Here is a 50,942-nt window from a genome sequence, read left to right on the forward strand (position 1 = left end):
ACGCGGGCTGGTGGGGGGTGTGTCATTTTAACCACCCCCCCGCCCCCCCCCCCGGCGCCCCCCCCCCCCGCGCCCCCCCCCCCCCCCGCCCACCGCCAGCCTTCAGGGAGAAGGAGAGCACATCCGTGACCGGGCACCCCGGCCTCGCCCTCACAGCAGCCGCCGTCACCACCCTCACCCTGCTGGCACGCGTGTGGGCCACGCCCCGCAAGCGGCGCCGACCCAGCACCCGCGGCCTCCGCCTCCGGCGGCATCGCTCCATCTCGGCCCCAGTCCGCCCGCGGCAGACGAGCGATCCCAGCGCCCTGCGCGTGCTACGCGAAGCCGAACAGCAACTGAGCCGGCAGTGGAACCGCCTCCACGCCTTCTACCCCCACCTCGCTGACGAGGGCGACCCGCAGCGCTGAGGGATGTCTGTTTCTCAACCCGACTGCGTTGATCAGCTGCCAACTGCGCAGCCGGCGACGCCCCCGTGCGGCACGAGGACGGCCGCGTCGCGGCTACCCGAACCATCAAGCTCATGCCTGGGCTGCCGTACCGACACCGCCGCCGGTGCTCGGGGGACACGTAGTTGCCGCGGGTCCGCAGGACCGGACAGGGACGCCGAGTGGCGGCCGGGCACCGGACCCGCCAGGCCCGCCAGGCCCGCCAGGCCCGCCAGGCCCGCCAACCAAAACTGCCCTGAACCTGGTCGCCGTGAGCCCTTCCCCCTGGCGTGAGTGTCAAAGAGGTCACTGCGCGGCGTGCGTGGAAAGCTGGGTACAAGACTTGTCCAGGCGGATGAGTAACGGAGGACGCAGTGGACTGGGGTCGGTTCGCGCAGCAGATGGCCTCGATGGCACGGGACCTTCTGGCGCAGGACTCGGTGGCAGCCACCCTGGAGCGGATCACTGCTTCGGCCACCGAACTGGTGGAAGGCTGCGACGCGGCCGGCATCCTCGTGCTGCACGACAGCACAGTGGAGTCGCTCGCTCCCACCCACCAGCTGGTCATCGACAGCGACCAGCTGCAACAGCGCCTCGGCGAAGGACCCTGCTTCGATGCCGCCCGTACCGCGCAAGGTGAACGAGTCTTCCGCATCGCCGACCTCACCGGTCTGCACCAGCGCTGGCCCTCCTACGCCCCTCAGGCCCGCACCCTCGGCGTGGGCAGCATGATGGGCTTCCTGCTCTTCACCGACGACGAGGACCTCGGCGCCCTCAACCTCTACTCGTACAAGCCCGGCGCCTTCACTCCGGACAGTGAGACAGCGGGCTGGCTGCTGGCCTCCCACGCGGCGGTCGCCTTCTCCAGCGCCCGCACCCACGCCCAGATGGAGCAGGCCGTCGCTACGCGCCATGTCATCGGGGAAGCCATGGGCATCCTCATGGGCAGCCGCCACGTCACCGAAGAGCAAGCCTTCGACGTACTACGCCGTTACTCCCAGGAGAACAACGTCAAGCTCCGCGAGGTCGCCCGCCTCGTCTCCGAACGAGGCAGCCTCCCGTGACCCCGGTCGGGCGGCTCCCCCAGCACGTTGGCTGAACCAGAGAAGCCTGAGCCGGGCCAGTCCCCAGGGGAACGCTGCTGCACACGGCCTACTCACCAAGTCCCCCTCCGGACTATCCCCACACCTGCCTCGGCCCGAGGGGTCCCCGCGCGTCGGGAGGGTTCAGTGCCTCGGGGTCGCGATCCGCAGCGGCGCCGCCGACCGGCACCGCATTCTCACCGCGCTCCGCGGTCTCCGACCACCAGGCGCCACCGTCTTCGATGTAGCGCGGCTGCACGCCTGCCCGGATCGCCCACGGACAGATCGCAGCGGTCTTGATCCCGGTCAGCTTCATGACGGTGTGCCCGACCACCGCGCCCGCCAGGATCTGCGCGGCCCGGGGCGGAGATCCCCGGCAGTTGCGCACGCTCAACCGCCGACAGCGCCGCGAGAGTGCTGATGCAGCTCCGCAGGTCGCGGCGCGCGAGGTGCCAGGTGCCAGGTGCCAGGAGACAAACGGACCCTCCCGGCCCGGGGCAGCCCCGCACAGCCACCCCAGTTACTGGAAGGTGCGCGAGGTCGCCACCGCCGTACGAGGCCCCTCACAGCGGACCCCATCAGCAACATCACGCAACTGGTGGCGCACCTTACGGCGTAGCGCCTTCACACTCAGCGCGCTCGGCCGCCTTCGCGTGGAAGAACAGTCGGGTCAGCCGGTTCGCTCCGAGCGGCAGCGAGGCCGTGAAGTCGGGCAGCCGACCGCGGCCTTCAACGCACCCGGCACAGTGCAGATCGGCACACCCGTCCCGCAGCGGACGGCATCCAGTCGGGAGCCGCGGCCACGCGGGCGGGCGCGACGTACAGGAACGCTATAGGGCAGACGCAGAGGGAAGTTGATTCATAGTGGCTGTGGAAGCCAAGGAGACACTTACCGTCTGCCGGCTCACAGAACACGGGTGAAGAGGCAACCCGTATTGCGCGCGAGCAGCCCTGCGCCCTTTTCGGGCAAACGTCGGGGTGAGTGCAGTTCACAGTGGCGCGGGGCTCAGTCATATGTGGGTACTCGGGCCAGAGTGGCGGTGAACCGCGCTGCCCATGGCATGGAGGGATTCTCCCCATGGCCCAGCATGTCCGCGACGTCATGACGACCGACCTGGTAACCGTCGAACCGCAGACATCGGTGACAGCCGTCGCCGAGATGATGCGTGACGAGGACATCGGGGCCGTGCTCGTCACCGAGGGCGACCGGCTGCGTGGGCTGGTCACGGACCGCGACCTGGTGGTTCGATCGGTGGCGGCAGGGCACGACCCGGGCAGCACGACCGTCATCGACGCCTGCAGCGACGAGTTGATCACGGTGGGGCCCGGCGACAACCTGGACCATGCGGTCGACGTGATGCGTGAGCACTCCGTACGCCGTGTCCCGGTCGTCGATCAGAAGCAGCACGCGGTCGGTCTCATCTCCCTCGGCGACTTGGCTATCGAGCGTGATCCCCACTCGGCACTGGGGGACATCAGTGCCGCCAGTCCCAACACCTGACCGTTCCGCCAGGTCAGTAGCCGGAAGGAGCCAGCCATGACCTCTCCTGACCCCGAGCCCACCCGGACTCCTGGACTCGAATCAGGCGGTCAGGTCTCCCCGGGGGAGACCCCGCCGGCCGAAGGTGGCACCTTCGGCACCCACCCGGACCCGCCTGAATTGAGCAAGGGATGGGGCGCGATGCCCCTGACCGTGATCATGGTCCTGGTCGTGCTGGTGGTGGTCGGGCTGATCGCCATGGCCGCGGCCCTGTGAACGTGGGACGCCGCAAGGGAGCCGGAGACCGCGGGCCGACTAGTCCGAGTGCCACGTCAGTGGAGGGGAACTCGGCCGCTATGAACGCCGAGCGAGTGTCGCAGAACTCCTACTGGGTCGAAACCGCCCCGGCCGGCGCCCCCGCTCCCCCACCGGCCGCCGACCTGAGCGTCGATGTCGCCGTGGTCGGCGGCGGCATCGCGGGACTCAGCGCCACGTGGGAACTCGCACGCCGGGGGCGTGAGGTCGCCGTACTTGAGGCCAGGCGCCTCGCGGCCGGGGTCACCGGGCACACGACCGCCAAACTCACCGCCCTGCACACCCTGATCTACGACCACCTGCGCCGCACCCGTGGCGCCGAGGGCGCCCGGCTGTACGCCCGCTCGCAGAGCGCCGCAATCCGGCATGCCGAAGGCATCGTGGACGAGCTGGGCATCGACTGCGACTGGGAGGAGGCGGCGGCCTTCACCTACGCCGAAAGCCCGCGGCGCGTCGCAGAACTGCGCGCGGAGGCGGAAGCGGCAGCTGAGGCGGGCCTGCCCGCCGAGTTCGTCACCGAGACGGACCTGCCGTACGCCGTCGCCGGAGCGGTCCGGGTGAGCGGGCAGGCCCAGTTCCATCCCCGGAAGTATCTGCTGGCACTCACGGACGACCTACTGCGGCGCGGAGCCTCGGTGTACGAGGACACTCGGGTCGTCGGCCTCACCGAGGGCACGCCCTGCACTCTGACCACCGACGCCGGTGTGTCGGTGCGCGCCCGCGACATCGTGATCGCCACGCACTACCCCGTCTTCGACCGGGCCCTGCTCTTCTCCCGGCTGTCCCCGCGCCGGGAGCTGGTCGTGGCCGGGGGCATCGACGAGGAGCGGGCGCCCCGCGACATGTACATCACCCCGGAGCAGGCCACGCGCTCCGTGCGCACGGCACCCCTCAGAGACGGTGAACGTCTGCTGATCGTCACCGGGGAACACTTCACGCCCGGCAGCGCCGACGTCGAGGAACGGTTCGCCCGCCTGTCCACCTGGGCCGAGGCCCGCTTCCCCGGTGTCACGCTCACCCATCGATGGGCCACCCAGGACAACGACTCCACCGACTCCGTGCCCCTCGTCGGACCGCTGCGTCCCGGCAGCCGGCACACCTACGTGGCGACCGGTTTCGGCGGCTGGGGTCTCAGCGGCGGCATCATGGCGGGCCGCCTGCTGAGTGACCTCATGGCCGGACGCGCGGTCGAGTGGAGCGGCCTCTACGATCCCCGGCGGGTCGCCTCCGTCGTGCGCGAGGGAGGGTCGTTCCTCAAGCACCAGGCTCAGGTGGCCCGGCACTTCGTCGGCGACCGGATACCGCCACTGATCGGGCCCTCCCCGGAAGACATCGCCCGGGGCGACGGCGCCGTGGTGCGGATGGGCACGGGCCAGTGTGCCGTGCACCGCGACGAGCAGGGTCAACTGCACGCGGTCTCGGCCAGCTGCACCCACCTCGGCTGCATCGTCGCCTTCAACCGTGCGGAAAAGGCGTGGGAATGCCCGTGCCACGGCTCCCGCTTCACCCCGGACGGCGAGGTCCTCCAGGGCCCCGCGGTACGGCCGCTCAGGAAGCGCGACCTCTGACGGGTACTCATTGTGGATCTTGCGACCGATGCACGTCAGGACGCCGGCACGCAGGCCTGACCTCGGCATCCCCACGGCGATGAGCATCGGCGCCTGGTCGCAGACCACGCGACGACCACGCAAGCCCGTAGAGGCCCGGTGTGCCCGCGCACCCTCGTGAACCACGGGCCCGGGTGCCGCGTCATCCTGGTGCGCGGCCCGTACCGGGTGCGGGCGCTGTGCGAGGGAGAGCAGGGGACGGATGACGGGTGAAACGATCGGTACCGGGCTGGCCGTATTGGTGGGCCTGGTGAGTCTGGGTGCCGGTGCGCGGGAGGCGCGGCTGCAGATGCGGCTGGGCCGCTCCGGGGTGCACGCCGAGGGGGTGGTGGTGGACCAGGAGCATGAGCGCGGGGACGATTGTTCGACGCCCGTCATCGAGTTCACCGACCGGCAGGGCCGGCCCGTCGCGCGGGGGCTGGGGATGGGGATGGATCTCGGAACCCATGTGCCGGTCGTCTACCTGCCCGAAAGGCCGCAAAGCGCAAGGGTATTCACCCGGAAGCACCGCCTGTCTCCGATCGTCGGCCTGCTCGCCGGAGCCATGATCTTCCTCGGCGTCGCGGTTGGGGTCCTCCTCACGCGCTGAGCCTGTTCTCCCTCCTGGTTCTCACCAACGGATCCACCGCCAGACCCGTCACGGGACCCATCGGACACGCCCTAGCAGCCGAATTGCGTTCTCCAATCGGTCTCGACCTGGGAGCACGTACACCCGAGGAGACAGCCGTGTCCATCACTGCGGAGATCATCGCCCACGCTCTGACAGCCGCAGCCGGTTTGCCGCCGGCCCTGCTACGCCGGGCAGCCGAAAATCTCTTGCGGAGTCGTCTGAGCACTCGATACCCAGCATCGAGACGACAAGGAGCACAGGATGACGACCCGTCTGGGTTCCCTACGTTGTTCTGCGGGAGGCGGTGAGCCCTTCGTATGGTTCACCCACCCAGGGGCGCGGGGTGTGGCTGACTAGCGCGTGTCTCTTTGATGGGTTGGTCAGTTGATCGGATGTGTCCGTCCGATTAGTGATCACCGATGCGATGTGGGACCGGATCGAGCCGCTGATGCCGGCGGATCCGGTCCGCGGACGGCGATGGGCCGACCACCGCCGCACTCTTGAGGCCATCGCGTGGAAGTACCGCACCAGCTCGCCCTGGCGGGACCTTCCCGACGAGCTCGGCTCCTTCCAGACCGCTCACAAGCGGCTGATCAGATGGGCCATCGACGGCACCTGGGAGATGATCCTGGCTGCCGTCCTGGCGGCGGCGGACGCCGACGACGACATCGACTGGACGGTGTCGGTGGACTCCACGGTCGTCCGGGCCCACCAGCACGCTGCCGGCGCACTCAAAAAGGGGCGGCCCACTCCGGCGAGCCCGCCGATCACGCGCTCGGACGCTCCCGGGGCGGGCTGAGCACCAAGATCCACCTGGCCGCAGACGGCCGCGCACGACCCCTCGCCTTCACCGTCACCGCAGGCCAGGCAGGTGACGCACCCGCCTTCGAGACAGTGATGGCCCGCATCCGCGTGCCCCGCAGAGGTCCGGGCAGGCCCCGGACCCGGCCGCTGGCCGTTCTGGCCGACCGCGCGTATTCCTCACGCGCCATCCGCAGCCACCTGCGGCGCCGGGGCATCCGTGCGGTCATCCCGCAGCCGTCCGACCAAATCGGCCACCGCCTGCGCCGAGGCCAACTCGGTGGCCGCCCGCCCGGCTTCGACAGCGAGGCCTACAAGCAGCGCAACACCGTCGAACGGTGCATCAACCGCCTCAAGCAATGGCGCGGCCTGGCCACACGAACCGACAAGCTCGCGATCGCCTACCAGGCCGCACTCCACCTCGCGGGCATCCTCATCTGGACCCGACGCTGACCAAAGAGACAGAACCTAGCCGTCGAACCCGTCCCGCAGGATCTGCCGTGCCACCCTGCCGCGTACGTCGGCGAGTTCGGCCGCGATCCGCAGCTCCCGCTCGCCGTCCGTCACGACGGCCGCGGGCACGGCCTCGCCGGTGAGCAGGCACGCGCGCCTCAGGTGCGTTGGCGGGTGGGTCGCGTCGACGCTGTGGCCCCGCAGGGCGCCGGCCCGCCGCTGACGCTCGTACTCGTACTCCGGGATTGACGCCATGTGCGCGGCGAGTCGCTCCCACAGCCCGTCCGTGCGGTCCTCGTCGCGTCCGGCACGGCGCGGGCCGCCGAGGCCGGCCTGGGCAGCCTCACGGCGCAGGGTCGTGGCGGCGGAGTCACCGACCAGAAGCCGGTCCATGAGGCCCACGGTGGCCTCGGTGGACGCGGCGCGGGCGGCCACGCGGTCGGCGAGGTACTCGGCACGCTGGGTGGCGCGCAGCGTCAGCTGGTCGAGCAGGAGCAGGACGCTCTGGACGAGCAGGCGAGGCACGAAGTACGCGAGATTGACGACCATCTGAATGAGGGTCGGGTCGGCGATCGGGGCGAAGTAGTAGCGCCAGGTCGTGAGGGAGCGGAAGGCGGTCCCGACGACCAGGCCGTGGCGGGTGTCCCCGTTGCCGTAGTGGCCGAGTTCGTGGCCCAGCAGGGCGATCCGCTGCTGGGGCGTGAGGATCTCCCACAGGGGCAGCCCGAGGGTCAGCAGGCGGCGGCCGCGCACGCCGTACGTCGTCACGCCGGCGTTGAGCTCGGCCCCCACCACGATCGCGTCCACGTTGCGGGTGCCGGCGACGCGGGCGACCTCGTCGAGCAGCGCGAACAGCTCGGGCGCGGCGGCGCGGCGCAGCACCGGCGCGTCGTCGGGCAGCCGGTTCGTGCGGGGCCTGAGGGCCCAGGCCAAGAGCAGGAGGAACAGGCCGGGCACCATCCTGACGCCGCCCCATCCGCGTACGACGAACCAGACTCCGGCCGCGGCAAGCACCAGGGTCACGCCGTGGACGGCGAGCGCAATCGCTTGGGCTAGGACAGCGGGGGCGTCCCGCCGCGCCTGCAACGTGCCGCCGGCGGTCACCTCGGCCAGCAGCTTCTCGCCGTGGCGCCGGGCGAGGGCGCGCTGCGTCCTCTCCAGCCGCCCGTGGTGCTCCTGCGGCCGCGCCGGGTCGACGTTCCAGTCGCACGCGGCGCACCACGTGGTGAACCGTCTGTCCGAGCGGATCTCGGCCCCGCACTGCGGACACGGCTGCGTCGTTTCCTCCGTGGCGACACTCATCGGCGCGCTCCCCTCCCCATGGCCCCTCCCCAGAGACCACCTGTACATGACACCCCAAAGCTGATCATGCGGACGCGCCCGCGTAAAGCCGTGAACTTCCGGTCGGCCCCGGCAAGGATCCGGCCTGCCGCGTACGACAGGCAGGCCCCATGACAATGGGTGCAACGGGTGCAACGGGTGCAACGGGTGCAACGGGTGCGGCGGGTGTGACGGAGGACTTCGACGCCTTCGAACGCGGTGCCTGTGCCGAGCGGGCCGAGGTGTACGCGGGGAGTTGCGGGCGGCTGTGTGCCTATGCGGTCAGGGCGCTGCTGGACGCGGCGGGTGTGGGGGAGGGCGCGCATGTCCTCGATGCCAGGACCGGGACGGGAACCGCGACCCTGGCGACGCAGCGGCGTGGAGCGCGGGTCCAGGCGGATGCGCCGCTGTCCCAGGCTTCGGCGAGGGGCGCCATGTGGCGCGGTCATCATCGACTGGTTCACGTTCAACGGCGTCATCATGCAGATTGGCGCGGGGTTGTGTCGTCTGGCCCACAGCAAAGGTCAGGCCGAGCAGGTTGATGCGAGTTGAAGCAGCGTTCAGAACACGTTGATCGCAGCGGGTGCCCGTTCCATGCGTGTCAACGCTCGCAGCAGCGCTGCCTGGCCGTGCCGTCGGGCGGACAGCTCGGTCAGGAGAGCGACCACGGGGGCGAAGGCAGCATGGGGGAGTTCTGCCGCATGGCCGCCCACACTGACCGCCAAGTCGTCCATGTGCACGGCCAGTTCCACCATCCGCGTCACGAGAAAGTCGTCGAGAGTCAGCGCCCATCCTGTTTGCGGCATGAACACGACGTGGTCCCCGCGCAGTTGCGCGAGACCGACTCGTTGCTCGTCGAGCACGGCATAGGCCCGCTCTCGCAAGGGCTGCACCCCCTCGGAGGAGATGCCCTCACCCTTCGCCCGGATGCCGGAGTTAACGTCCCCGTCAAGCGGAGCGTCGATCCACATGGCACGTGAATAGTGGTCCAGCAAGGAGATCGGATCACTCTCGGACTCAGGTTCCTGAAGCGCGGGAGTCACGCTGAAGATCTGATACATGAGGTGGCCGGCCAGGCCACCGACAGTCCACTCCGCCAGCGCGCTGGGCTTCCCCCACAAGGCGGCCACTTCCGGCGCATCCAGCAAGGCCGCGGCCTGCGCCGCAGTCTCCAAGTAGGCGTTCTTCAGACTCACGAGCCCTCCATGATCCGGTGATCCCACGTTACGCAGTGCCGCCGGGGTCCCGCAGCCCTCATGCCACGCGGCGGTCGGCCCAACCATCCACGTTCGGGACAGCGGGCGGAGCGACAGCAAAACTCGGTTCTGGCACAGATCTTGGGGACCGGTCGCAGAGGGTGACAGTGTCGTTCGAGTGGAAAGGTGGTCACAAGCCCAGCTGTCCGACTCAACACTCACCTCGTAGCCTCCGCGTATGACTGCTGATCCGTTCCAGTGCCGCTGCGTCCTCTGCCATGACTACGGCGACCGAGACGAAGCGGACCGCATGGATCTGACGATCATCGAGAATGTGCAGCGGCATGGATGGCACGTTGTGATGGTTCCCGAGGACGAGATCGGTCCTGGATTCGCCTACACGATCGGCCTGTCACACACTCACGGCGCACCTGAGCTCGCCATGTTCGGACTCGATATCCATGACATGCACCGCATGCTCAACAGGCTCGGAGCGAAGTCCGCCGCGGGCGCTGTACTGGCTGGCGGCCAGTGCCATGCCGACATTGTCGACGGTCGACAAGTCGCGCTCCGGCAGGTCGATCTCCGCTGGTACCGGACCTTCTTCGGGCGGGCCATCGGGTTCTACCGGCGGCCTCCTTTCCCTGTGCTGCAAGTCGTGTGGCCCGACGCGGATGACCGCTTTCGCTGGGAAGAACAGGCTGAGGCGAGGCATCGGGACTCCCAGCCTCAGTTGTGGCTGCCCCCGAGTGAGCACCCTGTCGGGATCTGGACGACCGAAGTCTGACCTCTCACGTGCCGACCAGCGACAGACCAGCACGTCGCGAAAGCTACTGAAGCAAGATCATTTTGCGGAGCAGTTCAATTCCGGCTCGTCCGCAGAGCTGCCTCTTGATCTTCTTGATGCGGTTCACGCCACACTTGATGCTGCCCGAGTTCCCGGAAGAAGTCGCCAAGGCCACCCAGGCACGTCGGCTTTGGTCCTCATCTCTGCCAGCCGCCTCAGCAGGATGGATCCACGGCTCATCCTCTAGATTGATTCCACAGGCTTCGAGGAAGTCTCGCTCCAGTCGATGCTCAGGGCCGTGCAGTGAACCAGCGGAAACGATGCCGTAGATGGCGAGGTCCGCCTTCATCTGAGTACGCAGCAGCGAAAGTTGCCGTCGTGATACTTCACTTCTCCAACGTTCTTGCTCGCCGATCTCTCGTCGATGAGCTTCGGCACAGAGGCTGGCTGGGAACAGCTCATCGTCGGAGTAGCGCAGGTTCTGCTTCGCCTTGAGATAGAGCTGACGGGTCTTGTCGGTCAGCAGCATGCCGTTGCCATCGGTGTAGTACCAGTCGGTGACTTGCTCGAATAGATCATTCCGTTCTGCCTCGCTCATCGGCTCCGGACGGGACGGAGAGGCGACTCTGAGCATGGCCCAGAGAGCGGCGTATGCCTGGATGCGGCGTTCAGAGGTCCTCAAGTCGAGTTGGCGCCGATAGCTGTTGGCTAGGCGGGCGCCATAGACGGCCACGCATGCGGTCGCGATGCCAACGAGAAGGGTGGATGCGGCTGTGATGGTCGCCGGGACGAAAGGGTTGCTGCCATGTTCGTCGTCTCTACTCGTGATGATGTCTGGTGACCAGGGCAGCGCTCGTCTCGACAGCCCAGCCGACGCCGAAGCTGTTCTCGGTATTGCCCCTCCGTAACGGCTCCCCAAGATCTGTGACAGAGCCTGCCGGATAACGTCACAGCCAAACCTGGCCTTTCGCTGCCTGGAAGAACTCCTCGATGCACCACCTGGTACCGGCCACCCTGGCCAGCTCGGACAGCGGCATCCGTTTTGGGGACCAGCACAGGTAGAAGGCGAGTTCGCCACTACTCGGGTTGCGGCAGACCCTCGCCGCCGCCGGTGGCCGTGGGCGCCGCCGCCGGTGGTCGTCGGCGCCGATCTCGGTCCAGGCCCGGTCGTGGTAGCGCGGCCCTTTCGCTCCGGCTCCTGCGCTCTGCCGGTGCCAGGCCGAGGCGGGCAGGCGGTCGACGACGGCATCCGCCCGGGTAGCGGTTCGCCCCTGGTCGATACGCAGCCGGGTGCTGCAGGCGATGGCCAGGGGGCGTATCCGGTCCGGCGGGACTCCAACAACGCGTGCAGGCCTGCGGGCTGTCCGCTGCCTGGCCCGTGGTCAGGATGAACGCCAGCGGGCGGCACTTGCGGTCGGCGGCGAGGTGGACCTTGGAGACCTCACCGGGACCATCCGATGATCACGACTCGGTATGCCCCCTAGTGACGCGCTGAGGTGCCGGACGCCAAGGGCGGGCAGGAGTTCAGTCAACGGTCAACCAGCCGTGGACGCGGGGCCTCACCTGTGGATTCCGCGTCGGTGTCGTCGGTGTCGTCGGTGCCGACCGGGCCGCGGGGAAGCATCCGGTCCAGCCACCTCGGCAGCCACCAGTTGGTCCGGCCGAGGAGTGTCATGGTCGCCGGTACCAGCACCATGCGTACGACCGTGACGTCGATGAAGATCGCAGTGGCCAGGCCGAGCCCGAACATTTTGGTGGAGGGGTCCTCGGCGACGGCGAAGGACAGGAAGACCGCCACCATGATGAGGGCGGCCGAGGTGATGATCCGGGCGGTGCCCGAGACGCCCTCGACGATCGCCGTGCCGTTGTCGCCGGTGCGCAGGTACTCCTCGCGTACGCGGGAGAGGAGGAACACCTCGTAGTCCATCGACAGGCCGAACAGGATGGCGAAGAGGAACATCGGGATGAACGACACGATCGGAACCGTCGCTTCCAGCCCGATGAGTGCGCCTGCCCAGCCCCACTGGAAGACCGCGACCATGATGCCGTAGGCCGCGCCGATGCTCAGCAGGTTCAGCAGTACCGCCTTGAGCGGCACGAGTATCGAGCGGAAGACCAGCATCAGCAGCAGGAACGACATCGCCAGCACGGCGGCGACGAGCACCGGCAGGCGTTGGCTGGTGCGTTGGCCCACATCGGACAGGCTCGCGGCGGCGCCGCCGACGTGGGCCCTGGCCGGGCCGTGTCCGATCGCCGTGGGCAGCACGTCGGTGCGCAGCCGGGCGATGGTGTCGGCCGTGGCCTTGTCCTGAGGGCTGGTGGTCGGGAACACCACGAGGGTCGCGATGCCGGTGGCCCGATCGATCTGCGTCGGCGCGACGGATGCGATGCCCGGATCCGCCGCGACCGCCCCGACGAGTCGGTCCAGCACTCCCGGATCACCGGCGGGGTCCGCGGCGATGACGAGGGGACCGTTGGTGCCCGGGCCGAACCCCTCGGCGACGAGGTCGTAGGCGCGGCGCTCGGTACGGCTGTGGGGCAATGAGCCGTCGTCGGGCAGGCCGACGCGCAGGCCGAGCACGGGCAGCGTCGCGGTCAGCAGCAGCCCCGCCGCGCCGACCGCGTACGGCACCGGGTGCCGGCTGACGTGCCCGATCCAGCGCCGCCACCCGGCGGCGGGGGCGGCGCCCGCCGCCGGGTCCCGCCGCCGTGAGAGTCGGCCCGGCTTCCTGGTCTGCAGAGCCCGGCCGATCCGGCCGACCCGGGCCAGGCGTGGGCCGGCGGCGCCGAGGAAGGCCGGCAGAAGTGTCACCGACGCGAGCACCATGGTCAGGACGACGATCGAGACGGCGAGCCCGCCCACCGTCATGAACGGCACGTTCGCGACCGCCAGGCCGAGGATCGACACGACGACGGTGCCGCCGGCGAAGACCACGGGCCTCCCCGCCGTGGCCACCGCTCGCCCCGCCGCCTCGCGGGGATCGAGCCCGCGCGCGAGGTACTCCCGGTGCCTGGCGAGCACGAACAGCGCGTAGTCGATGCCCACTCCGAGCCCGACCATGCTGCCCAGGACAGGGGCGAAGGTCGGGACGTCCGTCACCCCCGCCAGTACCGTCATCGTGGCAACCCCGACGGTCAGCCCGAAGACCGCCATGCCGATCGGTAGCGCGGCGGCGACGAGCGAACCGAACGCCAGGAACAGGATCGCGGCTGCGGCGAGCAGGCCGATCAGCTCGCTCGCGCCGCCGTCGGCGTCGGAGAAGGCGTAGAAGAGGTTCCCGCCCATCTCGATGCGCAGGGGCAGCTCGGCGCGCAGCCGGTCGCCGAGATCGACGAGGGCGTCGAGGTCTTCGGCCGACAGCCGGCTCTGGTCGGGGTACTGCACCCGGACGACCGCGATCCGCCCGTCGGCCGAGACAAGGCCGCCACGCACGGCGGTGTCCCCGCCTGCGTCGAGTGCCCCCGCCGGATCGCTCGTGCCGAGCACGTGCGGCAGCCGCCGCACCTCGGTCTGCAGCCGCGTGAGAGCGGTGCGCGCGCTGCCGTGGTCGAAGAACGTCGCACCGCCGTCGAGGGGAGTGACGACCACTTGGGCGGTCATCCCCTCCTGGCCGGTGCCGGCCCGCTCGATCAGTACCGCCGCCTGTTGGGAGTCCAGCCCCGGAGCGGTCATCGAGTCCGCGGTCCGCCCGCCGATGGCGATCGCGGCGAGGACGGCGAGCGTGGCGGCGATCAGCCATGCCGCGATCACCCGCCAGGGATGGCGGGCGGCGCTTGCGCCCAGGCGCAACAGGGCTTTCGAGAGCATTGGTTCCTCCAACCACGTCGTCGGCCGTCCTTGTACGGCCGCCGATGCCGAGGCTCGTCGCCACGGCGCTCCGCGGCATCGGCCCGCGGGCCGCGGATCCGTCGGCCCCGGGGTGGAGTGACGAACCGTCCTTTCGGCCGATGCGCGGCACGCCGCGGTCCCTAGGCTGAGAACCGTGCTGCGAGAAGACCTGCGAACCCTGTGGACCGAACCCCGTCCGCCCGACGCGCCCGCCCGGGTGCGGCGGGACTGGATGCTGCTCGCCGCGGGCCTGGGCGGTGTGGTGCTGGAGGCCACCCTGCGCGAGAACGTCGTGTGGCGGCCGGTGGCGGTGGTGTTCGCCGTATGGCTGTGCGTGCTGCCCCTGTGGCGCCGGACCCGCCCCCTGGCGATGGTCACGCTGGCGTTCGGCTCGGTGATTCTGCTTCAGGTGGCCTCGCTGATTGCGGCACCGCGCGAGCCCGTCGGCCTGTACACCGGCGTGGTCGTGCTCGTGCTGGTGTACGCGCTGCCCCGGTGGGGATCGGGACGCGAGATCGTGCTGGGCGGCGCGGTGATCCTCACGGCCGGCGTGCTGTGTTCCGTCACGGACGAGACGCCGGTCGTCGAGAACGTCGTGGGCTTGGTCTTCCTGCTGCTGCCCGGCGTGTTCGGGGCTGCCGTGCGGTTCTGGGTGACCGCTCGCGAGCGGCAGGTGGAGCAGGTGCGCTCCCGCGAGCGCGAGCAGCTCGCCCGGGAACTGCACGACACGGTGGCCCACCACGTGTCGGCCATGGTGATCATCGCCCAGGCGGGCGGGGTGCTCGCGGGCGCCGACCCGTCCGCCGCCGTCAAGGCGTTGGAGGAGGTCGAGGAGGAAGGGGCGCGCACGCTGGAGGAGATGCGCGCCATGGTCGCCGCGCTGCGCGACCGCGGGGTCGGCGCCGAGCTGGCGCCCCCTGCCGGAGTCGCGGATCTGGAGCGTCTGGTGCGCACCCCGGGTGGTCGCCTCAGGGTCGACCTGGGGCTCGACGGCGAACTGGACGCGCTGCCCCCGGCCGTGGACGCGGCCGTCTACCGGATCGTGCAGGAGTCGGTGACCAACGCGCTGCGCCATGCGGTCGACGCGACCGAGCTCGTCGTTCGGGTCGCAGCGGAACGGCACATGGTACGGGTGAGCGTGCGCGACAACGGCCGGCGCACCGGCCGGGGTCGCGACGGATACGGACTTACCGGACTGCGCGAGCGCGCGACCCTGCTCGGCGGCACACTACGAGCCGGCCCGGGTACCGACCGGGGCTGGCATGTCGAAGCCGAACTGCCGAGAGCGAGGAGCGAGAGCGGTGTCCATTCGCGTCCTCGTCGCTGACGACCAGACGATCATCCGCACCGGGTTGCGGATCATGCTGAACGCCCAGCCCGGCATCGAGGTGGTCGGCGAGGCCGCCGACGGACAGGAAGCGGTAGGTCTGGCCCGCGAACTGCGCCCCGACGTCTGCCTGTTCGACATCCGCATGCCCGTGATCGACGGGCTTGAGGCCACCCGGCTGGTCGCCGGCCCGGGCGTCGCCGACCCGCTGGCCGTGGTCGTCATCACCACTTTCGACCTCGACGAGTACGTCTACGGCGCGCTGCGTGCCGGCGCCCGCGGATTCCTCCTCAAGGACACGGGACCAGACCTTCTGGCCCAGGCCGTACGGTCGGCGTCCGACGGTGAGGCGCTCATCGCGCCCAGCGTCACCGTCCGTCTGCTCCAGGCATTCGCGGACCTGCCCGCCGGCCGGCCCGCGGCCCAGCCGGTCGCCCCCGTCACCGCCCGCGAGGAGCAGGTGCTCCTCGCCGTCGCTCGCGGGCTGACCAACACCGAGATCGCCGATGCACTGCACATCAGCCTCAGCACGGTGAAGACGCATCTGGCCAGCCTGATGGCCAAACTCGGCGCCCGCAACCGGGTCGAGATCGCGATGTGGGCCTACGAAACGCGCCGTATCCTCCCCGGAACCTGAACCGGTTGCCGGGCCATGTCCCATGAGCCCCCGCCCGGACATCAGTGCACCGGCCGGCTCACGTCGGCTCCACGTGCCTCACCCGCCCCAGAGCGTGACATACCAGGAGGCCGGAACTGGGACGGTGAGACACCCGACACGACAAGACTCCCGACAGCTACCTCGCCAGTCTCCACCTGCACGCCTCGATGATCTGGTTCAAAGACCTCACCAGGACCACCCGATGATCACGGCTAGATACGCGCCCTGGACGAGTAGTTCCGAAGTGATCAGTGGTCGAAAGCGATGAGCGAGCGTGTGATCGGTGCGCTGGTCTTGTGGTTGTGCCAGATCGCTGCGGCCATCGCGAGGATGCGCTGGGCCACCCGTATCGCGACCCCCTCGAAGGTGCGGCCTCCGTGTTGCTCCAGGTCGAGCTGGCCTTTGAGGGTGTCGTTGACCGACTCGATGAGCTGCCGCACGGCCTTGAGCTGTGGTTCTCCCCGGCGCCGCCGCTCGCGTTTGAAGGACGGACGCAGCAGCTCGATGCCCTGTCTGGCGAGATCGGCCTCGAACTCCTTGGAAGCGAAGCCCTTGTCGCAGATCGGCAGCAGGCTGCTGCGGACGGCGGACAGGTGGGGTTCGCGGTCGAACATGGCCGCCAGCACCTCGCGTTCGTCGATCTTCGGGGCGGCCGGCGCCCAGGTGACGGGCATCCCGGCCGGGGTGCAGACCAGGTACAGCCGCAAGCCCCAGAAGAACCGGGAGTGGGAGGCGCAGTAGCCGTATCCGGCCCAGCCGACCAGGTTGGACCGTCTGGCCGTCGGCCTGGACCGGCCGGACTCCACCGGGGTGGAGTCGGCGATCCACACGTTGTCGAACCAGAAGGCCGTATCCGCGGCCAGCAGCCGTATCACCCGTTTGACCAACGGCAGAGCCGCCCGCAACCGCTTGTTATAGCCCGGGCGTTGAGGCAGGTGGGGGAACATCGAACCGAGGTGCGCCTGAGCGAACCTCAGCCAGCGGGCCTCGGAGCGGAAGCCCAGGACCGACTGGGCCACCGCCAGGCAGACGAGTTCGGAGTTGCTGAGTCGGGGCGGTCGGCCAATGCACCGGGTTCCTCCGATCTCGCCGTCGATCTTCACACAGAGCGCGGTCAAGAGGGTGTTCAGGTCGGTCGTCACAAACTGATCTTGGACACCCTCGTTGCGTTAGCGAGCGGCGAGTGTTCCGTCGCGCCAGCAGATGCCCTTTCGCTGCGGGCGCGGGCACGCTCATGGCGGTGGGCGGTCAGGACTTCAGGCGGGTAGCGGGAGAAGGGTGTGATGCAGGTCACGAGGAAAGGGTGACAGGCTGTTGTCGCAGACAGCTGTGACAGTCGACGCATGACGATCACAGATGAGGACTGCCTCGCCGAGACCCTGACATTCAACGCCCAGTTCGAGGCTGCTGCCGCAAGCCGTCCATCTCGTGGGCAAGCGCCGAATGCAGACGTGCTGGCGCTTCTGCGGCGCAACCGGCTCGGTGGCGACACGCCCCCCGTGCAACTGCCGCAGGGCCAGGACCGCGTCGTCGCGGGCGGGGTGAAGGTCCGGGCGTTCGTGCCGGATCACGTCGACGGCGTGTACCTGCACATACACGGCGGTGGCTGGGCGTTCGGCTCTGCGGACGGGCAGGACGAGAAGCTGTTGCGGCTTGCCGTGGAAGCTCGGCTGGCCGTGATGAGCGTGGACTACCGCCTGGCACCGGAGCATCCGTTCCCCGCCGGACCCGACGACTGCGAAGCGGCCGCCCGGTGGCTGGTGGACCGCGCCGAGGCCGAGTTCGGTACTGGGCGGCTGCTGATCGGTGGCGAGTCGGCCGGTGCACACCTGAGCGTCCTGACCCTGCTGCGGCTTCGCGACCGGCACGGCATCACCGGCGCGTTCCATGCGGCCCACCTGGCCTTCGGCCCGTACGACCTGTCGATGACACCGAGCCAGCGGATGTTCGGCTCCCGGCGGCTGCTGAGCAACTCCGACTCGGTGCGGGGAAGCTACGAGCTCTTCACACCGGGAATGGGGCCGGAGGAGCGCCGCGACCCCGAGGTCTCGCCGCTGTACGCCGATCTGACCGGCCTGCCGCCCGCCCGGATCGTCGTCGGCACTCAAGACCCGCTGCTGGACGACTCGCTCTTCCTGGCCCAGCGGTGGCAGGCAGCCGGGGCGCCCGTGCAACTCAGCGTCGTCGCGGGCGCGATGCACGGCTTCACTCTCTTCCCGTTGACCATCACCGCACGCGAACAGCAGCGGGAGCGGGACTTCCTGACCGGCGCGTGACGATAGCGTCGCCCCATGAACCGCACACCTCGGCTCTACGCACTGGTGGAAGAGTTGCGCGCGGCGGCGCCGCGATCGTTGACGGTCGCCGCGCTCGCCGCACGGTTCGAGGTGAGCACGCGCACGGTGCAGCGCGATCTCCAAGCTCTGATGGAGGCGGGCGCCCCAGTGCGCACCACCACCGGGCGGGGCGGCGGCTGGTCGATCGACCCGGCGATGACCCTCCCGCCGATCCGCTTCACCGCTGAAGAGGCCGCGGCGCTGGTCGCCGCGCTCGCCGTCGCCGACGCCTCCACCCCCTACGCCGGCGCGGTCCGTACCGCGTCCCAGAAGATCGCGGCCTCGATGACCGGCCCCGCCTCGACGGCGGTCCAGGAACTCGCCGCCCGGATCGTCGCGCTGCCGACGCGGACCGCGGAGTCGGTCCGGACCGCGGTGGAGCAGGCTCTCACCGACAGCACAGTGCTGCGGCTGTCCTACGTCGACGCGGCCGGGCGGGAGAGCGACCGCGCCGTCGAACCGGCCGGACTGCTCACCGCCGACGGCAAGTGGTACCTCATCGCCTGGTGCCGCACGCGGCAGGCCGGTCGGGGCTTCCGACTGGACCGAATCACCGCGGCGGCTCCGACCGGTGAGCAGGCGCGACCCCATGACCTGGCCGGCCTGCTGCTCGGCTCGGCCGCCGCCAGCGCGGTGCAGCCCACCGCGCTGGCCTCACTCATACCCCCGCCATGACAATCGGAACTACTCATCTAGGGGAGCGGGCCGGCTGGACCAGCCGGTGGTGTCGGGGTTCTCACAGCTGCTGCGGACTGATCTGGACACGCCGCGCAAGCAACGGCACACCGCGGAACGCGTCTTCGGCCGGCTACTTGAGGAGTATCAGTCCCGCGCCATCTCTTACGGGCGTGGTCCGGGACTACGTTGCGGTGCGCCGGGGCGAGATCCGGGCGGGCCCGCAGGGCGCCCCAGGCCCTGCGGTGCGTATCTGGTGCCAGGTCAGACCCCCGCGGACGTCCGGGCGTCCTCGGCGGGTGTCACAGGCACCGCTGCAGGGCCGCTGCCGTGCCCCTCCGCAGACCCGAACCAGGCCACTGCCACCGCGCCCGATACGGCGAGCACGAACCCGGTGACCGCCACCCAGGCGAAGCCGGGACGGGAGGCATCACCGAGCCACAGCACGCCGATCATGCCCGGCAGGACGGTCTCGCCGACGACCAGCGCGGCAGTGGCACCGTTGACCGAGCCGATCTGCAGGGCGACCGTGTGCAGGTACATGCCGCCGATGCCGGCCACCAGGATCTCGTAGAGCGCCGGGTCGCCGAGCAGCGCTCCCAGGTCGAACGGGTCGATGCCGTTCAGCACCCGGACCCCGACACCGAGGGCGCCGAAGCCCAGCCCGGACAGCAGGCCGGCCAGGATCGCGGCGCGCGCCCCCAGCAGGCGTACGGCCACGGTGCCGCCCACGACCAGGAGCAGCGAGATCCCCAGCAGCCACCAGTGGGTGGAGATCGGGGTGTCGCCGCTGCCTTCCGGGCCCGCCGCCGTCGCCAGCAGCACCAGCGCGGAGCAGACCACGGCGATCGAGGTCCACTCGGCGCGGTTGAGCCGGATGCCCAGGAGCTTGATGCTCAGCACCGCCGTGATCACCAAGTTGGCGCTGATCACGGTCTGCGACAGGAACAGCGGCAGGAGGCGCGCCGCCAGTGCGCCGAGCCCGAAGCCGACGAAGTCCAGGATGGTCCCGACGATGAACTCCCAGGTCATCGCCGCCTTCGCGGTGGACGACAGGCTCGGGCCGCCGTGCTGGGTCACGCTGCCCGTATCGGCCTCCCGGCGGGCTGACTTCCGTGATCCGACGGCCTGCAGGACGGAGCCCGTGCCGTAACAGATCGATGCTGCCACGGCGGTGAGCAGTCCTATGAGCACCGAAAGCTCCGTTCATGTAGGGGTCGGCGGGATCCGGTCCTCTCCCGTTCCCACTGGCAGACGAGGGTTTCGGCGCGGAAGTTGCTTTCCGCGAGTCAGCTACCGGCGTATCTCCTCCATCACGGCCGCCGCCTGGTCCCTCAAGGTCGAGGACCGGCGCCTCGGCACCCACGGGATCAAGACCACGGGGTTCCACCTGCCCTCCCCGGGCATCGAGATCCGCACCGGCCCGCCCGGCACCCAGGGCAGCTTCGTGAAGGCCAGCCAGGTACCCGACTCACCGCTGTGGCGGACCCGCTGCGCCTGGAAGACGTCTGGGACCTGCTGCCGCCGACCCTCCACTACCCGCTCACCACCAGCGACCGGCTCACCCCGCTCTACACGGTCGGGGACGACGTCGGCGCCGGCACGCACTAGCACACCCTGCTGAACGTCCCCGTGTGCGACCTCCCCGACCGGGTCATCGACACCGGCACCCGCGAGGCACTGGCCGACTTCCCCCTCGTACCCGGCCGTCGCCCAGCACGAGAGCTACGTGACCACCCGCGCGCTCAGCCTCGGTCTGCAGGCGCCTCCGGAGTACACCCGCCACGACCACGGCGGCGGCGAACTCAGGATGAACTGGCTCATGCCCGAGGGCGTGGGCACCGGATTCGACGCAATGGCGACCGGAGCCGAACGGCTGGCTCACTTGCGGACCCTGACCCGCGGCTACGCCAGGAGCCGGTACTTCCTGCCCGTCCTGGGCCAAATGGTTTCCGGACCGCAGACCGACGTCGCCACGGGTCAGCGCGGCCGCACCACGGGGACGATCGTGTGCCGGGTCGTCCCTGCCACGACCTCCACCACCACCGCATCGCCGGCGGCGGGCGTGTAGACGTCGCCGGCCTTCGTGAACGCCCGCCCGGACCGGGGGAGGAGGCGCGGGCCCGGCGACGGATTGGCGCCCGCTGTCGATTGGCTCATGGGCGGAATCCCGAAGATGCAGTCCACCCTGTATCGCTCGCTTCACGCACCCGTCGGCCTCGATCTGACAGGACCGGCATCGACGAGCGTCGTCGTCCACCGCGTCGCGGATGCCATCGCCGTTGACGACAACAGCACCGCTCCATCCCCTGCGGCTGTGGTGACTTCGTCAACCTTGGACTTCCTGGCCTGGTCGACCACCCGGATTCCGTGGCGTGAAGTGACTCAGGTGACCGGCGACGTCTCCTTCGCGGCGAGCTTCCTGGACAAGCTGAATCTGAAGCTGAACCTGATCTGACCACTGGTGAAGCGTCGGTATTCGAAAGCTGCGGTACTCCGCTGACGCCTGGCGTGCTGATCGTACGCAAACGCCCTGCTGGGACGGAACTGACTGATGTGAGGGAGTAGGCGCTGGCCGCCTCTAGCTGCGTCGGGAGCCGCCACGGCTCGTGCCATTGAGGCACTCAGGGGCCGAGGCAGCTGACAGACTCCAGGCCATGTGGGATGGAGCAATCAACGCGAGTCATCTGTACTCATCACTGTGGCTGACCGTGCACACATACGAGCGAGACGGGGCGCCGTCGAAGACGGTCGGTTCCGGGACAGGGTTCGTGGTGCAGCGGAACCTGTTCGGTAACGACCAACACAAGGGGATCCTCATCACCAACCGCCACATACTCGACCCTGACTACATCAGGCTCACGAGCAAGAAAGTGGACCGGTTGGAGATCAAGGGTTTTCGTCAGCCTACATGGCGCACGCGCCCGGTGGGGAAAGCTCAGCCTGTCCAATTCACCATCTCCTCGCCGGAGCCGATCTTTGCTCCCGATTATGCGGATATCGCAGCCATCGACTTGGACGCCGCCGAAATTGCCGGAGGGTGCCCCGAGCTCACCCAGCTTTGCTTCGGCCTTGCAGACGCGGCCGACTTCGACAACCGACTGCACGTCGGAGCCCAGGTCATCACACCCGGCTACCCAAGCATCGATCAGACCACCGCGCCACGCCCCATCCTTGTGAGCGGAACAATCGCCTCTGACCCTCGCGAGTCGGCGGCGATCGGTACGGCGGAATTTCCGGAGTGTGTACTGTGCCACTCCTTCAGTTGGGGCGGCATGTCGGGCTCCCCTGTATTCGCTTTGCTACCAAGGAGTAAGGACTCGTTTTCCACGTGGGACGAAAATGAGCGGAAGGGCCCCCGCGAGCTGCGCCTGGTAGGTGTCAATCGCGGTCACGTCAGGATCGGGGGGACGGCTGAAGGCGCCCTGACATACTTCGCTAAATCGACCGTCCTCGGCCGCCTACTCAAGGGAATGGGCGCAATACTTCTTCAACGATTTGACGACTACGAGGACGGAGAGCCGCTACTCCAGGAGGAAGTGCCCCTCCACGAAGACGAGTACTGAGCACCGTCACTGAGTGGATTGTTGCAGGTTCCGGACCTTCGACCAGAACCGGCCCGCCGCATACGCCGACCTGAGCGGCTTCGCCACGCTCGCCTCCACGCCCGTCCCTTCGCACGCCGTGTACCAGAGCAGGGCCTCGCTGCGGTCGGTGATCGACCACACTGGCTCGATCGGCGGGCCGACGTCGGCGAGCACGTCCAGGAGGACCTGGCGGCGCTCCGAGTACGGGCGCGGACGCAGGTCGGGGAAGCCCGCTGCGGCCTGGGCCAGGACGTCGAACGCTACGTACGTCGCCGGGTGCTGGTCGGCGAGCTCCCTCGCTGCGGGGGCGGGACAGCGCACGGGACTGCGCCGCGGCGAAGCTATGTGCGCGGTGCCGTCGGCGTCGGCGACGTACACGACGGCCTCGCCGTCCAGAATCACGCCGGGCGGCAAGCGCATGGCGGCCACGGCCAGGTCCATCCAGAGCGCGGTGACGTCACGGCCGGTGCGCGACTACAGTCCGGACGCCGTCCTCGGTCCGCCACAGCACGGTCCGGTGGCCATCGACTTTCGGTGATGCGCTGTTGAGCTGCCCACGGGCTGTCGTCCAGCGTCATGTCGATCACGGGCTGGCGGGTGCACTTCACCCGCCGAGACCTGGCCAGCCGCGCGAAGTGACCCCGTTCATGCGGGAGTTCAGTTCCCTGTTCGAGTTCCAGGCCGACACCGCCATCGACGAGGGCCGCCACCGGCACCCGGTCCGGTTCCTGCGTCTGTGCGAGGACCTGGTGCCGGGGCAGCTGCCGCGGTTGGGAGCCTGAGGTCAGATGCCGGGCACACCGGCCAGGGCGGCGCTCAGTCCGAGGGCGGCGCTGACGCCCAGGGTGCGCAGGACGCTCCAGCGCACCTTGAAGATCAGCACCACGGCCACCACGGCGGTCGCGAGCGCGGTCGGCCGCAGGGTCGACAGGTCCGGTACGGCCACCTGCAGCGGTCCGGCGGTGACGGTGTCGACGGCGGTGAAGAGGGTGTGTTCGGCGAAGTACAGGGCGAGGTTGGCGATGACGCCGACCACGGCGGCGGTGATGCCGGTCAGGGCGGCCGAGACGGAGCGGTTACCGCGCAGGCGCTCGATATAGGGGGCGCCGAGGAAGATGAACACGAAGCAGGGCACGAAGGTCACCCAGGTGGTCAGCAGCGCGCCGAGCAGGGCGGCGGCCCACGGGTTGAGGGCGCCGGGGTCGCGGTAGGCGCCGAGGAACGCGACGAACTGCACGACCATGATCAGCGGTCCTGGTGTGGTCTCGGCGAGGGCCAGGCCGCGGACCATCTCGCCGGCGCTGAGCCAGCCGTAGTGCTGGACGGCCTGCTGGGCGACGTAGGCGAGGACGGCGTAGGCGCCGCCGAAGGTGACCAGCGCCGTGCCGGAGAAGAACAGGCCCTGGGTGGTGAACACGCTGCCCGCGCCGGTCAGGACGGCGACCGCGGCGACCGGCACGGCCCACAGCAGCAGGCCGGCCAGCAGGATCCGCAACGCCCGGCGGCGGCCGGGAGACTCGTGGTGGAGGGCATCGTCGGGGATCAGCGGGGCGGGCCCGTCCTCGGCCGCGTGCGCGGTGGGCGGCTTGAGGGTGTGCGGGGCGAGGCGGGCCAGCAGCCACCCGACGACGGCCCCGGCGGCGATGACCACGGGGAACGCCACCGCGAACAGGGCGAGCGCCGCGAAGGAGGCCACCGCGAGGGCGATCAGCGCGGGGTGGGTCAGGGAGCGGCGCCCGACCCGCCACACGGCCTGCGCGACGATCGCCACCACCGCCGGTGCGAGCCCGGCGAACAGTCCGGTGACCGCGGCCGTCGTGCCGAAGCCGACGTAGATGGCCGACAGGGCCAGCAGCGCCACGACGCCGGGGAGCACGAACAGGGTGCCGGCGGCCAGGCCGCCGCGGGTGCCGTTCAGCAGCCAGCCGATGTAGATGGCGAGCTGCTGGGCTTCGGGGCCGGGCAGCAGCATGCAGTAGGACAGGGCGTGGTTGAACCGCTGCTGCCCGATCCACCGCTTGTCCTCGACAAGGGTGCGCTGCATCACCGCGATCTGCCCGGCAGGCCCGCCGAACGTCTGCAGCGAGATGGCAGACCAGGTCTTCACCGCCTGCCGGAACGGTATGAGATCACCGTCCCGGGATGGGTCCTGCCCGGGCGGGGCTGTCTCGGGTGCGGGCAGCGAGGAGTGATCGGCGGCGGTCACCGGGATCTCCGTCCGGTCGCGAGCGGCAAGGGCGGCATCATCCGGCGGAGCCCCACAGCACGAACCGGGGACGGGCCCGCGCCGGAGAATGTCGCCTCCGGCACCGGCCACACCTCCACCAGATGATGTAACCATGGTTACATCACTTCAGGCGGCTGAGGGAAGGGCGCCTTCCGGTGAGGATCATGAAGACTTCATGACACCGCCCGCGACCGGCCGGCGGCGCAGCCGACGGCGAGGAAGGACGATCCACGTGACACGGCACGCTGAAGGACACAGGAGCACGCACGGGTGAGCGAACGCAGCCTTCCGCAACAGCCCATGCCCGCTGATGGTGTGGGGCAGTGGGTGCTGCTCTCGTACCGGCTGCCCCGCGAGCCGTCCACCCCGCGCATCACTGTCTGGCGCAAGCTCAAGCGGCTTGGCGTCGCCCAGATCAGCGACGGCCTGATCGCCCTGCCCGCCGACGCCCGCACCCGCGAGCACATCGACTGGATCGCCGAGGAGATCGAAGGCTTCGGCGGCACCGCCACCGTATGGCTCGCCCAGCCCGGCAGCACCACCCAGGAACGCCATCTCGCCCAGAGCATGGCCGAAGCCCGGACAACCGAATACCAGCAGGTCACAGCCCAGGCCGAACAGGCCCGCACGCTCGACGAGGACGAGCGCCGACGCGCCCTGCGACGCCTCCGTGCCGAACTGCGCCGCATCCACCGCCGCGACTACTTCCCCCCACCCGCGCGACGCGCCGCCGAAACAGCCGTCAACGCCCTGCACCCCACCCACGACCCCACCGAGGAGAACGCATGAAGTGGGCCACCCGCGCCGGCATCCACATCGACCGCGCCGCCTGCGCCTGGCTGATCCGCCGCTTCATCGACCCCGACGCCACCTTTGTGTTCGTCACCGACCCCGCCCAGGTCCCCGACGACGCCACGGCGTTCGACATGCGCGGCGCCGACCTCGGCCACCACCACGGCGACTGCAGCTTCGAGACCATCCTGCGCCGCTACGACCTCACCGTCGACCCGGCCCTCCAGCGCGTCGCCGAGATCATCCACGAAGCCGACCTGGACGACGAACGCTTTGACGCCCCCGAAGCCCCCGGCCTCGACGTCGTCCTGCGCGGCCTGTCCATGATCGGCGACGACGAGCACACCATGACCATCACCAAGCCCGTCTTCGACGGCCTGTACGAGTACTACCACCGCGCGACCCTCCTGGGCCGCGAACCCGCCTGACCCACACCGACGAAAGGCCCTGCCATGATCGGCTGGGGACAAATCCTCTACGGAGCAGAGCGGGACGCCGAGGAACTCACGGTCGGCCAGGATGAGCATGCCGGGGCCGGTGGAACGGACCAGACGGGCCGACAAGGTGAGTTCGCCGACCCGGCAGCCGCCCTCGGCTGACTCGTGGTCCCCGGCCCTCTCGCGTATCCGGGCCAGGGCGGTCAGCGCTTGTGGGGCACCGGCGTCCGCAGCCTGCTGATAGAGGGTTTCCGCCGCTGTCGGGGTTCTCGGGTTGGCGCAGTTGGGCGAGTTGCACGAGGGCTGTGGGGTTGCCGGCATCGGCTGCCCGCCGAGCGAGGGCTTCGGCCCATGCGTGGTCCCCGGCGTTCTCCCTGTTGACGGACGAGCAGCCACACGGACCATCCGTTGTCGATGGCGATGGCCCGCTGATACATGGCTTCGGCTGCGTCGCGGTCCCCTGAGTCTTCCCGTATCTCAGCCAGGCTGACGAGCGCATCGACGAGGTCGGCCTCGGCAGCTTCTTCTAGCAGGACTTCTGCGGCACCCTCATGCCCAGCGTCGGTATGAAGGTCCGCGAGGATGACCTATGACCGCTGCACTCACCGCGGTCCTTGCCTGAACCGGGTGGGAGGTTGGGATTGCCTCCTGGCATCGCACATGGCGCCCACTGCGCGCCTCGTCTCAACCGGCCAGCCCACTCACGTTCGATGGGCGCAGTTCGTCTGAAGGGAAACCTCGCGGACCCGCTCGGTCCGGTGGTCCCCGGGTCCGTCAAGGCGCCCCACCTGGTTCAGGCGATGATCGTGTGGAAGAAGAGGACCGCGGCCGCGAAGGTGGCACCGCCGGCCAGCACGGTCAGAACGCCCGCGCCGAGCGCGGTGAGGACGCCCAGCAGCAGGATGATCGCCGTGCGCAGGGCGAGCAGCGGTTGAGGATTCTGGCTGTTCACCATCAACTCCCATTCCGACCCTTGAGCTGATCGGGCCGGAATCGAGAATGCCCGTCCGCACGCAGGGCGCGAGCAGGGCTACACGGCGCCCGAGATCACGCAGGACGGGCGGGTCAGTCGACCACCCCAACTCAAGGGGCAACTCGATGTGTTGACCGCCGGTGAAGATCATGCAGTCGCTCACGTAGAGTCGGTTCACCACCGTAGCGCCCGAGAGAGCTGCTCGATGCGTCTGAGCAGCCTCACGTTGAGCGCCGCTCGAAGCTCCTTGAGAAGTCAGCACCGCCTTGTCTGGTGCCGGGTCTTCGACGATCTGCTCCCGGAGCCTGCATGAAAGTTCCTGCAGCAAGCCCACCTGGGCGCGTCACCAGGCCGGGACGGTGTCACGCGCGGTGTCTTCGGCGCGCCGGCTACGGCAGAAGGACCAAGACGGCGAGTGTGTACAGTCCGACGATCGTGGGCGTGAGGTACGCCTCCCAGTCGTGGATCCCTTTCTGCTCCGAGTCGTACATGGCGTGCTTGGTGCGTTGGACTCCGGCGAAGGTCCCCGCCATCGACAGGACCAGCCCGGAACCAACGACCCAGTTCACGCCAGCCGGGGTGAGGCTCCAGTGGACGTCACACAAGCGGAGCGCCAAGCCGAGTACGACCGGCGCGCTGCTGACCGCGGCCACGTGGCCGGCCTTGCGGTAGGCGATCTCTTTGCTTTTGATCCACTGGCCGTCTGCCCACTCGGACTTGAGGTCCGCGTCGCTGGGGCCCGATTGCCAGCTGTCTGCGACGGCGAATGAGCTGAAGTACGTTGCCGCGAGCCCTCCCACACCGGTGGTGATCGCGAACAGGCCCTTCTCGTCCTTCAGGTAGATGGCGGCGAGGACCTCGAAGGACGCCAGGATCGACACGATGGAGATAGCTACGGGGATGGCGGTGTACATGACCGCCGGTGGGAGATTTGCCGTCTGGTCGCGTTCCGCGCCGATCGCGGCGAGACCGATGGACCCGGTCAGGCTGCCTATCGTGGCAACCACGAGCAGACCGCATGCCAGGGCCACTAACGTCTCCGAGCCCTTTGGCTTGTGCGATGTGAACAGGACCGTGACAGTGGGGATGGCGAGTGCCCCGAATGCCCCAACGATGGGTGCGTAGGCTGCCGCGCCCTTTCGAATGTCGTAGCGTCCTTCGGCTGTTGTGGCTCCTGAACTGTTCCTCATGCGCGGACGCTAGGTCACCGGTGGCACCCACAGGCCAAAATATAAAGACAGTTATGCATCTGATATGACATAGCCTTGCATAGCATTCCTAATCATGACCGGGCTGTAGCGGAGGCTGAGCGCTTCTCGGTGAAAGCTGAGCGTCGATGCGCGCTCGCTGGTCGCCATCCGCCGACCCCGCCGCGGCACCCCTGCTCCGGCCGGCGCGCGCAGCCTTCGGCGGGAAGAGGCCTGCTGGCCAACCTTCGGCGAGGACGCGCATGATGAGGGGGTCGGCTTCCTTGCCCGGCCGCCACCAGGATGGCGGCGGTGACCGTCAGCACCAGCACGACACCGACCGGCCACAGGCGCATCCCGCGCCGCTCTGTCCCGCTATGGGGGGCCGGGGACGCTGCCTGAGCCGCTGGGGGCCTAGGCCAGAATGAGCGTGCTGGCATACGTCGTCAGACCGCTCGGCGTGCGCGACCGGTTGCACCTGTGGGCCTGCCGACCGCGCCAAGGGCGCACAGCGCCGTCTGCCTCTGTTCCGGCCGACGGAAGGTCGTTTTGGGGCCTGCGGTAGAGCCTTCAGTACCACCTGCAAGCGGCGCGGAGCTGTGCGGGCTCCGCGCCGTGGCCAGCGCTGCGGGCGTGTCTGGCTGAGTGTTACCTCGGGCGATCGACGACGGCTGCGTCGATGTGGTCGATGTAGGGCTTCGCGTATCGGCTGACCGATGCGATTTGGTTGATTGGCTTGTCGATGCGGCTGGGGCAGGTCGGGTCCGTGGTGGCGCAGGCCGTTTCCAGCACGATGTCTGTGGTGGCAGCCGTTTGGCCCTCGTCGTCTACGAAGGTGACGACCACCTTCTTGCGGCAGGCTGCGAACCACAGGTGGTTCTGCACGGTGGCGTTGCCGGTGAGACGTGAAGTCGACCTGTTCCACTGGATGTTCGCGCTGTAGGAGCAGGCGGCCGTGTAGTCGCTCTCCGTGCTTGCGTGCAGTACCGGGTCGCTCACAGAAGCGGATGCCGGAGTGGGGGCCCAGACCACGCATGCGGCTGCGGCCGCGACCGCCCCCATCGCGGTGCGTCGGAGAGTCGGGTTGTTCAGCACATTTTCCTCCTGAGGTCAGCAGCCGAGGGATGCTCGGCTATGGGTGGTGTGCTGCGGGAATGCCGCTAGACCGATCGTGTCGCGAGTGCCCGGCTTGAGGCGTCTCGTGAAAGGTCGATGTTTTCGGTCAGCTCTGAGTCGTGGTTATGGCGACGGCATGCTTCTGCGGTCTGATCTGTGATCACGGTGATGGTCGTACGAGGTGCGTCGCAGGATCTGTTCTGCGCCCTGTGGGGCAGTGGTTGATTTCACGTCGATCGTTTACTGCCGTGCTGGGTTTCAGAGCGCTGTGCGACTGCGAGGGGAGACGGAGTGAATAGGTCGTCCTTCGTCGTATTCGCCACTACGACGTTGGTGAGACTTTCCCTCACAGGGCGGTCAGCGGGTGTTTCATGTTCAGCGTTCCGTCGCGGAGAGGGCTCGCGTGACTCCGCCGTATCCGCGGGATGCCACTGAGAAAGCACCATGAGCGGAAGGACTTGAGCATGTGTGATGTCTACGCGATCCGTACCGATCTTCGCGTCTCGGTCCAGGTGCGGGCAGCCGCCAGCCTGGTCGATGGTCATCGGGCTGTCGGCGTCCTGGTGGAGTCCGACATGGTGTGGGTCCCCGACCCGCCTGATGTGTTCCTCGCGGACTCCCGAAGTCACGCAATGGAGATCGTGATCAGTCCGTTCCCCGTCCGGGAAGAGCTGTTGATCGAACGCATCAGGGTCCCGGTGATCACGACGTACGAACGGGAGGGGAACGACCGTCCGGCGCTGGCTGACCTCCGCTTAGCCTCGCGGTCGCGGTACGCGCCGCAGTTGCGAGAGTTCTCTGGGGCTGATCTGGCGCGAGAGCTGGAGGAGAAAGGCGGGGACATGCAGCTCGCGCTGGTGCGGATCGGTGCTGTCTCGGCCGATGCCTTTGACGTCGAGTCAAGTCTGAAGCAGATGTCGCAGATCGTGAACCGTCAGGGAATCCCGGATCATAAGCCTAAGCGGCCCTTCGCTACGTACGCTGGCCTTGTGGACGCGGCATGCAAGGTGACCTGCCGGTGCGAGCCTGCCGCTTAGGCATGACAACGTTAATCGCTCAACGAATTCGCTGGTTGCCGCAGGGAATTCAGGATGCCGCGTGGGTACTGGCAATTGCGGTGCTGGACGTTCAGATTTTCTCCTCGAACACGCTTCGCGGCCCCAACCTCGCCTATGCGTTAGTCGGCTATACGGCACTGGTGTGGCGCCGGCGCTACCCGCTGACCGTTTTCGTCGTCGTCTACACGTATCAGGTCATCGCCACCCTATGGGTGGTCGGCTATTCCCCTGTGTTGGGCTTGCTGCTCGCTCTCTACACAGTCGCGGCCAACTGCTCGTTGCGGGCAGCCCGGCTGGCGTTGCTAGCCGCAGCGGTGCCCTATCTGGGGGCAGCCGCCTGGGAGGCATGGCACCAGCCAGACCAGCGCATCAGTGCGTTCGTGGCACTCTCCGCTTTCTACCTCCTGCAGGCCGCAGGAGCTTGGGGCATCGGGCGGTGGGCGCAGCTGAGCCGACTCCACGCGGCCGATCTGGAGTACCGGCGCCAGGCCGAGGCCCGTGAGGCTGTAACTTCCGAACGCACCCGCATCGCCCGCGAGTTACACGACATTGTCGCGCATTCGGTGACGGTGATGATGCTGCAAGCCGCCGTCGCGAAGAAGACCATGCGCACAGATCCTGACCAGGCTGGTCAAGCCCTCTCCGCCGTCGATGAGTTGGGCACCCAGGCCATGGGCGAACTCAGCCGCATGCTTGCCGCGCTCCGGCCTGACACCACCGGCGGCGGCCCGTCCGGATCCGACAATGCCCGCCAGCCCAGCCTTTCCGATCTGGAAGCCCTGCTGGAGAGTGTTCGGCAAGTCGGCGTATCCGTACGCTCCGCAGTGATCGGCACACCGCGGCGGCTCGACCCGAGCGTCAGCCTGACTGCTTACCGCGTGGTGCAGGAAGCGCTGACCAATGTGACCCGGCATGCCGGACCCGGCACGCAGGCAACGGTCCGGCTCTCCTGGGGCCCGGAATTGCGGGTCGAGGTCATCGATGATGGGGGCGGTGCCCCCGACCCCACCGCGCGCGGCCTGTCTACGGGCCAGGGGTTGCGCGGGCTCCGTGAGCGGGTGGCGATCACCGGTGGCGACCTAGACACCGGACCCACGCCCCAGGGCGGCTTCAGAGTCACTGCACGGCTGCCGACCGCGGTCACCACCGTCGAAACCACCCCCGTCCTCCCCGCGACGTCCAGCACGCCGGACCATCCGTAGCCGCGCGGACTCCCTGCGCCCACGAGGAGCGATTTCTATGACGATCCGAGTCATTGTGGCTGAGAACGAGCCCGTGGTGCGGTTTGGAATTACGGTGCTACTCAACGCCGAACCGGACATCGACGTCGTCGCCGAGGCGGACGATGGCGCGCAGGTCATCGACCAGGCCCGCCACCTTCAGCCGGACGTTGTGGTCATGGACATCCGGATGCCGGGCACTGACGGCATTCAGGCGACCCGGCAAGTCACCGCCACTACGTTCACCCAGGACGACGACCGCCCCGTCAAGGTCTTGGCTCTGACGACCTTCAAAGACGACGAGGCTCTTTACGCCGTGTTGCGCGCCGGAGCCTCGGGCTTCCTCCTCAAACATGCGGCGCCCTCCGATCTGGTCGGCGCGGTGCGCGCGCTCGCCGCCGGAAAAGGATGGCTCGACCCCGCTGTCACCAAGACCCTGGTCAGAGAGTTCGCCACCCGCGCAGATCCCTTATTGCGCACGCCGACCGAACTTGACCAGCTCACCCCTCGGGAGCGTGACGTTCTGCTCACGGTAGCCCGGGGCCTTTCCAATGCCGAGATCGCGGCAGAATTGCACATCAGCGAAGGCACGGTGAAGACCCATCTGGGAAGGGTCCTGACAAAGCTCGGGCTGCGCGACCGAGCACAAGCCATCGTCGCGGCCTACGAGAATCGGCTCGTGGGAAGGACCACAGACGCATGACATGCGTAGCCCTGACCCAGCGGTTGTGCGTCAGGTGCAGCGGAACCTGTTCCTGACCGGCCCCCTGCAGGGCAGGCACGATCCCGTCGGCCACGGGGCAGCGCTGTTCGCGTTCTTCGCCGCCATGGCGGAGGCGGAGCGCGACTACATCCGGGACAAGACGCTGGAAGGGCACGAGACCGCGCGGACCAAAGGCAGGGCCATTGGCTGTGTGAAGGTGACCGACCACGACATGCTCGCACCGTCCGTTCCCGGCGGGGGCCGGCCGGGAACGGACGGCCCCGCCGGGAACGGACCCTCTGAGAGGCTTTTGAACTGGGAAGAGGTTCCCGGCGGGGCCGGGTGGCCTGGGCGACAGGACACCAGCCCGGGCTCGTGATGACGCGCAGGGCTGTGGCGTGCGAATCCCGGCATCACGGTCCTCGATCTGAACCTTGCCGACGCCCTTGTCGTCGCGCGGCAAAAGACCTGTCACGAGGACCGCTTCCGGCGCGTGATCACCGTCACCGCGGAGAGTCGGGACGAGTACGTCGACCTGACACGGCGCAACCAGGTGACGCCGTGCACGACGCTCGATCGTCTCCTTCCCGAGCAGGATGAGGAAACCGCGGCCTGGAACGTGGAAGTGGCCAACCGGTTCGCTGATGAGCTGCGCCGCGTCACCCTCGCCGCTCGCGGACTGCTCAGCACGATCGTTGAGTTCGACGGAAAAGATCGGCGTGCCGGAGGCCCGCTCGACGGGCCGAGACCACCGAAGAGCGCGTCCGCAAGCTCACCATCGAACCCCCAACGGCCGCCGCGTGGTGCGGGCCACAGTTCCGCTTGAGGGAGGCCCGTAGGGTCGCGGGTATGAGTGCCGACCGACAGCAGGGACAGGCCGCGGCCGGCGCCTGGGCGAGGATCGAGGCATGGCTGCAGCACAATGCTCCGCGCTCCTACGGGATGCTTGCCCTACCCGCCGCAGAGGCCGACATCCGTGCGGTTGAGCAGGAACTTGATCTCGTCATCCCACCGGGCCTCAGGGCGTTCTACCGTCTACGCAACGGCACGGGTCACCCTGCCGACTTCGGTTGGACACCTGAACCCGAGACCGGGCTTCCCCTGCAAGGTCAGGGAACAGCCTGGTTACTGCCGATGAAGCACGCGATTCCGCCGGTGCAGCATCTGCCGAACTGGGACGAGGGCCCCCACACCATCGGCATGCCGACCGATCCCGCGATGCGGTACCTGGCCTTCGCCGCGACCGATCGCAGTGGCCTGTACGGGCTCTTCACCGACTGCACGCCGGGACCCGGCTACGGGCGGATCGGAACCTTCGAAGAGGCCGGCATCCCCGAGCTGGGCGTGTGGCCGTCGTTCGCCGACTACCTCATCGAAGTCGCCGATGCCCTGTACGAGAATCGTGGTGTGGAGTACGTGGGCGGACGCCAGGACACGGCTGTGCCCGGTCTTGTCGATCAGGCTCTGGTGTGGGAGGGGCCTGTGTATCCGCTGGATCCGGACTGGGAACGCTTCGCGTAGCGCTGTGGCCGGAACACCGCGGGGTGCCTGCGGGCCGACGTGGAGTTCGTCCAGCCGGGCGGGGCGCCGATCGGCTTGGTGGTGGTCATCCGGTTCCCTCGGAGTTCAGCGCGCTGGTGTCCAATGCGGTGATCTTCCATGACGCGCTCGGCATTGCCGAGATCGTGCGCCGGCGGCGGGCCGAGGGGATGGGCATCGCTCCGGAGGACCTGGCACCGGTCTCGCCGTACGTGACCGGGCCCATCCGGCGCTTCGGCGAATACTCCACCCACGGGCTCGGCGACGGGCCCGACGCGTACGGCCCGCGCCTGGACGTCGACTTCACCCCTGTGCGCGGCGACGAGCAAGCGGCCGGGGGTTTCTCGCAGGCCGCGTGAGCCCGTGTCCCGAGTCGGCGGCCGTCAGATCACCGCTCCACCTGGTCGGGGGTGATCTTCACGTCTCCGTGGGCTCTTGATCGTTGTGTTCTTGCTGCTGTGCCCAGGCGATCGCCCATTCGTCGAGCGGACGGAGGGCATCGCGGAGTGCTGTCCCCAGTCGAGTCAGCTTGTAGCCGTCGGCCGAGGGGGCGATGATCCCGCTCGATGCGAGTTCGCGGAGCCGCTGGTAGAGGACGCTGGATGACAGCCCTTCGCACCGTGCCAGCAGCGCGCGGGCACCGAGCGGACCCGCACGCAGCTCCCAGAGAATGCGCAGTGCCCACCGACGGCCGAACAGGTCCATCGCGGCCATGAGGGGACGGCCGGTCGTCGATCCACGAACCGGTGTTCCTGGGCGCGGCGACGGCATAGCCCCCTCCTTGCGTTTCGTTATTCGAAACACTAGCATCCATCCGGCGTTTCTGATTTCGAAACGAACTCGACGGGAGAGCCGATGTCGCGGATAGCCCTGCTGGAACCGCCGTGCACCGACCAGGCCGCCTCTTCCCCGACGGCAGCGCCTACACCACCGCCGCGCGGGTCGGTATCGGCGCCATGGCGATCACGACGCTGACAGGCCCTCGCTCTCACCCGCCGACGCTCCTCCGAGACCAACCCGTAAGTCAGATGCACTCATTCCAGCACTGGAGGTTCCCGTGCCCAAGGGCTACTGGGTCAGCGTCTACCGCACCATTTCCGACCCTGAGAAGCTGGCTGCTTACAACAAGCTGGCCCGCCTGGCCGTCGAGCCCGGGGGCGGCCGGACCCTCGTCCGTGGCGGTCGGGTCGTGGCGTATGACGCCGGAATCGCCGAGCGCACCGTCCTGGTCGAGTTCGACAGCTTCGAGCAGGCCGTCGCGGCGTACGAGAGTGCGGCCTACCAGGAGGCGCTGGCCGCCCTCTCCGACGGCGTCGAGCGCGACTTCCGCATCGTCGAAGGCATCGACTGACCGAGGTCCAGCCGGAGCTTCACTGAAGGGTCACAGAGCTCCAAGAGGCTCGACCCGCCGAGGTGCTGTGCAACGGCAGCCACATCCTCACCCCGCTCGGCCACGACGCCCGCGAGGCCCTGCGTTCTGTCACCGGGTGGTCGCGGCGGTGGGCTGCCGAGCTTACGGACGCCGTCCGCCGTCAGGAACTGCTGGGCCAAACTCCCCAGGGCGTACACGCGCATCCGCTCCCAGCACTCCCGTTCAAGGGCCAACCATTCTTCTGTCCAGCCCGGCAGGAGACCATGACTCAAATCGCTGATCAACGAGCCCCAGTCGAAAGGCAAAGGACCAGGGCGCGGTGCGAAAGTCCCGCCTGCCGCGCGACGCCCGGCACGCCCTAGGCTTGCCCCATGATCCACGGCACCCGCCTTCGCGCCCTCCTCGCCACCGGACTCATGGACCAGCTCGGCGCTCGCGACAAGAGAGTCCTTGAGCGGCGCGCTGACCTCGCCGGTGCGGACGAGGAGGCATCACCGGTAGATCCGCGCGGCTGGTGGTACGCGGTGCCCGCGGACGCATACGAGGGCGTCTTCGAGGTGTTGGGGCTGTACGACCGCCTCCCCTGCACCTTGGCGGAAGGCGCCGATGTGGAGGACATGCCGCACCGGCGGGGCGCGATGCCCGTGTTCATCACCCCCGAACTGGACGGGTGGCGACTCGTGTTCGGGAATCTCGACAGCGTCGTGGGGGTGGACTGGGACGACTGGATGGGGACCGTGGAACGCCTCAGTGCACGCTGCGGCCGGGCCCAGATGTTCTTCATGGACGGCGCTGGCGGGTCGGACGTCTGGGTGGTGGCCGAGCAGGGAAAGATCCGTCGGCGGTATGCGGCCGAGAGTGACCCGGAGTGGATCGGCGCGCCCTTGCCCTGGGAGGAACTTGGCACCGACGGAGAGGATTTCGACGGGGACGGGACCGATGTCGAGGGGACCGTAGGAGCCGAGGAGGCTTGCGGTGCGCTCTCCGTCGACCCCGCAGAGATCGGCGGCGGGACCCGTGTGCGCGGGTATGGGTGGCTCGCGCTCAGTGCGCCGGGGATCGGGCACGAGGAGCTCGGTCTGCTGCTCTAGGGCCTGTTGCGAAAGTTGATCTTAATCGTTGATGATCATGTCCTGTGGGACGTGGGGATCTGACGAACGGCCAGTGGGCCCGACTTGAACCGCTGTTGCCTCAAGGCGCCAAGTCGCCCCGTCCGCCGGTCTGGACGGCCGCCAGGCCGGCGCCGGCGGGCGCGGGCAAGACCTGATAGGGGGTGAACGGCCGACGTCAGGGCGTCCGGTCCGGCGATTCCGTCGGGTGTTTCTGTCTTGGCGGGCGTTTCTGCTGGGCGGGCCGAGGGGCCGGCGCTCTCAGGTGAGCGCCGGCCCTGAGCGCTTTCACGCGGCAACGTGGTTGCGCTGGATTCCTGATCGCTTGGGTTGGAGCCCGCAACTCTCAGGCGTGGTGCTGCGACACCATAAGAGGGTGCCGCCTGGTGATTGCCAATTGATGAACTGCCGGGTGCAGGCTGCCAGCAGCCACGTGCTCGTGCACGAACCGGCTTAAAGGTGCAGGTGACGAGGTGGATGAAGGCCGGGAGCGGCGGCCCGAACGTAGCCGACCAGGGACCCTGCCGTACTGCCCGATTGGGATAAGGCTGCATCAACACGCCGGCCAGTGGATCGAGGGCCCTACCAAATGGACGGCCTTGCGCGGGCCTTCGCGGTAGCGCTCCGGGCCTGATGATCCGCATCCTCGTAACTGCCCCGGCAGGTTCGGTACTGATCGTTGGCCGTGCGGGTGCCCCGCGCGTGCGTGCTCATAGGCTCGGGGGGAGCGTTGAGGTCTCCGAGGGGACGCAGCGGGGGGTGGGCACAGAGATGCCGGACCTCTCCGAGAAGCTGTGTCTGAGGCTTGCGTGACGAAATGAGCTGGCCTCGGACGGGTTCTGATTTCGGGCTCGTCGCTTCGGGCGGGGCTGCCCGAGGCGACGGGGCGGACGAACGCCGATGCCGTCCCTGTTGTGGCCGGGGCAAGCCGAACAGGGCAGCGGGATGATCACGGCCCCCTCAGCGCTCGTCGTCACCTGGCGGCCCGGCCGTCGTTGGCGCATCCGCGGTTTGAGCGGCGCCCGTCTTGTCGTTGATCTGGAAGGTGATGACGTCGACTTCGTCGGTTCCCGCCAGATCTGGGTAGTGGCCCTTGAGGGCCTCCCGGAGTTCGGCTGCGGTCGTCAGCCCCTCGGCTTGGGCGTCCTGGTTGGTGAGGTCGCTGACCAGGCAGTGCCTGATGCCGGTCACCTGTGCCGGCAGGACGACTTCGGGGTCGCTCTCGAACACCAGCCGTGCCGGGCCGAGCTGGGCCGGGTCCCGGAAGCGGGTGGTCTTGGTCTTGGCGCCGGAGCGGACGACTTCGAGGTAGCGGGGGTTGAACCGAATGATCGGGGGACCGGCCGTCTCGGGGTCCTGGCAGAGCGATGGGTCGAGACCGTTCATGCCCGTCTCCGGGGTCCATCGCTGAGCCAGCGGCATCAGGTCGGCGGCGAGCACGGACCTGAGCCCCGCGGACGTGGGAACGATGACGCGCATGGTGGGGTAGTAGTCCACGAAGACCTGCCGATCGCGCCCGCACGGGCCGATGACCCCGCGCCCGTGGTTTCCCACGGCGACGATACAGCGCATCTGACGGGCGCCCTGGGCTCGCGCGGCTCCCAGAGCCACGAGTTCGGCGCAGGGTCCGCCGGTGAAGTGGTAGAGGTTCACGCCGGCGAACATCCGGTAGTCGGCGGCCATGACCGCAGCGCCCACCGTGTGGATCCCGTCTTCGTCGGGCCCGGCGTCGGTGTGCGCGTCTATGGTGCGGCCGGCCAACTCCACGAGCTCACGCTCATCGTCATCGAGAACTCGTGCAGATGACGGGACGTACACCTTTTTGACCTTCCCTTCCGTCAGCAGTCGCCCCAGAGCATTTCACGCCATGCAGGCGGGCTCCACAGGGTTTCGGCCTACCCCGGCTGGACCCCCATGGTGGTCCCGTGGGCAGGGATGCAGTGCCCGGGCTGAGGCCGATCGTGGATGCAGTGCCCGGGCTGAGGCCGATCGTGATCACGGACGACGATCCGGGGCCGCGGTCTGCAACATCCCCGCTCGAAGGCGCTCAGGGGCGCCGCGACGCCCCTGAGCGGGCCCTTCTTTCAGCAGAGTTTGCCGTTGTAGAAGGCACCCTTGGTCCTCCACGACGGGCCCAGGTCGGTCGGCCCGGGACCCACACAGATAGGACCCACATTTCCCCCGACCGTGAGCGTCACCATGATCTGGATGTGGGAGCCGTCGCTGGTGCAGTGGTTGTACCAGGCGTGTCCGCCGGACTCCGAATACGCACACGGCTTAGCGGCTGGACCTGCCGAAACTGGCGCGACGCCAGCACATGTCATCAGTCCGACAACGCTTGCGCCGACTAATGCAGCGGACCCCAGTTTGCGTCTAACCATCGCCAACTTCCCCCTGACGAACTCGATTCACGAACGTGGCTTCCGTATCGCCATCGCCACTGGTCGACTTCTTGAGCGAAAGGTTTAGTAACTCACAACCAGGAAGCCCGGACAAGGTGCCGAGTTGCTGCGACATCGCGGTGGACTCCAGACTCGTGGAACCCCGGCGACTTCACCCACCAGGCCTACCGGGCCGGATGAGGACCGGTGAACGAGCGCTACTGGATCGACGCAGACAAGTCCGAGCGCCGCCGTCAGGTCCTCGATGAGGGCTACACGGCGACCGGTGTCACCGACCGAGGAAGGAAGGCAGCCATCCTCTCCACCGCGGCGTAGCCACCGGGACGTCGTCGGCGGGCTTCGGCGGGGGAGCGATCCGGTCCGGCTCCGGACCGACCTTGTTCGGATCGTCGGGACCGCAGCCTCGACTCCCCGCTCCGCCAGCAGGGTGAAGACAGGCCGCGGTAGTGCCTGCCTGGCAGGCGGCGGCGCGGCCGGGGCAGATCGGTCTTCTCGGTCCTGCTGCTCTGATCTTCCGGGAAGGACTTGAGCCGACCGGCGTTTTCCAGGCGGGCGAGGATCGGGCTGTCGCCGTCGGCGCTGCGGCAGTATTGGCTGTCGGGGCCGCCTGCGGAGCAACCGCAGGAGTCGCTTGCCTCCTTGCGGGCGCCGTCACCGGAGCCCTCTGGACTGGCGCGGCGGGCGCCGGGATGGCCAAGGCCATGGGCCAGGACCCTGTTGAAGGTCTGACCGGGGGCGTCGTCGGCGGCCTTCTCGGACCGTGGGTGCCCGCCCTCCGTCCGATCCACTACATAAACTGAAGCCTCCCGTGCTGTGCCTCCCTCGAATTCCGGGGGAGGCGCAGCGTACCGGTGCGTGCAGCCGACTCAAGGGAACAGAATGAACCCCGCCGCCAAAGGCATTGCAATCGGCTCCGTCCGAGTGGCGATGCTCGTTGCAGCCATCGTCATGGTCTCCACCCCATGGATCGCCGGTTGGTCCTTCTCCGCGTTCATAGTCTGGAGCGAGTCCTTCGTCGTCATTGTGTACGCGGCAAATCTCCTGCTGTTACGGACCGTTGCCCGATGGGACATCAGGAAGCACGTACCGCAAGGCGAACATGTGCGGCTGGTGGTGGCAGTACGCAGGAGAGCCGGGCGGCTGCCGTTCCCCCTGCTCGGCGATGAGTTCGTCGTGGCGCTGACTGACCAGCGCCTGCTCATTCAGCCGCGCTCCACGTTCACCGGACGCCCGAGAGGGGAGCTTCTCCTCGGCGGGCAAGTCACCTTTCGCCAGGGGAAGGTCCTCTCTATCGAGACGGAATCCGGCGTCAGAATAGACGCGCTGGTGCAGATGGCGCATCGAAGCGACGTCGCCTATTGGATACGGCGGTGGCAGGACCGCTGACCCACCCGGCTGCACAACGAACACGGCGCCGCGTCACGCACAGGCCGAGGCAGCTTTCAGCACCGAACATGGATACGGACCAGAACCGCTCCGCCAATGGCAGCCCCCACGGCTCCAAGTCCGACCACCGGGGCAACCGCCAGTGCTCGCTGCCATAGCCCTCGTTGGCGGCTGGCTGGCTTTGCAGGGACATCGCCGCCGCAACGGCAGACTCTCCTCATAGCCGGCGCCTGTCCGCTGGGCTGCCTCTTGGTGCTCCTCGCGCTGGGGTTGGTGGGGTGATGGGTGGTTGTGGGGGGGTGTTAGTGGGTGGGGGGTTGGTTGGTGGTCCAGTTCCAGTTGGTGATGGTGGTGTGCATGAGGTGGGTTGCGGTGGAGGGGTGGCTGTTGGTGGCCTGGTAGAGGGTGACGGTCCGGTGGGAGGCGGGGTCGTCGAGGGGGATCCAGGCGAGGGGGGCGCGTGTGGTGCTGCGGCGGGCGGAGGCGGGGACGAGGCCGGTGCCCAGGCCGGCGCTGATGAGGTCGGCGATGGCGCTGTGTTCGTCGCTCTCGCACACGATTTTCGGGGTGAGGCCGTGTGCCGCGAAGAGTCGGTCGAGCAGGCGGCGCAGCCAGTGTTCGTTGCGGGCGGTGACGAAGGGCTGGTCGGCGAGGTCGCTGATGGTCACGGAGGTTCGGCCTGCCAGTGGGTGGTCGAGGGGGAAGGCTGCTCCCACCTGTTCCTGGAACAGCCGTGTCGCTTCCAGTCCTTCGGTGTGGATGGGGTGCGAGGTGACGCACAGGTCGATGTCCTGGGCGCGGAGTCGGCGGGCCATGTCCTCGGGTGGCGACCAGTGGAGCGCGATCTCGGCGTCGGGATGGGTGCGTTTGAAGGCCGCCAGCGGTCCGGTGAGGGTGAGGAAGGTCTCCGAGGCGAGCCGGACCGTGCCCAGGCCCTGGTCGGCGGCGTCGGTGACGGCCCGCCGTCCTGCGTCGAGCTCGCCCAGGGCGCGTTCGACGTGGTCGCGGTAGAGCCTGCCGGTGTCGTTGAGCCGGAGCCGGCCGCCGCGGTCGAACAGCGGTACGCCCAGTTCGCTCTCCAGCCGGGCGATGGTGCGGCTCAGTGACGGCTGGGCGATGTGCAGCTCGTCGGCGGCCCGGCTGAGGTGCTCCAGCCGTGCGACGACCAGGAACTGCCGGAGCGAGTTCAGTTCCATCATGCCCCCCCGGTGCATAGCCCCATAGCAATATTGATCTTAGACAAGATAGCTGGCGCGTCATAGTTTCGTGGTGTCAGAAGCCGAGCGGTCCACCATGAAGGGGAACTCCCGTGACGATGCCCGCGCCGCGTGAGGCGGACGAAGCCGAGATCCGCCGGCAGATCGGCAAGGTGGTTGAAGGGCTGCGGGACAGGGATCTTGAGGGTCTGGGGCGGCTCTACGCGACGGATGTCGTGTCCTTCGATGTCGAGCCGCCGCTGCAGCATGTCGGGGTCGCGGCCAAGGTCCGGAACTGGGCGAACGTGTTCGTGTTCTTCGAGAGCGTGACTTACGAGGTCCGGGATCTCGTCGTCGCCGTGGGCGGCGACGTGGCCTTCGGGCACGCTTTCGCCCGGCTCAGCGGCACGTTGAAGAACGGCACGGCCGTGAGCGGCATGTGGGTCAGGGTCACCTACGGCCTGCGGAAGATCGACGGCGCCTGGCTGATCGCCCATGACCAGGTCTCGGTGCCTTTGGACATCGTGTCCGGCAGGGGAGTGACCGACCTCGAACCCTGACGAACCGCTCACCCGAGGCTACGCCCTGCGCCGCCCCGCACCCGCGGAGACGGCCAGGGAGGCCATCCCCGTGACCGTCACGATCCCCGACTGCCTGGCCGGCGCCTGGAAGGGCGGCCCGGTCCACTCCGAGACCGCCTTCTGCGTGCGCCGCCTCATGGTCAGCAGGGCGCGTGGCCGGTTCACCGCCTGCGAACGTCACGGTCGTCACGGGCGGGGACCTCCTGGACTGCTCCGTCACCGCGGTGATCGGCCTGGCGTCCGTCGGCACCGGCAGCGCGATGCGTGACGGTCACCTGCGCACCGCCGGCTGCCTCGGGGTCGGCAAATGCCCGGCCGTGGACTGCCGCCCGGCCGGGGTCCGCCGGACCGGGGGCGGCTGGATCATCGCCGGTGACCTGACGCTGCACGGTGTCACACGGCAGGTGCCGCCGGCTGTTGAGGGGAACGGGTTCGGCTCCGGCCGGTGGGGCGGTCGGCGGGCCTGGGTTCTCGGCGGCCGCGGAGATCGACCGGTGCGGCTTCGGAGTCGGCGTCGGTGTCCCGCCGGACGCCGGCGGCGCCGCGGTGGGCGGCAAGGTGCCGATCGGCCTTGAGATCCGGGCCGTCCGCCAGAAGTGCCCCGCCCGGGACCGGCGGCCGCCCGCTGGTCCCGGGGCGAGCGGCGAAAGGCAGCCCCGCCGCCCCCGCGACGCCGGCGGCCTCAAGGGTGCCGTGTCCCTGCGCCCGGGCGGATCGGTAGAGGTCATCACCTGCTTCGGCGGCTGCCGCGGCGGCTGTCTCTTCCCCTGCCGCAACGCCGAATTCCCCTGCCGCGACGCCGAATTCCCCTGCCGCGACGCCGGGCGCGAAGGCGTGGGCATGGTGGCCGGCCTTGGGACCATCCTCCCGCGAGGGCGGCGGTCATGGTGCGAGGACGCCGCCGACGAAGGTCCGTTCAGGAGGAGAGGCGAGGAGCTCGACCATGGTCCCCGGGCGGAGGTCCTCGCCGAGGACCGAGGTGATCGCGGTGGTGAGGGCGGCGCCCAGGCGGGCGGTGATCTCGGCGGCGTCGGGGCGCTCGAACACGCCTGCGCGGACACCCAGCGTGATCGAGGCGCTGGTGTCGGCCGGTATGCCTCCTTGGGCGAAGCGGCCTGCGGGAACGCCGGACAGCCGGATGCTCACCAGAGGCCGCGCCCACTCGCCGTAGACGCCGGTGATCGCTTCGGTCAGGGCGGTCACGAGCTCGGATTCGTTGCCCGTCAGCCTGGTGTCTGGAAGATGGGCGGTCAGATGCGGCACAGTGGACCTCGTTTCCTTTGACTTCAAAGGCTTTGAGTCCAAAGATATTGGGAGGGGGTGCCGATGTCCACCGAACCGGGGGGTATCGCCGTCAGTGAGGCCGTCCGCACGCTGCTGCTGCTCATGCCCCGGCTCGTCGGCCGCGCCAAACGCCTGCCCATGCCACCGCAGTTGCGGGACCTCGACCTGGCGCCCCGGCACCTGGCCCTGCTGGCCCACCTGGAATACGACGGCCCCGCCAGTGTGAACGAGCTCGCCGACCGGCTGGAGGTGGCACCGACGACCGTCAGCCTCATGGTCAGTGAACTGGCACGGCCAGGCGTCCTGAGGCGGACCGCCGACCCCGCCGACCGCCGCCGCCGCATCATCGCCATCGCCGAGGACTACACCGAATCGATCCGCACCTGGCTGTCCGGCAGCGCCACCGCCTGGGAACACGTCATGAACGGCCTGTCGCCCACCGAACGCACGACCGTCGTCACCGCACTCCGCTCCTACGAGGCCGCCCTGGAGCACCACCACCCGCACCCCTGACCAGCTGCCTGACCACCCGTACTCCGTACTCCCCGGATCCGCATGGCGAGTCCCGCCGCCGCGCTGCTGCACCGGTGCAGAACCTCACAAGGCCGGGACGGTGGCCCTCCGCACTGAATGGCCTTCAGATCCTCCAGCGTCAGTTCGTGCGCCCCATCAGAGTCTTTGCCCGTCACCCAGGCAAGGATGCGCGGATCGGCGCGGTCGTCGTAGCGGCTGGCGTTGACTGCCGTGTCTTCAGGCGTCCGAGCCGATGATTTTCTGGATGCACTGCGCCACCCCATGAGAGCCGCCGCAGTCGTAGCTGACGCTGTGGCCGTGTCCGGATTCTTGCGGCAGGAGGGTGAGAACGCCGTCGGCCGTCCCTGCCCAGAACAGCAGCCCCTCGTCGATGATCAGGGAGGCGAAGGTGTCACGGGGGCGGAAGCCGAGCGGAGTGCACGTGCGCTACTCCCAGCGTTCGATGTTCCCTCTCACGGTGCGGAAGTGCCCTGCGGCCACCGGGAGGCCGTCCGGTGGCCTGTTCGTGTTCGGTGCGGGAGTCGGCTCTGGTGCCGGCGGGGCGGGCTTCGTCGGTGATGCAGCGGGCGCTCCGGCATAGATCTGATGACGGGTCTGCCGGCCCTCGGCTGAAGGGATGTGGAGCACCCCGAGCCCCGGAGGCGTGTCGGGAGGCAACTGTGATGCTGCCACCGCCGTTTACGGGGCCCGTACGTGTTTGGTACGCGAAATGTGCGCTTCACGCTAGGGTTGCGGGGCAGGAGGTGCTGCATGTCCGAGCTGTTCGACGCGGTCGACGCGCTCATCGCATCCCGCTCCCCGTTGCCGCCACCGGCGGAGCGCAAGCGGCTGCGCCAGGCGCACGGGCTGACGCTGGACGAGGTGGCCGCCGCACTGCAGGTGCGGCGCGCAACGGCCGGCGGCTGGGAGGCCGGCAAGACCGAGCCACGGCCGCCGGAGCGCGACGCCTACGCCCGCATGCTCAAGCAGCTCGCCCAGCTCTACCCCGCCGCCCCCAACGCCGCGGCACCCGCGAAGGACACGGCGGTCCCCGAGACGCCTGCCGTCCCGGCCGCTCCCGGGCCAACGGAAGCTGAACCGGCCAAAGCCCGCAGCGAACCCACAGACCGGACCCCGGAGGCTGCTGGCGAGAACACCGCACTGCGCCCCGCCGCCCCTGCCGCTGTACCGGGTCCGGCGGTCACGACCAGGCCGACGTCGCAGCGCCCGGCCGCGAAGAAGGCCGCCCCCGCCGGCACCCCAGCCGGTGGCGCCGATCCGCGTTTCGAAAACGGTCCGCTCGCAGTCGTCGACGTTGCCGACGGCCAGGCGTACGCGTACTGCACCGGCGGCCTGGTCCTGGACGTACCGGCGAAGTCGATCCCGGCTCTGGTGGAGTGGGCGCTGCGCGAGGGGCGGCTCGGTCAGCCGAAGTTGTCCGGACCGGGCAAGGACGCCGACCCGCTGATCGTGCTGACCGGGGCCGCGTGCGAGCGCTACGGCCTGCCCATCACGCTCACCAAAGAGGAGCGACTGGCCGGCCGGATCCCGGAGGGCCACAAGGTCATCAAGCAGCTGACGCGCGCCAACTGGCAGCTGACCAAGCGCGGGCTGGGGCCGTGGGCAAGGATCTACCGCCCCGCGCAGGGCGCGGAGCGCTCCTGCGTGCAGCTGTGCATCCCGTCGTGGGACGCGCTCGACACCCGGCACTGGGCCGACGCCGCCCAGCTTCCGCCAGCCGACCTCGCGCGGCTGCTGGGCACGTACGCGGCCCGGGTGATGACGCCGCGCGGATCGACCGCCGTGACCGGTCTGGAGCTGATGACCGCCCTGCACCCGCCGACCCGCGCCTCCGAACCGGACACGACGGGCAGGCGGCATTCCGAGCACAATCCCGGCTCGCTGGGCAAGGATCCGGTGGACTGCGCGCCGTGCGAGGCACCCGACGGGCACCCGCTCCTCACCGATCTGCCGCGCTTCCACCAGCGCACCCCGGCCGAGGTCCTGGTGGAGGAGGCGTATGACTGGGCACGCCCGCTCACCGACGCCGAATGCCTTCGCCCCCACCTGGTGGGCATCGACGTGAACATGGCCTTCGCCGCCGGCGCCAACGGCCTCACGGTCGGCCTGGGCGCGCCGGCACACGTCAAGAACCCCCACTTCGATCCGAAACTGCCCGGCTCCTGGCTGGTCGACCTCTCCCACGTCGACCTGTCCCGCGTGAAGGTCGCCAAGGACCAGTGGGCGGAGCTGAACAGCGTACTGCTGCCGAGCCCGTTCACACCAAGGGGCGAGCGCCCGACGGGGCCGGCCTGGTACGCCACGCCGACCGTGGCGTACGCGGTGGAGCTCGGCTACCAGGTCACGCCGATCGAGGCGTACGTCCGCCACGACAACGGCCGCTACCTGGACGCCTGGTACAACCGGCTGCGTGACGCCTACCTCGCCACGATGGCCGACCTCGGCGTGCACGCAGACCTGCCCCCGCAGGAGTTCCTGAAGGCGATGGACGGCTACCGGCAGCGTGATCCTCAGCTGGCGGTCGTGGTGGCCGCGGTCAAGGCGACCGTGAAGGGCGGTATCGGCAAGCTGCGCGAGCGTCCCCGCGGGGAGGGCTGGAAGCCCGGGCAGCCGTGGCGGGCCCTCGCCCGGCCCACCTGGCGCCCGGACATCCGCGCCGCCGTCATCTCCCGCACCCGGATCAACATGCACCGCAAAATCGTCAAGCACGCCGCCTTCACCGGCCAATACCCGGTGGCCATCCTCTCGGACTGCGCCGTCTACGCCTCCGACGGACCCTCGCCGCTGGACTTCCTGCCCTACCGGGACGGCAAACCGCTGCCCGGCGGCTTCAAACTCGGCATCAACCCGGGCCTGGTCAAACACGAGGGCACCCAGAGCGTGCTGTGGGGCGAGGGCGTCCGCGAGCAGTTCAACGCCCCGGACCTCAACCTCGCCCGGTACATCAAGGACGGCACCGTCACCGACGCCGACAACGGGGAGTAGCAGGCGATGAGTGTGTTCGGCAACGGCCTGGACGCCGCGGTACAGAAGGCGTTCACCCGCCCGGCGCCCAAGAGCGCGCCCGCGCAGATGCGCTACCTCGTCAAGCAGCTCAAGAGCACCAAGGCGGTCGCCCAGATGCTGCGCATCTCCCAACGCACCGTCGAACGCTACGTCAAAGACCAGATCAAAAAGCCCCGCCCGCACCTCGCCGCCCGCCTGGAGAACGAGGTGAAGAAGCGCTGGCAGCCACAGATCCGCGCCAAGGCGCGCCAGAAGGCGGCGACCACCGACGGCATCGTCATCGACACCCGCGCCCGGATCGGCTACACCGCCCCGATCGGCACGACGGACGAGGACCGCCTCCGGCACCTGACCGTAGCCCTGCCGCCCCGCTACGCCGCCCGCCTCTTCACCGCCCAGGAACAGGGCGCCAGCGACCAGCAGCTCCAGCAGATCGCCGCCGAAGCACTCAAGGAGGTGTACTTCCAGGACAACGGCCGCCGCGCCGGCCAGCTGGAGGAGGTCCGCTTCACCGACATCGAGCACCTTGAGTTCGACCTGTAGATCGGCGCCGAGGCAGCGCTGCCCCGTACAACATGAATCGCGTACCTGCCGGGAGGGGGGTGCGGGCCGACGACGGAAACGAGTGCTGTGGGCAAGCGAAATGCAGGGCGTGGCCGCTTACGGCTTCGCTAGCTTGACCTGGTGACACCTTCGACCCACACACGTCCAACGCACGGGCAGCCGGTATGACATCCGTGGCTTCGCTCTTCGCCTGCCGTCCCGAAGACGTGACCCTGGAGCGCGTTCGCGAGCTGGTTGCCATCGCGGCGGGCGGCGCGGTGGAGGCGCAGCTGCGTGCTCTGCATGGGCTCAACAGCAGGATGCACGGAATCACCGTCATGACCTATGACCAGCTCGTCTCCCAGTGCCATGCGCTACTGAGCCACGTGACCGCCGCAGACGAGGCCACCGAATCCGAGCCGAGCGAGTTGACTGCTTAGCTTTCCCGGCGTGCATGGACGGGCCGGGCAGAAGCACCCTGTCCGGCCACACGAGGCTTCTACGCCCACCGCATTCCGATCGCGGACAACTGCTCCACCCGCTCCGGTGTGAGCGCCGCAGCTCGGGAACGTTGGTTGCCGATCCAGGCCCCGAGCTTGATGTCCCGCTCCTCCTGGTCCTCGCTGTCGCCGCCGACCAGGATCGTCTCGACGTGCTTGCGGGGTACCCGCAGGTGTCCCTCGCGCTCGTAGAACTGCTGCGCGGCGGCGTAGTTGAGGGCCCATTTGTCGGCCTGAGTACGGCGTGGGCGTGGCTTCTCGTCCTCGGCCGCGGGCTCGATCCCGAGGACGTGCTCCAGCATCCACTGCTGCACGCTGGTGAGCTTGTCCCAGCCCAGGCGCTGGGTGCGTACCCACCGGCCGAGGTCCTCGCCCTGGCGCACAACCTGGCCCGGTTCGGTCAGCAGCGCGCCGCCCTCGCCCAGCTGCTGCCGGATCAGGTGAAACGCTCGCTGCCACTCGACAGGCCAGCTGGGGCACCATGAGGGGTCGATCTCCTCCAGTTGTTCGCGCCGGTCCTCGGACAGAGCGCCGGCCGACGATCCGACCGGCAGACCTTCGGCACGCCGCTGCTCGATGTCCATCGCCTTCCGCGCGGCGGCCCGCGCGTTCTTGAGCCAGATGCCCACCTTCGCGCCCTGGTAGGTGGCGTCCAGCGGCGCCAGGAGGTGCCCCTTCTCGGCAGCCCACCCGCGGGCGGCGGCCAGACCCTCCTCCCACGCGACGTCGAAGTGCGACCACACCATGCCCAACTTTTCCAGCTGCTGGACGCGGTCGGCGTCCATGTCCCCGCGGGCGTGGAAGCGGCGGGCATCGGCGATCCACTGCCCCAGCGGGAAGTTGCCCAGCGAGGCCGGCCAACCCGCCTCCACCGCCTCCAGGCCCTTCGGCACCCGGTACGTGAACGGCACCTTCAGGTCGCCGACCTGCCGCGCGTACAGCACGGCGGCCTCGATCCCGCGCCGCCAGTGCTCGTGCTCGGGGTTGAGGACCCGCAGGTTGATGAACGCGGCCAGCTGCGCCGGGTCACGCGGCGTGGAGAACTTCAGCAGCGCCTTCGCCGACGCGGACGGCCCACCGGGTCCGTCCCCGCCACCGCTCTTCTCCTTGCCCTTGGCGTCCTTCTGGACGGGCTTGTAGCGGCTCGGGGCCTGCTGTTGGGCCAGTTGTTCGACGATGCGGGTGTCGTGCGCCCTGAGCGCCTCCAGCAGCTTCGCCAGCCCGCCGAACGCCCGGGAGGTGAGCATGTTGTCCGCCGTCTCCCCGGGCCCTAGCAACACCGGCACCACAAGGCTGGCCATCTTGCCCTCGCCCGGCTGCATCCGCAGCGCCCGCCCCACCGCCTGGACCAAGTCCGGCATCGAGCCGCGCACATCCGCGAAGTACACGGAGTCACAGTTTCGGGTGTCGACACCTTCGCCCAACACCTTCACCGAGCTCAGGAAGCCCTTCTCCACGACCGTGCCGTCCGTCGCGATCCCGTCGGTGAACTCCCCGAGGACCCGCCGCCGGTGGTTCGGCTTGTGGTCACCACACAGCCAGTCCGCCCAGACCGTACGCGGGTACAGCTCCGGGTCGCTGTCGTGCAGCTGCGCCGCGACGTCAGGAAGGCCGGCCGCGAACGCCTCAGCCTCGCGGATCTGGTGGTGGAACGAGAGCGTACGGCGGAACCCTTCCTCCGAGGCCGCCTTCACCAGAGCCGTCTGCAGCGCGGCGAGCCGGGCCCCGCGCACCTGCTCCGACCTGCTGTCCGCACCGAGCAGCACGGCCGCCTGGAGCTGGCTGTCGGTGACGTCCACACACACCACCTGGTACGGCGCACAGATTCCCCTGTCGATCGCCTCCGACAACGTCAGGGTGAAACACCTACTGCCGAACGGGCCGTTGGGGTCGTCCTCCATGCTGGCCACCAGCTCGCCCGGAGCGCCCTGCTCAGAGTCCTCATCCAGCTGCCACAGCCGGGGCGTGGCCGTCATGTACAGCCTGCGCAGGGACGGGATCTTCTGGTTGTTGTGGACGACCGCCCAGGGCTTCCCGATCCGGCCGGAACAGCGGTGGGCTTCGTCCACGATGATCAGGTCCCAACCAGGAAGGCCGGCCTCGTGGGCGCGCTCCAGCGTGCCAAGTCCCAGGCTGGCGTACGTGGCGAACACAGTCACCTTGTCGAACGGCCGCACCCAGGAGACCAGCTCGTCCACGTCCGTGGTGTTGGGGAAGGTCACCTGGTCCCCACGCAAAGACGACACCCCGATCATCGGGCCCGTGCGGCCGCCAGCGCGCCAGGAAGCCTCGGTCTGGGCGAGCAGATCGAGCGAGGGCACGAGCACCAGGACCCGGCCCGCGTGGAGCTCCTCAGCGGCTCGCGTGGCTACGAGGCTCTTGCCCGATCCGGTCGCCATGATCACCTGGGTGCGAAGCCCTCGCTCGGGCACAATAGATCTTGCAGGAAATTCGAGGGCACGGAGTACCGCGTCCACGGCTTCACGCTGATGAGGCCGGAGGCTATGAACTGCCATTTCCTGCACCTTCCGTGGCGGCCGTTAGTAGTGAGCACCTTATTCCAGAGTCTATCTTAAGAAGATTTTGAAGCAGACTCAGGGAATCCTCACCGCCGCCCCGCGCACGACGCGACCCCTAAGCTGGGCATCATGGGACAGACCTCGATATGGCGGAGCCTCTACGGATGGTTCTGCTCTCTTCCCGCCTTCAGCCAGGGCATCATCTTCCTGGCGTTCTTCCTCGCTCTAGGCTTCCCACTCCTGAGTCTGTTTCAGGGGGAGTTCCGCTCAGGTGACGAGAGGCACTCGCAACAGCACTCGCGCCGTGCAGTGGCCTATCACGGAGGTGAAGGGGCAGCGCTCGGCGCACTCGACTCTGGAAGAGTGAACCCACTCACCGTCCGTACCGACAGCGCAGCACGCCTTGCATGTCAGCTCATTGCTTCGTCCAGCAGTGTGGACGTGATTTCGGACACTCAAGAGGATTGGTATCAGGGCTGTATCGACACGTTGGTTGGCCGCTCACCGAATCCCCCCAGGTAACCCTTCTCGCCGTCCGACACCCCCCGATTCCTCCCGCGCCAGTCCCACCGCCTCCCCTCCTCCTTGCCGCCGCTTTTCCCACCGGTTCCCCAGCAGGCCGGGACTGTTGGGGCAGGAGCGCAGCGGAGGCCCCGTTCCGGGCTCAGGCTGGGGCGGCCGCAGCGCGGCCGCCCGCGCGTGACGCGCAGCGGCTCGCGCGCAACTCGCGGGCGCAGCCCGTGAGTTGATGCCACGTCACGCAGTGACGT

Annotated in this window: 53 protein-coding genes and 3 pseudogenes; 37 read left to right on the forward strand and 19 right to left on the reverse strand. The window is 68.8% G+C overall.

Features of this window, described 5'->3' with window-relative positions; genetic code table 11:
- Window positions 1–125 precede the first annotated feature (125 nt).
- Entirely contained in the window at window positions 126–407 is a 282-nt protein-coding gene (locus ACFWYS_RS35050) for a hypothetical protein (protein ID WP_384777666.1), read from the forward strand.
- Window positions 408–799: 392 nt separating this feature from the next.
- The gene (locus ACFWYS_RS35055) at window positions 800–1,489 is read left to right on the forward strand and encodes a GAF and ANTAR domain-containing protein (protein WP_384777668.1); all 690 of its coding nucleotides are present in this window, start codon (window positions 800–802) and stop codon (window positions 1,487–1,489) included.
- Window positions 1,490–1,651: 162 nt separating this feature from the next.
- Here the strand turns inward: ACFWYS_RS35055 and ACFWYS_RS35060 are convergent.
- Window positions 1,652–2,348 (reverse strand): annotated as a pseudogene (locus tag ACFWYS_RS35060) (Ppx/GppA family phosphatase); the annotation flags it as partial.
- Window positions 2,349–2,585: 237 nt separating this feature from the next.
- Between ACFWYS_RS35060 and ACFWYS_RS35065 the strand changes: the two are divergent.
- From ACFWYS_RS35065 to ACFWYS_RS35090, 6 genes and pseudogenes are all read left to right on the forward strand, one after another.
- Window positions 2,586–3,008: a CBS domain-containing protein gene (locus tag ACFWYS_RS35065; RefSeq protein WP_384777671.1), complete on the forward strand. Its 423-nt coding sequence runs from the start codon at window positions 2,586–2,588 to the stop codon at window positions 3,006–3,008.
- 36 nt (window positions 3,009–3,044) lie between these two features.
- Window positions 3,045–3,263 (forward strand): DUF6480 family protein, encoded by a 219-nt coding sequence (locus tag ACFWYS_RS35070; RefSeq protein WP_384777674.1) that lies wholly within the window; start codon window positions 3,045–3,047, stop codon window positions 3,261–3,263.
- 80 nt (window positions 3,264–3,343) lie between these two features.
- Window positions 3,344–4,870: an FAD-dependent oxidoreductase gene (locus tag ACFWYS_RS35075; protein ID WP_384777677.1), complete on the forward strand. Its 1,527-nt coding sequence runs from the start codon at window positions 3,344–3,346 to the stop codon at window positions 4,868–4,870.
- Between the two features lie 241 nt (window positions 4,871–5,111).
- Window positions 5,112–5,498: a DUF3592 domain-containing protein gene (locus ACFWYS_RS35080; protein ID WP_384777680.1), complete on the forward strand. Its 387-nt coding sequence runs from the start codon at window positions 5,112–5,114 to the stop codon at window positions 5,496–5,498.
- A gap of 77 nt (window positions 5,499–5,575) precedes the next feature.
- Window positions 5,576–5,827 (forward strand): annotated as a pseudogene (locus ACFWYS_RS35085) (XdhC family protein); the annotation flags it as partial.
- 116 nt (window positions 5,828–5,943) lie between these two features.
- A protein-coding gene (locus tag ACFWYS_RS35090; RefSeq protein WP_384777830.1) for an IS5 family transposase occupies window positions 5,944–6,773 on the forward strand; the annotation gives its coding sequence in 2 pieces (ribosomal slippage) (window positions 5,944–6,279 and window positions 6,282–6,773; 828 coding nt in all).
- A 15-nt stretch (window positions 6,774–6,788) separates the two neighbouring features.
- Here the strand turns inward: ACFWYS_RS35090 and ACFWYS_RS35095 are convergent.
- Both ACFWYS_RS35095 and ACFWYS_RS35100 read right to left on the reverse strand, forming a co-directional pair.
- Window positions 6,789–8,075 carry a M48 family metallopeptidase gene (locus tag ACFWYS_RS35095; protein WP_384777683.1) on the reverse strand — a complete coding sequence of 429 codons (1,287 nt, stop codon included), beginning with the start codon at window positions 8,073–8,075 and terminating at the stop codon, window positions 6,789–6,791.
- Between the two features lie 578 nt (window positions 8,076–8,653).
- Window positions 8,654–9,289, reverse strand: coding sequence for a maleylpyruvate isomerase N-terminal domain-containing protein (locus ACFWYS_RS35100; RefSeq protein ID WP_384777686.1), 636 nt, complete (start codon window positions 9,287–9,289; stop codon window positions 8,654–8,656).
- A gap of 238 nt (window positions 9,290–9,527) precedes the next feature.
- Here ACFWYS_RS35100 and ACFWYS_RS35105 point away from each other — a divergent pair, with 238 nt between their 5' ends.
- Complete coding sequence (locus tag ACFWYS_RS35105; protein WP_384777689.1) at window positions 9,528–10,076, forward strand: DUF4262 domain-containing protein; 549 nt, start codon at window positions 9,528–9,530, stop codon at window positions 10,074–10,076.
- Window positions 10,077–10,119: 43 nt separating this feature from the next.
- On the opposite strand, the gene ACFWYS_RS35110 is transcribed toward ACFWYS_RS35105, so the two are convergent.
- Together ACFWYS_RS35110 and ACFWYS_RS35115 are read right to left on the reverse strand one after the other, a co-directional pair.
- On the reverse strand, window positions 10,120–10,674 hold the full coding sequence (locus ACFWYS_RS35110; protein ID WP_384777692.1) for a hypothetical protein: 555 nt from the start codon (window positions 10,672–10,674) through the stop codon (window positions 10,120–10,122).
- A 930-nt stretch (window positions 10,675–11,604) separates the two neighbouring features.
- On the reverse strand, window positions 11,605–13,884 hold the full coding sequence (locus tag ACFWYS_RS35115) for an MMPL family transporter (protein ID WP_384777694.1): 2,280 nt from the start codon (window positions 13,882–13,884) through the stop codon (window positions 11,605–11,607).
- A 175-nt stretch (window positions 13,885–14,059) separates the two neighbouring features.
- Between ACFWYS_RS35115 and ACFWYS_RS35120 the strand changes: the two genes are divergently transcribed.
- Together ACFWYS_RS35120 and ACFWYS_RS35125 are read left to right on the forward strand one after the other, a co-directional pair.
- Window positions 14,060–15,232, forward strand: coding sequence for a sensor histidine kinase (locus ACFWYS_RS35120; protein WP_384777697.1), 1,173 nt, complete (start codon window positions 14,060–14,062; stop codon window positions 15,230–15,232).
- Window positions 15,207–15,869 (forward strand): response regulator, encoded by a 663-nt coding sequence (locus tag ACFWYS_RS35125; protein ID WP_384777700.1) that lies wholly within the window; start codon window positions 15,207–15,209, stop codon window positions 15,867–15,869. The genes ACFWYS_RS35120 and ACFWYS_RS35125 overlap by 26 nt, the downstream gene beginning before the upstream one ends.
- 269 nt (window positions 15,870–16,138) lie before the next feature.
- On the opposite strand, the gene ACFWYS_RS35130 is transcribed toward ACFWYS_RS35125, so the two are convergent.
- Window positions 16,139–17,032, reverse strand: a complete 894-nt coding sequence (locus ACFWYS_RS35130; protein ID WP_384777703.1) for an IS982 family transposase — start codon at window positions 17,030–17,032, stop codon at window positions 16,139–16,141.
- A gap of 201 nt (window positions 17,033–17,233) precedes the next feature.
- On the opposite strand from ACFWYS_RS35130, the gene ACFWYS_RS35135 reads away from it, so the two are divergent.
- Both ACFWYS_RS35135 and ACFWYS_RS35140 read left to right on the forward strand, forming a co-directional pair.
- Window positions 17,234–18,166 carry an alpha/beta hydrolase gene (locus ACFWYS_RS35135; RefSeq protein WP_384777706.1) on the forward strand — a complete coding sequence of 311 codons (933 nt, stop codon included), beginning with the start codon at window positions 17,234–17,236 and terminating at the stop codon, window positions 18,164–18,166.
- A gap of 15 nt (window positions 18,167–18,181) precedes the next feature.
- Window positions 18,182–18,901, forward strand: coding sequence for a helix-turn-helix transcriptional regulator (locus ACFWYS_RS35140; RefSeq protein ID WP_384777709.1), 720 nt, complete (start codon window positions 18,182–18,184; stop codon window positions 18,899–18,901).
- 264 nt (window positions 18,902–19,165) lie between these two features.
- Here the strand turns inward: ACFWYS_RS35140 and ACFWYS_RS35145 are convergent, their stop codons facing one another.
- Window positions 19,166–20,095, reverse strand: a complete 930-nt coding sequence (locus ACFWYS_RS35145) for a hypothetical protein (protein ID WP_384777712.1) — start codon at window positions 20,093–20,095, stop codon at window positions 19,166–19,168.
- Window positions 20,096–20,380: 285 nt separating this feature from the next.
- On the opposite strand from ACFWYS_RS35145, the gene ACFWYS_RS35150 reads away from it, so the two are divergent.
- From ACFWYS_RS35150 to ACFWYS_RS35165, 4 genes are all read left to right on the forward strand, one after another.
- Window positions 20,381–20,512, forward strand: coding sequence for a hypothetical protein (locus ACFWYS_RS35150; RefSeq protein ID WP_384777715.1), 132 nt, complete (start codon window positions 20,381–20,383; stop codon window positions 20,510–20,512).
- 118 nt (window positions 20,513–20,630) lie between these two features.
- The gene (locus tag ACFWYS_RS35155) at window positions 20,631–20,972 is read left to right on the forward strand and encodes a hypothetical protein (protein ID WP_384777718.1); all 342 of its coding nucleotides are present in this window, start codon (window positions 20,631–20,633) and stop codon (window positions 20,970–20,972) included.
- A 105-nt stretch (window positions 20,973–21,077) separates the two neighbouring features.
- Complete coding sequence (locus tag ACFWYS_RS35160) at window positions 21,078–21,359, forward strand: hypothetical protein (RefSeq protein WP_384777721.1); 282 nt, start codon at window positions 21,078–21,080, stop codon at window positions 21,357–21,359.
- A gap of 199 nt (window positions 21,360–21,558) precedes the next feature.
- Window positions 21,559–22,467 carry a trypsin-like peptidase domain-containing protein gene (locus tag ACFWYS_RS35165; RefSeq protein ID WP_384777724.1) on the forward strand — a complete coding sequence of 303 codons (909 nt, stop codon included), beginning with the start codon at window positions 21,559–21,561 and terminating at the stop codon, window positions 22,465–22,467.
- 6 nt (window positions 22,468–22,473) lie between these two features.
- On the opposite strand, the pseudogene ACFWYS_RS35170 reads toward ACFWYS_RS35165, so the two are convergent.
- A pseudogene (locus ACFWYS_RS35170) lies at window positions 22,474–22,950 on the reverse strand (hypothetical protein); the annotation flags it as partial.
- Between the two features lie 185 nt (window positions 22,951–23,135).
- Here ACFWYS_RS35170 and ACFWYS_RS35175 point away from each other — a divergent pair.
- Window positions 23,136–23,270 (forward strand): hypothetical protein, encoded by a 135-nt coding sequence (locus ACFWYS_RS35175; RefSeq protein ID WP_384777727.1) that lies wholly within the window; start codon window positions 23,136–23,138, stop codon window positions 23,268–23,270.
- Window positions 23,271–23,272: 2 nt separating this feature from the next.
- On the opposite strand, the gene chrA is transcribed toward ACFWYS_RS35175, so the two are convergent.
- Window positions 23,273–24,694, reverse strand: coding sequence for a chromate efflux transporter (gene chrA / locus ACFWYS_RS35180; RefSeq protein WP_384777730.1), 1,422 nt, complete (start codon window positions 24,692–24,694; stop codon window positions 23,273–23,275).
- A 291-nt stretch (window positions 24,695–24,985) separates the two neighbouring features.
- Between chrA and ACFWYS_RS35185 the strand changes: the two genes are divergently transcribed.
- Window positions 24,986–25,504, forward strand: a complete 519-nt coding sequence (locus ACFWYS_RS35185; protein WP_384777733.1) for a Chromate resistance protein ChrB — start codon at window positions 24,986–24,988, stop codon at window positions 25,502–25,504.
- On the forward strand, window positions 25,501–25,935 hold the full coding sequence (locus tag ACFWYS_RS35190; protein WP_384777736.1) for a chromate resistance protein ChrB domain-containing protein: 435 nt from the start codon (window positions 25,501–25,503) through the stop codon (window positions 25,933–25,935). The genes ACFWYS_RS35185 and ACFWYS_RS35190 overlap by 4 nt, the downstream gene beginning before the upstream one ends.
- An 802-nt stretch (window positions 25,936–26,737) precedes the next feature.
- Here ACFWYS_RS35190 and ACFWYS_RS35195 read toward each other — a convergent pair.
- The 3 genes from ACFWYS_RS35195 to ACFWYS_RS35205 form a co-directional block, all read right to left on the reverse strand.
- Window positions 26,738–26,899, reverse strand: coding sequence for a hypothetical protein (locus tag ACFWYS_RS35195; protein ID WP_384777739.1), 162 nt, complete (start codon window positions 26,897–26,899; stop codon window positions 26,738–26,740).
- Between the two features lie 407 nt (window positions 26,900–27,306).
- On the reverse strand, window positions 27,307–28,107 hold the full coding sequence (locus ACFWYS_RS35200) for a hypothetical protein (RefSeq protein WP_384777742.1): 801 nt from the start codon (window positions 28,105–28,107) through the stop codon (window positions 27,307–27,309).
- Window positions 28,108–28,752: 645 nt separating this feature from the next.
- On the reverse strand, window positions 28,753–29,199 hold the full coding sequence (locus ACFWYS_RS35205; RefSeq protein WP_384777745.1) for a hypothetical protein: 447 nt from the start codon (window positions 29,197–29,199) through the stop codon (window positions 28,753–28,755).
- 485 nt (window positions 29,200–29,684) lie between these two features.
- Here ACFWYS_RS35205 and ACFWYS_RS35210 point away from each other — a divergent pair, with 485 nt between their 5' ends.
- From ACFWYS_RS35210 to ACFWYS_RS35240, 7 genes are all read left to right on the forward strand, one after another.
- Window positions 29,685–30,257, forward strand: coding sequence for a hypothetical protein (locus tag ACFWYS_RS35210; RefSeq protein WP_384777748.1), 573 nt, complete (start codon window positions 29,685–29,687; stop codon window positions 30,255–30,257).
- Window positions 30,221–31,480, forward strand: coding sequence for a sensor histidine kinase (locus tag ACFWYS_RS35215; RefSeq protein ID WP_384777751.1), 1,260 nt, complete (start codon window positions 30,221–30,223; stop codon window positions 31,478–31,480). Before ACFWYS_RS35210 ends, ACFWYS_RS35215 begins: the two co-directional genes overlap by 37 nt.
- A gap of 37 nt (window positions 31,481–31,517) precedes the next feature.
- Complete coding sequence (locus ACFWYS_RS35220) at window positions 31,518–32,201, forward strand: response regulator (RefSeq protein ID WP_384777754.1); 684 nt, start codon at window positions 31,518–31,520, stop codon at window positions 32,199–32,201.
- A gap of 25 nt (window positions 32,202–32,226) precedes the next feature.
- Complete coding sequence (locus tag ACFWYS_RS35225) at window positions 32,227–32,580, forward strand: hypothetical protein (protein WP_384777757.1); 354 nt, start codon at window positions 32,227–32,229, stop codon at window positions 32,578–32,580.
- 114 nt (window positions 32,581–32,694) lie between these two features.
- The gene (locus ACFWYS_RS35230; protein ID WP_384777760.1) at window positions 32,695–33,027 is read left to right on the forward strand and encodes a hypothetical protein; all 333 of its coding nucleotides are present in this window, start codon (window positions 32,695–32,697) and stop codon (window positions 33,025–33,027) included.
- 23 nt (window positions 33,028–33,050) lie between these two features.
- Entirely contained in the window at window positions 33,051–33,722 is a 672-nt protein-coding gene (locus ACFWYS_RS35235; RefSeq protein WP_384777763.1) for an SMI1/KNR4 family protein, read from the forward strand.
- 116 nt (window positions 33,723–33,838) lie between these two features.
- Entirely contained in the window at window positions 33,839–34,099 is a 261-nt protein-coding gene (locus tag ACFWYS_RS35240) for a Tn3 family transposase (RefSeq protein WP_384777765.1), read from the forward strand.
- Between the two features lie 58 nt (window positions 34,100–34,157).
- Here the strand turns inward: ACFWYS_RS35240 and ACFWYS_RS35245 are convergent, their stop codons facing one another.
- A complete protein-coding gene (locus tag ACFWYS_RS35245; RefSeq protein WP_384777768.1) occupies window positions 34,158–34,454 on the reverse strand; it encodes a winged helix-turn-helix transcriptional regulator in 297 nt (98 codons plus the stop codon).
- A 343-nt stretch (window positions 34,455–34,797) separates the two neighbouring features.
- Between ACFWYS_RS35245 and ACFWYS_RS35250 the strand changes: the two genes are divergently transcribed.
- Window positions 34,798–35,091 carry a DUF1330 domain-containing protein gene (locus ACFWYS_RS35250; protein WP_384777771.1) on the forward strand — a complete coding sequence of 98 codons (294 nt, stop codon included), beginning with the start codon at window positions 34,798–34,800 and terminating at the stop codon, window positions 35,089–35,091.
- A 392-nt stretch (window positions 35,092–35,483) separates the two neighbouring features.
- Window positions 35,484–36,203 (forward strand): hypothetical protein, encoded by a 720-nt coding sequence (locus tag ACFWYS_RS35255; RefSeq protein ID WP_384777774.1) that lies wholly within the window; start codon window positions 35,484–35,486, stop codon window positions 36,201–36,203.
- 978 nt (window positions 36,204–37,181) lie between these two features.
- On the opposite strand, the gene ACFWYS_RS35260 is transcribed toward ACFWYS_RS35255, so the two are convergent.
- On the reverse strand, window positions 37,182–37,988 hold the full coding sequence (locus ACFWYS_RS35260) for an ASCH domain-containing protein (protein ID WP_384777777.1): 807 nt from the start codon (window positions 37,986–37,988) through the stop codon (window positions 37,182–37,184).
- A 317-nt stretch (window positions 37,989–38,305) separates the two neighbouring features.
- A complete protein-coding gene (locus tag ACFWYS_RS35265) occupies window positions 38,306–38,602 on the reverse strand; it encodes a DUF6355 family natural product biosynthesis protein (RefSeq protein ID WP_384777780.1) in 297 nt (98 codons plus the stop codon).
- A 207-nt stretch (window positions 38,603–38,809) separates the two neighbouring features.
- On the opposite strand from ACFWYS_RS35265, the gene ACFWYS_RS35270 reads away from it, so the two are divergent.
- The gene (locus ACFWYS_RS35270; protein ID WP_384777783.1) at window positions 38,810–38,938 is read left to right on the forward strand and encodes a hypothetical protein; all 129 of its coding nucleotides are present in this window, start codon (window positions 38,810–38,812) and stop codon (window positions 38,936–38,938) included.
- A gap of 564 nt (window positions 38,939–39,502) precedes the next feature.
- On the forward strand, window positions 39,503–40,009 hold the full coding sequence (locus ACFWYS_RS35275) for a hypothetical protein (protein ID WP_384777786.1): 507 nt from the start codon (window positions 39,503–39,505) through the stop codon (window positions 40,007–40,009).
- Window positions 40,010–40,311: 302 nt separating this feature from the next.
- Here the strand turns inward: ACFWYS_RS35275 and ACFWYS_RS35280 are convergent, their stop codons facing one another.
- Window positions 40,312–41,208 carry a LysR substrate-binding domain-containing protein gene (locus ACFWYS_RS35280; protein ID WP_384777789.1) on the reverse strand — a complete coding sequence of 299 codons (897 nt, stop codon included), beginning with the start codon at window positions 41,206–41,208 and terminating at the stop codon, window positions 40,312–40,314.
- A 116-nt stretch (window positions 41,209–41,324) separates the two neighbouring features.
- On the opposite strand from ACFWYS_RS35280, the gene ACFWYS_RS35285 reads away from it, so the two are divergent.
- Window positions 41,325–41,765: a YybH family protein gene (locus tag ACFWYS_RS35285; protein ID WP_384777833.1), complete on the forward strand. Its 441-nt coding sequence runs from the start codon at window positions 41,325–41,327 to the stop codon at window positions 41,763–41,765.
- A gap of 18 nt (window positions 41,766–41,783) precedes the next feature.
- Here ACFWYS_RS35285 and ACFWYS_RS35290 read toward each other — a convergent pair whose 3' ends face one another.
- Window positions 41,784–41,924: a hypothetical protein gene (locus ACFWYS_RS35290; protein WP_384777792.1), complete on the reverse strand. Its 141-nt coding sequence runs from the start codon at window positions 41,922–41,924 to the stop codon at window positions 41,784–41,786.
- Window positions 41,925–41,938: 14 nt separating this feature from the next.
- Between ACFWYS_RS35290 and ACFWYS_RS35295 the strand changes: the two genes are divergently transcribed.
- Entirely contained in the window at window positions 41,939–42,361 is a 423-nt protein-coding gene (locus ACFWYS_RS35295) for a YceI family protein (protein ID WP_384777795.1), read from the forward strand.
- A gap of 307 nt (window positions 42,362–42,668) precedes the next feature.
- Here ACFWYS_RS35295 and ACFWYS_RS35300 read toward each other — a convergent pair whose 3' ends face one another.
- Entirely contained in the window at window positions 42,669–43,049 is a 381-nt protein-coding gene (locus tag ACFWYS_RS35300; RefSeq protein WP_384777798.1) for a hypothetical protein, read from the reverse strand.
- 63 nt (window positions 43,050–43,112) lie between these two features.
- On the opposite strand from ACFWYS_RS35300, the gene ACFWYS_RS35305 reads away from it, so the two are divergent.
- The 4 genes from ACFWYS_RS35305 to ACFWYS_RS35320 all read left to right on the forward strand — a co-directional run bounded on the left by ACFWYS_RS35305 (window position 43,113) and on the right by ACFWYS_RS35320 (window position 47,593).
- The gene (locus tag ACFWYS_RS35305; RefSeq protein ID WP_384777801.1) at window positions 43,113–43,583 is read left to right on the forward strand and encodes a MarR family winged helix-turn-helix transcriptional regulator; all 471 of its coding nucleotides are present in this window, start codon (window positions 43,113–43,115) and stop codon (window positions 43,581–43,583) included.
- A gap of 771 nt (window positions 43,584–44,354) precedes the next feature.
- Window positions 44,355–46,589, forward strand: coding sequence for a telomere-associated protein Tap (tap, locus tag ACFWYS_RS35310; RefSeq protein ID WP_384777804.1), 2,235 nt, complete (start codon window positions 44,355–44,357; stop codon window positions 46,587–46,589).
- A 6-nt stretch (window positions 46,590–46,595) separates the two neighbouring features.
- A complete protein-coding gene (tpg, locus tag ACFWYS_RS35315) occupies window positions 46,596–47,153 on the forward strand; it encodes a telomere-protecting terminal protein Tpg (RefSeq protein ID WP_384777807.1) in 558 nt (185 codons plus the stop codon).
- Window positions 47,154–47,347: 194 nt separating this feature from the next.
- Complete coding sequence (locus tag ACFWYS_RS35320; protein WP_384777810.1) at window positions 47,348–47,593, forward strand: hypothetical protein; 246 nt, start codon at window positions 47,348–47,350, stop codon at window positions 47,591–47,593.
- 59 nt (window positions 47,594–47,652) lie between these two features.
- Here the strand turns inward: ACFWYS_RS35320 and ACFWYS_RS35325 are convergent, their stop codons facing one another.
- The gene (locus tag ACFWYS_RS35325) at window positions 47,653–50,169 is read right to left on the reverse strand and encodes a Helicase associated domain protein (RefSeq protein ID WP_384777813.1); all 2,517 of its coding nucleotides are present in this window, start codon (window positions 50,167–50,169) and stop codon (window positions 47,653–47,655) included.
- Window positions 50,170–50,942: the final 773 nt, after the last annotated feature.

The sequence above is a fragment of the Streptomyces sp. NPDC059010 genome (genome assembly GCF_042740355.1).
In the GTDB taxonomy this organism is placed as follows: domain Bacteria; phylum Actinomycetota; class Actinomycetes; order Streptomycetales; family Streptomycetaceae; genus Streptomyces.

Bases quoted from the DNA above. Each gene is read 5' to 3' on its own strand.
- ACFWYS_RS35285 (WP_384777833.1), top strand. From the start codon at position 41,325: ATGCCCGCGCCGCGTGAGGCGGACGAAGCCGAGATCCGCCGGCAGATC.
- ACFWYS_RS35255 (WP_384777774.1), top strand. From the start codon at position 35,484: ATGATCCACGGCACCCGCCTTCGCGCCCTCCTCGCCACCGGACTCATG.
- ACFWYS_RS35140 (WP_384777709.1), top strand. From the start codon at position 18,182: ATGAACCGCACACCTCGGCTCTACGCACTGGTGGAAGAGTTGCGCGCG.
- ACFWYS_RS35175 (WP_384777727.1), top strand. From the start codon at position 23,136: ATGCGGGAGTTCAGTTCCCTGTTCGAGTTCCAGGCCGACACCGCCATC.
- ACFWYS_RS35220 (WP_384777754.1), top strand. From the start codon at position 31,518: ATGACGATCCGAGTCATTGTGGCTGAGAACGAGCCCGTGGTGCGGTTT.
- ACFWYS_RS35275 (WP_384777786.1), top strand. From the start codon at position 39,503: ATGAACCCCGCCGCCAAAGGCATTGCAATCGGCTCCGTCCGAGTGGCG.
- tap (WP_384777804.1), top strand. From the start codon at position 44,355: ATGTCCGAGCTGTTCGACGCGGTCGACGCGCTCATCGCATCCCGCTCC.
- ACFWYS_RS35235 (WP_384777763.1), top strand. From the start codon at position 33,051: ATGAGTGCCGACCGACAGCAGGGACAGGCCGCGGCCGGCGCCTGGGCG.
- ACFWYS_RS35080 (WP_384777680.1), top strand. From the start codon at position 5,112: ATGACGGGTGAAACGATCGGTACCGGGCTGGCCGTATTGGTGGGCCTG.
- ACFWYS_RS35160 (WP_384777721.1), top strand. From the start codon at position 21,078: ATGCAGTCCACCCTGTATCGCTCGCTTCACGCACCCGTCGGCCTCGAT.
- ACFWYS_RS35070 (WP_384777674.1), top strand. From the start codon at position 3,045: ATGACCTCTCCTGACCCCGAGCCCACCCGGACTCCTGGACTCGAATCA.
- ACFWYS_RS35200 (WP_384777742.1), bottom strand. From the start codon at position 28,107: ATGAGGAACAGTTCAGGAGCCACAACAGCCGAAGGACGCTACGACATT.
- ACFWYS_RS35210 (WP_384777748.1), top strand. From the start codon at position 29,685: ATGTGTGATGTCTACGCGATCCGTACCGATCTTCGCGTCTCGGTCCAG.
- ACFWYS_RS35075 (WP_384777677.1), top strand. From the start codon at position 3,344: ATGAACGCCGAGCGAGTGTCGCAGAACTCCTACTGGGTCGAAACCGCC.
- ACFWYS_RS35305 (WP_384777801.1), top strand. From the start codon at position 43,113: ATGTCCACCGAACCGGGGGGTATCGCCGTCAGTGAGGCCGTCCGCACG.
- ACFWYS_RS35245 (WP_384777768.1), bottom strand. From the start codon at position 34,454: ATGGCCGCGATGGACCTGTTCGGCCGTCGGTGGGCACTGCGCATTCTC.
- ACFWYS_RS35065 (WP_384777671.1), top strand. From the start codon at position 2,586: ATGGCCCAGCATGTCCGCGACGTCATGACGACCGACCTGGTAACCGTC.
- ACFWYS_RS35095 (WP_384777683.1), bottom strand. From the start codon at position 8,075: ATGAGTGTCGCCACGGAGGAAACGACGCAGCCGTGTCCGCAGTGCGGG.
- ACFWYS_RS35105 (WP_384777689.1), top strand. From the start codon at position 9,528: ATGACTGCTGATCCGTTCCAGTGCCGCTGCGTCCTCTGCCATGACTAC.
- ACFWYS_RS35325 (WP_384777813.1), bottom strand. From the start codon at position 50,169: ATGGCAGTTCATAGCCTCCGGCCTCATCAGCGTGAAGCCGTGGACGCG.
- tpg (WP_384777807.1), top strand. From the start codon at position 46,596: ATGAGTGTGTTCGGCAACGGCCTGGACGCCGCGGTACAGAAGGCGTTC.
- ACFWYS_RS35115 (WP_384777694.1), bottom strand. From the start codon at position 13,884: ATGCTCTCGAAAGCCCTGTTGCGCCTGGGCGCAAGCGCCGCCCGCCAT.
- ACFWYS_RS35135 (WP_384777706.1), top strand. From the start codon at position 17,234: ATGACGATCACAGATGAGGACTGCCTCGCCGAGACCCTGACATTCAAC.
- ACFWYS_RS35190 (WP_384777736.1), top strand. From the start codon at position 25,501: ATGAAGTGGGCCACCCGCGCCGGCATCCACATCGACCGCGCCGCCTGC.
- ACFWYS_RS35165 (WP_384777724.1), top strand. From the start codon at position 21,559: ATGTGGGATGGAGCAATCAACGCGAGTCATCTGTACTCATCACTGTGG.
- ACFWYS_RS35280 (WP_384777789.1), bottom strand. From the start codon at position 41,208: ATGATGGAACTGAACTCGCTCCGGCAGTTCCTGGTCGTCGCACGGCTG.
- ACFWYS_RS35195 (WP_384777739.1), bottom strand. From the start codon at position 26,899: ATGGTGAACAGCCAGAATCCTCAACCGCTGCTCGCCCTGCGCACGGCG.
- ACFWYS_RS35215 (WP_384777751.1), top strand. From the start codon at position 30,221: ATGCAAGGTGACCTGCCGGTGCGAGCCTGCCGCTTAGGCATGACAACG.
- ACFWYS_RS35290 (WP_384777792.1), bottom strand. From the start codon at position 41,924: ATGAGGCGGCGCACGCAGAAGGCGGTCTCGGAGTGGACCGGGCCGCCC.
- ACFWYS_RS35110 (WP_384777692.1), bottom strand. From the start codon at position 10,674: ATGAGCGAGGCAGAACGGAATGATCTATTCGAGCAAGTCACCGACTGG.
- ACFWYS_RS35265 (WP_384777780.1), bottom strand. From the start codon at position 38,602: ATGGTTAGACGCAAACTGGGGTCCGCTGCATTAGTCGGCGCAAGCGTT.